The following is a 55,534-nucleotide window of genomic DNA, read 5'->3' on the forward strand; positions in this document are numbered from 1 at the left end:
ATGCGGGGCTGGCGGACTTGCTCGAGACCGCCTCCAAGTCGATAGAGACGTCCACCGAACCCCGGGAGTTCATAGCGCAAGGAGACAGGGTCCTGGTCGTCGGCTTCGCCAGGGGCAAGATCAAAGCAACGAACAAGACGTTCGAGGACGACTGGATATTCGCCATCACGGTCCGGAACGGCCGACTGACGAGCATCCGGGAGTACATCGACACGCAGGCACTGGCGCGGGCCTCGCAGATGGACACGGCCGGGCTGGCGTAGCGCTCGCCATGTGCCGCACACCGTGCACTGTTCAAAAACCGTAGAGGAGATCCCTATGTACGACCAATCGAAGCTATCCGAGTTGATCCGGTTCGCACGCGTAGATGCGGGCTCCACCGTCATCGACGTTTACCCAGGCGACGGCGACTGGACCCGTCTCTTCTCAGACATCGTGGGACCCGAAGGGCGGGTCTACAGCTTCGTGCCGGCCGAGGTCGCCCACTTCAGCAACGATCCGGTCGGCCGCATGCGAGCGCTTGCGAAGGAGCCGGGCCGGGAGAACGTCGAAGCCGTCTCCGCGGACCTCGTGGCGCTGCCGGAGGCAACGCAACCAGCGGATGTCGTGTGGCTGCACCTGTTCTATCACGACCTCCACACCGCGCTGGCCCAGGCCAGGGGTGCAACGGCGGCCCTCTTCAATCAAGCTGTATTCGAACGGCTGAAGCCCGGTGGGTTCTACGTCGTCGTAGACCACGCCGCCGCCGGCGGTGCAGGCACCAACGTCGCTCCGTCGTTGCATCGGATCGAGCCGGTATCCGTTCGCGAGGAAGTGGAGGCGGCCGGCTTCGTACTGGACGCGGAGAGCACCTTGCTGGCGGACAAGGACGATACGCACTCGGTCAAGGTGTTCGATCCCTCAATCAAGGGCGAGACCGATCGTTTCGCCTATCGGTTCGTGAAGCCCTGACAGGGAGTCGTCCGCGCTGCCAAGATAGGCGATCGAAGCCGGGTCTGGCCACTATGCCACTCGCGGACCGACCGAGGTCATCGTCGACAACTTCAACCTGCATGAATCCACGGCAGCGTGCTTCGTCGACCAAGTCAAACTGGCGGCGCTGGCTCTCCGAGTTTTTCTGAACCGCGTCTGGGAGGGCTGCCGCACGTAGACGACGGCCTTCCGACGCAGCACAGTGGCGGGCAACAGATGAGTGTTCGCCATCGTCAGCTCCCGTCCGGGGAACACCCGCCGCCTGAAGCACCAGGATCGCCGGTTGCATGATCGCGTTGGCGCGTTCGCGTGGACACATCCCCTGAAGGACTGGGGACTCGAACGCCATGCTCAACTGCCGGTGCGACACTGGCGCAGTCGGCACCAGAGCGCGCAGGTGTGATCTGGGTGAACTCGTCATCTTGCTCCTCGCGATCGGTGTGATGGGACACCGGAGGAGCTTCGCCGAAGCCCCCGTCGCGACAGCAACCGACGCAGTTCGGTTGGCGAGGATCGACGCGCGTGGAGCAACAAGGCGCCAATCATGTCCATGGTGACTACCTTGAGTCCCCTGCTGAAATTCACAGCAGGTCAGTGGAACACCCTGGTCAAGATTGGATTGGCACCAACAATGCTCGGTAACGCTACAAACAATCAGCTTCAATCGGATTGCTCAACAGCCCGACCCTTTCGATTTCCACGTCCACCGCGTCGCCTGGTTTCATGAAGACGGGCGGCTCGCGCACCACGCCGACGCCTTGCGGTGTGCCCATGGCGATCAGGTCGCCAGGCTCGAGCGTCATGAATTCAGAAATGATCTCGATGGCCTGCGCCACCGTCACGAGCATCTGCGAAGTGTTTGCATCCTGCAGGGTGACCCCGTTGAGGCGACACGAGATTCGCAGACCTTCAGCTCCGGCCGGCAATGCATCCGCTGTAACGATCACGGGGCCGATTGCGCCGGTGCGGTCAAAGTTCTTGCCTGCCGTCCACTGAGCGGTTCTTCGTTGGTAGTCGCGTACCGAGCCGTCGTTGAAGCAGGTGTAGCCGAACACATGGGTCAGCGCCACATCCCTTTGGATATAGCGCCCTCCCTTGCCAATGACGACCATCAACTCGGCCTCGTAGTCGAACTTGTCGGAGACGTGCGGGCGGATCATCGGCTCACCGGCTGACACCAACGACGACGCAACCCGCACAAACAGCGATGGGTAGACAGGCACTTCTCGACCCGCCTCCATCGCATGCGCCGCATAGTTGAGCCCGAGACAGATGATCTTCCCGTGCACCTTTTGCGCCAGCGCGATCTTCATTGAACCCAGTGAGTGCCACGCCGATGCCGGAAGGTTGTGTTCGGCCGTTCGCAACTGCTCCAGTTCGTCGGGGCCGGCCTGCGCCAAATTGGCGATGTCCGTCGATGCGAGGCCCTCGGGAACGGTTGCGAACATTTCGCCTCGCACGAAGCAAAGGCGATGGCTGTCTTCGCTATGGATAAAAGTCAACTGCATGGTCTATTCCTTGGCTTCAAAGGAGAGCGCCGGCACGTCGCAGGCGCACATTTGGCTGATCGCAGCCTTCAAGAGTTGCGCGACTACCCGCAATTCGTAGAGGTCGCGCGGCGCGTAGATCAGCAGATAGGTGTTCGGGATTCGGGGGCGCACGCCCGCCAGCGGATGCCGCTCGCCCCAGCCCTTCTCGATGATGGTCTTCGCGTCGCTGGGGCTGAAGATCATGTGCATCGATCCGTCGATCGGATGGATGTGCGCGACCTCCCCGTCCGACTGCTTGGCCAAGGGAGCGCTGGCATCTTGAACGAACACGCCGTTGTGATGCCGCTCATAACCGCTCCTGGCGTAGCGAACGTAATCCCCCCGTTCGTTCACAAAGGCATCAAACACCTGGTCTTGGCGCAATCGCATGCCCACTCCAGGGAGTTGGTCCAATTGCCGATGGGGCACAGGATGCGGTGCGATGTGGGGGCGGGGGCCGTCGCGCGGCGGCAGGTTGCCCACGCGCACCGAGTCGGTCGCACCGCCGATGGCCGGCTCATAGATCTGCACGCCCTTCGTTTCACGTGTGATCAAGCGCCACCGCGTCATGGTGAGCCAACCGCGGGGAGTAGACGGAAGTCCGCCCTTGCCGAGCGCAATCCAACGCCGATAGTCGCGCACCGCCCAAAGGCATGCGCTGGCGAGCGTCGCGCAGATAAGCACGGTTGTTCCGAGTAAGGCTTGGTTCATCTTTTGGATCCGTTCACAGATGCGTGGCAGGCACGCTCGTCGATGGGGCGACTGCTTTTTTTCGCTGCAGGAGCAAGCTCAGGAAGGGGAGCAAGACCAGCAACGTCGACAGTGCAGCAACAGCGGGGTCGACTTGATTGCGGATGTTTTCCCACATCTTCAGCGGGATGGTGATCACGCCGTTGCCTGCGATGAAGCTGGTCATCACCAAGTCGTCGAAGGAGTGCAGGAACGCCAGCAGTGCCGCCGACAGCAGCGCCGGAGAGAGCAGGGGTATCAGCACACGTCGGAATGTGAAGGTGCGTGAGGCGCCCAGGCTTTGCGCAGCCATCTCAAGCCGAGTGTCCAAGGATGAGAAGGCTGCCACCATCACGACCACCACGAGCGGGATGCTGAGGCAGACATGCATGACGATGACTCCGGTGAGCGTGCCGTAGAGGCCGATGTCCGACAGCACCGCGAACGCCCCCAATGCCGTCACGACGGCCGGCACCACCATGGGCGCAAGCGCCAGAGCGTAAAGAATTCGCCCCTCGCGCCGATGGCTAAGGCGGGCGATGCCGTAGGCTGCAGCGGTTCCGACCGCGAGCGTCAAGACAACGCTGACCAATGCAATCCGCAGGCTTGTGCCCATGGCCTGAGCCCACTGCGCGTCGTTGAACAGGAAGCGGAACCATCGCAAAGACCATTCGGTCGGCGGGAAGGCCAGGCTGTCGCCCTTGTTGAAGGCCACGATTGCCACCACGAAGCTCGGTATGACCAGATAAAGGCACACGAGCCAGCCAAAGGCGAACAGCAGCCAACGCCCTCCCTGTGCGCCACCGGCCCAGGCCGAGCGACCGGCATGGGCCCGCCACGCGATACCGCTCAGGATGACAGCGGGCGAGCGTCCGCCAATCACTGCGGCGATTCGTCGGTTGAAACTGGCTACGAGGTTCTGCAACCTCCCGCCCCCAGCACCACCACCCGCGGAAGGCATGCTAGGTGCGAGGAGTCGCATCACGACGTACACCAGCAGTGTCACAGCAAGCAGCACAATTGCGAGCGCCGATGCGAAGCCGAAGTTCAGCGAGCTTTCGACATTGTTGGCGATCAGATTGCCCAGCATCAGATCGCGGGATGCGCCCAGCATGGCCGGCGTGATATAGAACCCGAGTGACAGCACGAAGACCAGGATGCATCCGCTGCGCACCCCCGCCATGGTTTGCGGCAGGTACACGGTCAGGAAAGCGCGCAGGCCGCCCGATCCGAGGCCACGGGCCGCACGCCACAGGAGCGGATCGGACGCCTGCATCGACGCATAGATCGGCAGCGCCATCAGTGGCAGCATGACGTGAATCATGCCGATGTACATTCCCGTGCGGCTGTAGAGCAACTCCAGGGGTGAATGCACGATGCCCAACGCGAGCAAGGCCCCGTTAATGGCACCTTCATCGCCAAGCAGCACGACCCATGCATAACTGCGCACCAGGAAGCTCGTGAGGAACGGTACGAGGATGCACAGCGTGACCAGCTTCTTCATCCGACCGCGTGCGTGGTGCACGAAGGCCGCAAGCGGGTAGCCGAGTGCCAAACTGGCCAGCGTGATGGACACTGCGATCGAAAAGGTCCTGAACGTGATGGCCAAGTTGACCGGGTTGAACGCCTTTGCATATTCGGCGAACGAGAGAGCGGGAAGGTCAACGCTCAGTCCGGCGATGCGCACCAGCGGGTAGTAGAAGAACGCCAACATCAGCAGCGCAGCCGGCAGCAAGGCCAGGCGCAGCAGGGCCGAACGCGAGAATCTGGGCATGGGGCGAGTCCGTTCGGTGAGGGTCTACTTTGTGACCCACTCGTTCCAGCGCAGGGCCAGGCGCTCGCCGTTGGTCTTGCCGTCAGCGCCGACCTCGGCGTACCAGGCATCGTTGAGCATGTAAGCGTGCTTGCGGTTCTCGGGGTACGTCACCATGTTGACCGCAATGTCCTTCTGGATGAACGTGAAGGCGTCCGGATTCGCAGGGCTGTAGCCGGTAAGCGTCACGAAGGCTGCCTGCCGCTGCGCATTCATGGTGAATTCGATGAACTTGCGCGCTGAGTCGACGTTCTTCGCGCCCTTTGGAATGATCCAGTAGAGACCGGTCATCTTGGCCTGGTTCCAGACGATGCGCATGGGACGACCGGACTGCGCAAGCGCCGTGAACCGACCATCGAATCCCATACCCATGGCAGCCCCGCCACTCGAGAAAAGTTGCATCTGTTCGCTGCCAACCTTCCAGTACTTGCGGATGCGCGGCTTGATCTTGTCGAGGCTTGCGAAGGCGCGTTCCACGTCGAGCGGGTAGAGCTTGTCAACCGACACGCCGTCGGCTAGCAACGCTTCTTCGAAGGGTCCTTGGTTGCCAAGCTCGCCGTTTTGCAGGACTCGCGTCCCCGGAAACTTCTCTGCGTTCCAGAAGTCGGCCCAGTTGGCGGGGGCAGGCTTACCATCAGGGAACTTGGAGGCATCCAGACCCAGCACCCACGAGTAGTAGATGAACTGAACGCCCCACGGCTTCTTGACCTCTGCCGGCAGCTTGTCGAACAGCGCCTTATCCATGCGGGTGTAGTCCATGGGTTCGAGCAGGTCCGCCCGCGACAGCATCACCGCGCCCGCGGGACTGAAACCGGCGACGTCGAAATCGATCTTGCCGCTCTGGGCTTTGAGCTTGACCTGAGCGGTCATCGCTTGGTCGCGCACCACGGTCACCTTGATGCCCGTTTCCTTCTCAAACGGCTCAATGAAAGCCTTGATCGCACTTTCCCCCTGGAGGCCTCCGCCGGCCACCACCGTCAGTTCGGCCGCGCCTGCATGAGACATGCAGGCGAAGAATGTAGATGCTGCCGCGATCCGCTGGAGTCTGGAGAGCATGGAAGACCTCGCTTAGTGGTGCTGGCTCGCGCCCGCGTTGAACAATTGAACGTCGTCGCAACGGAAGACCAGTACAACCTTCGCGTCACGCTCGAAGAGCACGCGCTGATGCGACCGAGGCGACTTCGCTACGATGACTTGGTTGTTGGCCGTCACGTGGTATTGGTGGGCGTCCCCGAGAAATGCGACTTGGGTCACGATGCCCGGCATGCAGATCGTCTGGCCATCGGTGGGAGCGGCTTCCGGCGCCATGAGCCGGACCGCCTCCGGACGCACCATCACGGTCACTTGATCGCCGGGCTCGCACGCCAGCTCCGACGCTACCTCCATGCGGATCGAGCCTGCGGCGAGGTGGACCGCACGGGAACTGCTCGGCAAAACGGTTGCATCGATGAAGTTCGCCTCGCCGACGAAACCAGCGACATAGGGATCGCACGGCCGCTCGTAGATGTCCAGCGGCCGACCCACCTGTGCGATCGATCCACCCCGCAGGACAACCACGCGGTCCGACATCGTCAGCGCCTCCTGTTGGTCGTGGGTGACGTAGATGATGGTCTTTCCGAGTTCAAGGTGCAGGTCCTTGATCTCGACACGCATCTCCTCACGCAGCTTGCGGTCGAGTGCACTGAGCGACTCATCCATCAAGATCAGCGGCGGGTCGAACACCGTCGCGCGCGCCAGTGCGACACGCTGTTGCTGCCCCCCGCTCAACTGGGTGGGATAGCGGTGACCATAAGCAGACATGCGCACCCGCTCGAGCGCGATGCCCACCCGTTGCGTCGCCTCGGCGCCGCCGATCCCCCGCGCCTTGAGCGGGAACTCCACGTTCTCGCGCACTGTCAGATGCGGAAAAAGCGCATAGCTCTGGAAAACGATGCCCTGGTTGCGCCGATGCGGCGGCACACGGTCCAAGTTCCTGCCATCGACGAGGATGGTGCCCGACGTCGGCTCCGTGAATCCTGCCAGCAACATGAGCAAGGTCGACTTGCCCGATCCACTGGGACCCAGCAACGAGACGAACTCGCCCGGATTGATTGTCAGGCTCACGTTGTCAACAGCACACGTGCCCTCGTAGATCTTGCTGACGTTGCGAAACTCGACCTGGCCTGTCGGCACAGCGGGAATGGTTGTGGTCATGACGTTCAGATGGGCTGTTGCAGGACGCGCCAGAGTGAGCGGACTCGCTCCCACGTCGCGGGATCGTCGAGTGCCTTGGCGGACGGGTCGTCTTTCGAGCGCACGCGCTGAAGTGCCAGGTCGAAGACCTGTTTCACTCGGGGCCAGCGCCTGGCGGTGAAGAGCGTCATGGCCACTTCCCACGTTCGCGCAGCGGCCAGACACTGAGCAAGCACTGCGCCGTCTTCGATCGCCATGGCGGCCCCGCTGGATGAATGAGGGGGCAGCGCGTGCGCCGCATCGCCGATCAACAGCACCCGACCGCGATGCCAAGGCTTGTCCATGAGGAGTGCCGGATACTGTCCGAAATGAATGGACGCGTCGTCCGGCAAGTCCGCCAGGACATCCGTTGCGAAAGCGCCGGTGAACTGACTGGACAGCCGCTGGGCAACATCCGCGCGAGTGCTCTTGGAGCGAGCGACCACGCCGTCGCCACAGGGCTCGCCCATGACGGCGTACAGCTCCCCGTTCGGCACCGGAAACAGACCGAGGGTGGTCCCCCCCGAGCCCAAGTAGAAAGCGCCTCGGGGATTCGATGCGCGCGCGGGCGTCATCCAGCGCCAGCCCGCTTCGCCAACGACGGAGATCGGCGCTGCGCCCCAGATCAGGCCACGGACGGTGGAGCCCACGCCGTCCGCACCGATGACCGCGTCGTAGCTACGCTGCAGCCCGTCGTTGAACTGGACCTGCACGCCGTCCTCCATGGGCGTGAGCGCCGTGATCTGGCGCGTCGTGGTCAGCGTCACGCCGGCCTTGGCGGCAATGTCCCACAGGATGCGCGCGAGTTCGCGCCGCGTGATCACGACATTGACAGGAAAGTCGAGGCCCTCGGGTGCGGGCCGTTCAATGTCGGCGATCGTCGCGCCGCGCGAGTCGCAGACATGCATGTGCACGTTCGGCGTGCTGTGCGCGAGCACCTCGTCCAGGGCGCCGATCCCTCGCAATGGAAGGAGCGCATTGGATGCTAGCCCCAGCGCGGCGCCACCAGTGGCGTGCGGGCGAATCTCGACCACTTCGACGTGCGTGCCGGCCTGACGCAGATAGGTCGCGCAGGTCAACCCCGCAGAACCGCCCCCCACTACAAGAACGCTCTTCAAGCCCACCATTGCCTATTGCCTTTCAAACGCCCGATAGCCCGAGGACCGGACTCAAAGAATCGGTGAAGGAATTATGTGAATCCTTGACCTCGGACACCGAGGCGTTTGGCTATCAGCTGATAGCAAGTTTTGCCTAAGCTGATTCGGCGGCCTTGGCGAATGCAGCCACGGCCGCATCAAGGAACTGCACGGCAAGGCGTGATGCATCGTGGCTGGAAACGAGGCCGATGATTTGCATCGGCGGACCGACGAATGGCTTGAAGATCAGCTGCATGGAGGGCAGTCTGTGCAGCCGCGCGCTCACCATGGAGCGCGGCACGAAGGTCAGTCCGACGCCCACTGCCGTGAGCATCAGCATGGTTGAGCGATTGACGGCCAGCCCACCGACCTTCGGTGTGATGCCCGCCGCCATAAACTGGTTTCGTATGCTTTCATGGCCGTGCAGGGGCATCAGCGGGTCCGCGAGCACTAGCGACTCGTTCGCGAGATCTTCGCAGCCGACCTTCTCCAGGGCTGCAAGCCGGTGCCCGGGAGGCAGCGCGACCAGCCACGGGTCTTGCCAAAGTGGACACAGCGCGAGCCCCGCTTCTTCGATGTCGGGCAAGGTCAAGGCCATATCGATGGTTCGCGCTCGAACGGCGCCTGCCAGATCTGCGGAGCTGCCTTCCTTGACTTCCAGCGCGACATTGCCATGGCTGGTGGTGAAGGCAGCCACGGTCGCGGCAAGCCGGCTCGTGGCCGCTTCTTCGCACAGGCCAAGCCGCAGCCGGCCGGCCACGCCGGTGTCCCATTCACGGGCACTTTCAAGCGCATGGCGGTGCGCGTCGACGATGCGCTGAGCCTCGCGCAGGTAATAGCCGCCTGCTGGCGTCAGCGTCTTCACGCCACGCAGATTCCTGTCAAAGAGATCGAAGCCCAGTTCCCTCTCGAGCGCCACGATGTGCGACTTCACGGTTTCCCAGTCCAGAACTGCGCGTCTGGCCGAATCGCGCGTGGCGAAGTCGACGAAATATTGCAGGCGCCGCAGGTTCATGACGCGGCCTGCGCGGGTGAACATCTCACAGTACCCGCTCCTTCAAATAAAGCGATGTCTCGCTTTTGAGGTCGAGCCAGAAGCGCTCTAGCAATGCGGAGCCGAATCGCATGCGCGAGACTGCACAGATGTCCATCTGCTCAGCCTCGAAGGGGATGCCCTTGATCCCCGGCAAGTTCATCAGCATCATGGAGGACGGCATGAAGGTGATGCCCAGGCCTGCAGCGACCAGCGTGATCATGGTCGAGCGGCGCATGGCCCGAACGCGTACCTGGGGGACAACACCCGCGCGCGCGAACGCCTCCTCAATAAGAAAGTGACCCGCCGAAGCGCGCGCCGCGTCACCCAGGATTAAGGGCGAGTTGGCCAGATCCTTCGCCGTCAGGAGTAACCTTTGCGCAAGCGGGTCGCCCTCGGGCAGGAGGACAACCCAGCCGTGTGTCCACAGTTCGGTCACTCGCAGGCCCGGAAGGCTCAGGCGCGTCGGCGTGAACGCCACATCCAACATCCCGGCCAACACCGCCGGCGCCAACTCCAGCGGCGGCAGTTCAACAAACTGAACCTCGATGCTGGGATGGCGTGCCTTGCAATCGCGAAAGGCCGTCCAGAAGCGACTGGCCGAGGCCACTTCCTCAGCGATGCCTACCTTGAGAACTGCGTCTGCCCCTTGTGCCAGGAGTACGGCTGCGCGGCGTGCCAGGCTCAGGTTGGACACCATGCTCTTGGCGGCTTTCAGGTAGACGCACCCCGCCGGTGTCAGCGCAACTATCCGCTGGCGATCGCGCACCAGCAATGCGAAGCCAAGTTCGGACTCCAACGCCTGCAGCTGCAAGCTGATGGCGGGCTGGCTACGCCCGATCTTCTTGGCTGTCTGCCGAAGGTTGAGATCCTTGGCAACGGACACGAATACTTCAACGTTGCGTAGATCCATGGTCCGATCAGGTGAGTGGTCAGAGGCGACCGATGTTCGGCACGCTGCGCATGACCCGCCTGCTATGGTGCATGGGCATCAGACGCATCTATGAGGACGAAGGCGATGCGCGCCACAGCGTCGGACCGATTGGCCCATGCATGATTTGTGCCTCGTTGCACGAGGACGTCGCCGGCCCGAAGAATGGTCTCATCCGTATCCAGGACCGCGACGACTTCTCCCTCGAGAACCAACGCGTAGTCGACCGTCGCTGTCCTGTGCATACCGGGATGTTTCTTGACGCCTACATCGTCACGGTGGGCATCGCGAAATACGTTACCGAAGGTGGCCTCGATGCGCCTGCGGGTTTCCTCGGGGTCTTTCGACTCGGGCGGGAGGTCGATGATGCGCAGCACGCAGCCCTGCGGCGGCGGCGCGACGCCTTGCAAGCTCTCCAGGGAATCCGAGGCGTCGATCGAGGCGGGCATTGAAGCCGTGCACCAGATGTTGACCGCCTGAAATCCCGGACGCGATTCAATGGTGCGCACGTGGTGCGCGGGGGAGTCTTCGGCGATGCACGATCGGCCCTCGGAATCATGACCGGTGACCACGCGACGGATCGGCTGATGGGGGCTGTTCATGGCAGTTCTCCTTATGCTCGGGGTCGTTATTCGGCTTTTAGATTCAACGATTGGATCGTCTTTTCCAGCGCCTGGTAGTCGGTAGCGACGCGTTGCAGGTACTGCTGACTGCCGAGGTAAGCGGGATGCTGCGACTGCGTTTTAGCAGCGTCGCGGAACTCCTTCGATCGCACAACCACCTCGCACGCCTTGGCAAGCGTCTCCACAATAGCCGGACTGGTGCCCTTCGGTGCCCACAGGCCATTCAATCCTGGTGCCAGCGACGGGATGCCCAGCTCCTTGAGCGTTGGCGCATCGGGATAGTTTTCCTGCCGCTGGTCTGCCAAGACTGCGAGCACCCGCAGCTTGTCGTTGCCGCCGGCCGCTGCGGCAGAAGAGACACCGAACTGGATCGCGCCACCGATCAGATCGATCAGCATGGGGCCGTCCCCGCGGTACGTCACGGGATTGAACTTCAGGCCGGCCGCCTTCGCAAAGTGTTCGGCGGACAGATGCGGCACGGTGCCTTGCCCGGCAGTCCCGTAAGCCAGCTTGCCGGGTTCGGCCTTGGCGGCCTGCATCAGTTGCTGGATGGATTTGATCGGCGAATTCGCACTGACGACAACCGTCATCACGTTCTCGTGCGTCTGGCAGACCGGAGTGAGCGTGTCGTACTTCGGTCCTTTCACCAGAATCGAGCCACTCGTGACCGGCGTGGACGGACCGAAGCCCAAGGTGTAACCCGTTGGCGCTGCCCGCGCCACCTGCCAGAAGCCGATGGTGCCACCCGCTCCCTCTTTGTTGATAACGACCAACTGGCCACCAAGCTGCGTGGCCATCGCTCGCGCGAAAACGCGCGCCATGGCGTCGACCGCGCCACCGGCTGCGAACGGCACGATCATCTGGACCGGCTGTTGGGCGGGGTAGCCTTGCGCAGCGACGCCGGCCGCGCTGGTGCAAAGTGCAAAGAACAGGGTTGTAAGTTTCATTGTTGTCTCCGAGTCTTGTTTGAAAAAAGGGCGCTCCGCGCCATTCAGCGCGTCTAGGGTGGTGCAGGCCAAGGCGCCGCAGGCAATAGCATCGAGCGGCATTCGCCGAACCCGAGGGACACGAAGCCTTCCCTGTGGGCGCTTGCTCTGAAAGAGAGCTCGTCGCCATCCATCAGCCACTGCCGCCGGCTTGCGTCGGGCAAAAGCAAGGGCTCGGGGAACTCGGCCAGGCAAGCGCGGCTCGTCGGCGCCGGGCCCGACGCGGTACCGCTCCCAATCAAGTCGCCCGGACGCAGGTCGCAGCCGTTCGATGCGTGATGGGTGACCATCTGCGCAAAGGTCCAGTGCAGGTGCTTGAGGTTCGTGCGCGTGACGTTCAGCGCAGGTATGCCGGCTGCACGCATTTGCGCGCTGCTCAACCAAGCCTCCAATTGAAGATCAAGCCCGCCAAGCGCGGCGTCCTGCTGATCGTGAAGGTGCGGCAGGACGGCCGGTTCATCGGCGTTTCGCACGCGCAGCGGCGAGCGAAACGGCGCCAGCGCTTCCGCCGAGACGACCCAGGGTGAAATCACGGAGCAGAAGCTCTTCCCGAGGAATGGGCCGAGCGGCACAGTTTCCCAGCGCTGGATGTCGCGCGCCGACCAATCGTTAAGCAGGCAATAGCCAAAGATATGGTCCGCGGCAGCCTGAACGGGGACCGGGCTGCCGAGGGCGTTGCCTGGGCCGATGAAGGCACCAATCTCGAGTTCGAAATCCAGCGCTTTGGCCGGGCCGAAATACATTGTTCCATCGGCGTTCTTCGATTGCCCATGCGGCCGTAGCACGTTGTGACCACTGGGGCGCACTGAACTCGCGCGGCTGTTGTACGCCATCGGGAGGTGATAGAAAGCCTCTGGCACAGGGTTGTCCGGATGCGTGCTGCGCCTAGCGCGCGATAGATGGTCTACTGAAGTCAGGAAGTCGCTGAAGCCGCCAATAGCGCAGGGCAATTGCATGGCAATCGTGGCCTGCGGCCACAACAGGTGCTGCGCTTGAACCTGCGCTTGAGCAGCGCTTGAGCTGCCGCTTGCCAGCATCTCGAAGATCTGCGTGCGCAGCGCCGAGCTGGCTGATGCACCGAGAGCCATGAGACCGTTGAGCGTAGTGCCCGACGCCGCGTCGGCCGCAGTTTTGGCAAGCCCTGTAAAGAACCCGGCTTTGTTGGCCCGGGTGACGTCGAGCACCATATCGCCGATCGCTACACCGACGCGCGGCGCATTTCCCGATGACGAGAAAACACCCCATGGCAGGTTCTGCACAGGAAAGTCATGGTCCGCAGTGTTAGCGGCTTCAACCCAGCTGCGCCTTGCTGGATCGTGGGTGGCATTGAGGTTGGTCATGCGGCTGTCTCTTGCGAAATCAAGGCCCAAGGGGGCCTGGGAGCGATGTTATTTCCGGAGGTTCAATTCGTATAATCAATTTTTCAGATCGATTAATCGGTTTTTCGGATTAATGCGATGTTGAATCTTTGGCTCCCCTGCGGATCCAAAGTCAACGCATACGCATACGCATACGCATACGCATACGCATACGCATCGGCAGCGCGAGAACGTACCTGCCTTTTTTCCTCGAGCCGTGAATGGGCGCGCATCTGGACTGCCTTGAATGGCGTCACGGACAACGCTGGCAGCCGTCAGGTGGCAAGGTCGTCAGCAGAACCTTGATGGGGTGGCGATCTGCAGTTGCCGGCAAGTTGGATGACGGCCTCGCGCCGGAATCCGTCTCCCAGCAGACTATGCCTCGCGTCAATTCTTACGGCAGCAGCAAGCGGTGCGATAAATCTAGAAAATCGTCGGCGGCTGACGGGTCAACCGCGATGTCGAGTGTCGAAGTCTTGCCTGGCTTCTCGGAAGCGGTCCGCGTTCTCTACGATCCAGGTCCACAACGGGACCATGCGAACAAGCAGGTCCATGCCTGTTTCGGACAACTCGTACTCCACTTTCGGGGGTACTTCTTCGAAGTCATGACGGAGTACCAAGCCGTCGCGTTCAAGCTGTCGCAGCGTGAGCGTCAACATGCGTTGTGTGACGCCGTGCATACGCCTGCCGATTTCTGCGTGACGTAGCCTGCCGTACACGCCGAGGGTGTGCACGACGCCGAGAGACCAACGACTCCCGGCATGCGCGAGCACCTCTCGTCGCACCCCATCGTCATCCTCTCTCAAGCCGTCACAGACGGTCTGCGCGTACTGAAGAATTTCACTTGGATTCACGTTAGATGGCTCCCAGTATCACGCGTGTGCCTTCTTTCTTTTGCGCCCACGCGTGCCTAGACTGGCGCAAATTCTTGTTTAGTAGGCCACATGATGAACCAAGCAGAACCTAACGCTACGTCCCAAAACATTCTCGTACTCGGCGCCGGAGAACTCGGCCTGCCCGTGCTACGAAATCTCGCTCGCCGCGCAAAGGACGAGGAAGGCACAAAGATCAGCGTGCTGCTGCGCGCGAGTGCCGTTAAATCCCACGACACGTCCAAGCAACGCGATATCGCTGAGATCCGAAACCTCGGCATCGATATCGTTGTAGGCGATCTTGTGAAAAGCTCCGTTGATGAACTTGCCGACTTGTTCTCGCGATACGACACGGTCATCGGCTGCGCGGGCTACGCGGCAGGAATCGACACGCCGATGAAGCTGGCGCGCGCTGCCTTGCAGTCGGGCATCCCGCGATATTTTCCTTGGCAGTTCGGGGTTGATTTCGACGTGATCGGCCGCGGCAGCCCGCAGGACATTTTTGACGCACAGCTGGATGTGCGCGATTTGCTGCGCAGCCAGAAGCAGATGGAGTGGGTCATCATCTCAACCGGTATGTTCATGAGCTACCTGTTTGAGCCGGAGTTCGGTGTGGTGGACCTGCAAAAGGATGAGGTCAACGCATTGGGCAGCCTGGATACCGCTGTGACGCTGACCACTCCCGACGACATCGGGATGCTGACGGCCGAAACCGTTTTCGCGAAACCCCGCATCCGGAACGAGATCGTGTATATCGCTGGCGACACCGTGACATACGGGGAAGTCGCCGACAAGCTGCAAGCGGGCCTTGGTCGCCCTTTCAGCCGTTCGATCTGGGGCGAGCAGTATTTGCTGGATGAACTGGCACGCGACCCGCAGAACATGATGCGCAAGTACCGCGCGGCTTTCGCGCAAGGCCGGGGCATTGCATGGGACAAACGCGATACCTTCAATCAACAGCGCGCGATTCCCGTCACCGACGTGGCGTCGTGGATAAACGAGAGCCTGGCACGGGGCAACCGCGTCGAAAAGTGATGACGACTATTACTAAAGTAGCGGCAGAGGAAAAATCTGAGCTGGGTGAGTGTCCCGTGTGGTGTGAGTGCAAGCGATGCCTCTATTGGATAGATATTGTGGGTCGGACGTTGTTTGCTCTCGACTTGTCGACATCAGATGTCCGCAGTTGGCTTTTGCCGGAGCAGGTAGGCTCTTTTGCACTCACGAACAACGATGACGTGTTGTTGCTTGGGCTTGCGTCGCGATTGGCGATGTTCAATCTGGTCGACCGTTCCATTACGACGATTGCTCCATCGCCAGGGAATCACGGCACGCGCATTGGTGATGGCTGTTGCGATCGCGAAGGCAACTTCGTCTTCGGCACCATGGACGAAGCGGAGCAGCCTCGAAAAATAGTAGCGTTCTATCGATTGAACGCGGCTTCCCTGAGACCTGAGCATTGAACGGCTCGATGTCCCACCCACAGTAATATCCAACGGTATCTGTTTCAATCCGGACGGAGCCACTTTCTATTTTTGCGACTCCATGCAGCAGAAAATCTTTTGCTGTGACTATCCGTCTCTCGAACGCCAACGGGTAGGCAAGCTTTTCATCGACTACCTACGCAATGGTCACGGTGCGACCACCGCGGCGGAATTTTGGCGCGGGCGAGCCCGGGTTTGGGGGTTTCGATACCCGTGAGCTGGGACACTTTTCCGAAACTCAAGAGCGGCGCGCAATGGAATGTACGGACTGCACGTGAGCATCTATCATTTCAAACTGCCGACCCATGGGCGGAGTACTGGAAGGCCCGCCAGCCGCTGGCTGAGGCAATGAAACTGCTGGAGTACAAGCGGTGAGGCGACCGCCATTTTCAGTCGTTCGATCGCCGCCAATGGTGTCGGACTTGACCAGACTCGCAAAGACTTTGCGCAGCGCGTCCCCTGCGATACTTCAGACATGCGAAATTTGTCTACGTCTGGAGGACGTCTGTTCACAGTGACGGTCGAGGGGCCCAACGTCAAGCTGGTGGACACCATGGTAGCTGCCTCGCGGTACCTTCTGGTACTGGAGGCGCAATTCAAAGGCGCAGCAGATTTGCTCAGATGTCTGCGGGCCTGCAACAACGGGCTCAGCCGGATGCCAGGAGATATGGCTGACGACCAAAATGATTTCATCCAGCGCTGGGTCGACGCTCATCACGTTGCAACTGCTGAAGCAAGACCTTGGCTCAGCAATCCGACCGAGCTAAATTTTGCCGTCGCCCTCGCTAGCCCCTGATGGGGTTTCATGGTGCCCTGCCGGCGCTGCAAGGGTGATGCTAAAAGTAGTGCCTGCTTCCGCGGTTGACTCGGCACGGACGGAACCACCGTGTGCTTCGGCAATTTGAGCGACGATGAAGAGTCCAAGGCCGACGCTTCGGACTGAACCCGCCACGCTGCCCCGAACCATGGGCTCAAAAAGCGTTGGGAGTAAATCGGCAGCAATCGCTGGCCCGAAGTTGTGCACCGCAACCGACGCCGGGGAGCCATTTCCGGTGCTCGAAGTCACAGTGATTTCGCGCACCGGGTCACCATACGCCACTGCGTTCGACACGAGATTCCCCAGCATCTGGGAAACGCGATCCGGGTCGACGCTGCAGCCTTCCGATCCGTTTCTGACGTGAACGATCGTCCGGTCCGGGTATGCAGTAGACAGCTCGTCCACAGCTTCGGCAACCACGCCGTGCAGATCCGCAGGCTTGATGACCACGGAAATGCCTTTGCCGACCCGTGCAGCTGTGAAGTCCAGCAGGTCTGCGATCAATCTCTGAGCGCGCTCGGCGGAGCGCGACACCCGCCCGAGTATGCGAATCTGATTCGACGACAGCTCGCCGCGGGAGAGCGCCACTATGCCGAGGTGGATCGCGGACAGAGGGTTACGCAGGTCGTGGCTCACGATGCCAACCATCTGCTCTGCAAACAACGCACGGTCCTTGGCTTCTTCCTGCATGCGTGTGGCTTCGTGCACCAGAACTCTGAGTTCTTCTCGCGAAGAAACTAATTCACGTTCGTACACATCCCGATCATGTGCGATGAACATCGCGAGATGGTGGACGATCTGGCCACCTCGTTCGCGCCGCACCGCGTTAAGAATCATGGGCAGGGTGCCGCCGCCATTACGCTTCACCTCGAGCTTCACCTCGGAGACGGATCCCTGCAGCTGCAGCAAAGGCAGCCAGTGGGTCTGGTGAAATATTTTCCCCCCGACCGTAAGTAGATCTTGGACCCGGGTTAGGCGTACAAGCTCCGCTTTGTCTCGACCGATCCAAGTACAAAACGTCCGGTTTGCGGCGAGGATCAATCCCTTGGCGTCCGTGACCAGCAACGCGCAAGCCGCATCATCGGGGTTCGCGAGCTCTCCGGGCTCTGGGCTGCCGTCTGAATGACTCAAAGGCCTCGCCTGCTCAGAAATGCATCGATTGCATCAGCACTTGGGCCGGGCGAGCTCAACTGAGGGCAGTGCCCCACATTTTCGATTACCACCAACTCCGCATCGGGCAGGGTCTTGGCCATGTACTCGCCCACCGCCACCGGCGCGATGATGTCGTCATCACACTGAAGAATCAAGGTAGGCGCTCGGAGGCGCGGAAGGTCGGCGCGATGATCAGAAAGGAAGGTGGCGCGTGCGAATCGCGCCGCGATGTCCGGGTCCGTTCGGCAAAAGCTGTTCACCAACTCGACCCCTAGCTCTGGCTGTTCAGGTGCCCCCATGATGGCAGGCGCCATATTGCTCGACCATCCCAGGTAATTTCCTTCCAGGGTCTTCAGCAGCTCATCGATGTCCTCGCGAGAAAATCCACCTATGTACCCGTCATCGTCCACGTAACATGGCGACGGCCCGATCATCGCGTGAGCGGCAAAGATGTTTGGAGCGGCAAGATCGGCAAGCATTCCGATCGTTGCACCCACAGAATGGCCTACGAAAATAAGGCGGCCCTCTCCAAATTCCTGGGCAATCTCGACCAGGTCATCGGCATAGCCCTTGAGACTGGAGTACCTGCTCGGGACGTAGGCTGTAAGGTCGGAAGCGCCGGCCCCCACGTGGTCAAAGAGGACCGTTCGGTACCGCTTAGCGTAGACAGGCTCCAGCAGCCGCCACATATTCAGGTCGCACCCGAACCCATGGCCGAAAATAACCGTGTCAGTGCCGGCACCGCCAACGCGCACATTGTTCCGTTGTTCCACACCCATTCTGCCCCCTAGACCGCGCCGAAAGCGCAACACGCATTGTGCACGCTGCACATCCCGGGCTTCGTAGGCGCCAGACCCATGGAACGCACATGTGCGCCCCTCGAATCGCTTCGCTCGCGTAGGAGAGATGCTGTCAGCGGAAATCGATTTTTGAGGATGGCCGTCTCACTACCGCTACGGGAATTTCCATGCTGGCTGCTGGCGTGGTGCCGGCGGTCGAAGTCAAGGAGGCTCGAATGAATGACGACACGACAAAGACTACGCTGGACAGAAAACTCGTCGCTTTGGATGAACCGCACGAAGTGCTCTCATGGACTGAGTCGCTTGGGTGCTCTGAGGTCGAGCTTCGGGATGCCGTAGCGGCGGTTGGCAACTCTGCCGATGCAGTACGGCAGTTCTTGGCCAAGAGGCGCTGATGTCCCATATCCGCCGAATCTCGGTCCACGTCGACGAGCCCGACCCAGGGCACTTTTTCTGGGTGCTCATGGAGGAAGGTGACGATGCGTCCCAGTGGCGCGAGCTTGCCTCGGCCTCTGAGCCTTATGACATGTGGTTGGACGCGCTGCAGGAAGGTATGAAGGCGCTGATCACATACGCGCCAGATGAACGTATTGGCCCACGTGAGGAAGGCGACGACGAGGATGCGACGCCGGTGGGCGTTCCACTGAGATGAAACTTCGATGGCCCTCGACGTCGGTTGTGCGCCCGGCGCAAATTGGCTTGACGCTGGCGGAGAGGGCCGCTGACATAACTTTTACCGCGTCTTGATAGCGTGCTGCAGTCGCCTCCAGCCTCAGTTCGTCTCCCCCGATGATAGCGAGATGGAATCGGTCGGGCATCGCTTTTGACAAGGAAATGCGGTGGAGAACTAGGGAAGAACACCCTTTAGGCTGGCTGGTTAAAGTCTTGCCGCTAACCCAGCGAACAGCACGGCCCATGGTTCAGGAATCAAGTGAGCTCTCCAGTAGCCGAGCCAGGTGAAGCATGTCGACGGGCTTGGTGAGATGGTGATCGAAAGTGCTGGTGCCGCGCATCGCAGCAAGGCGTAGGACATTTCCGGACAACGCGATCAGCAACGGAGATTCGCTTGGAAAAGACGCGCGTAGTGCCAGAGCAAAGGCCTCGCCATCCATCACTGGCATTTCAAGGTCAGAGATCGCCACATGTGGCCGCTGTCGCCGCGCAAGCGCAAGCGCGGCTTTTGCGCTGTGAGCAACACAGATAGTCGCCTCAGGGTAGTGCATCTCCAAAATCATGCCCAGCAAGTCGGCAGAAGTGGGCTCGTCGTCGACGACGAGGATGACGGATCGAATAGTCATAAACTCTAGCTTCTGCGGATCTTTGGTATAGGTTCGGAGCAAATAAACCGGCGGAACAGCCAATGCGCATTGCAAATTTTTTGGAAATCGCTCGCGATCCGATTCTCGAAGCGGCCGAAGCTTACGCAAAAACCATCCCCGCGTTGCGTGAGACGGATCCAGCTGTGCTTAGAGATCATTTGCCGCACGTTCTTCAAGCTATTTCGGCAGATTTACGCGTGTCGCAGAGTAGGACGGAGTCGATTGCGAAGTCCTATGGCGAAGCTCCTGCCTCACTAACGCAAACTTCGGCTCAGACGCACGGATTGCTGCGCGCACAATCCGGGATAAATATAGAGCAGTTGGTCGCCGAATTTCGCGCAATGCGCTCAAGTATTTTGAGGCTCTGGGGAGAGGCATACGCGCCGGACCCCGGCGCGATCGACGATATTGCTCGGTTCAATGAGGCCATTGACCAAGCCGTGGCCGAGTCGGTGCAGTACTTCGCGCAGGAGCGTGAGCGCTGGCGGCAGATTTTCCTAAGCATCCTGGGGCATGACCTTCGCGGCCCGCTGAATGCCATCGGGTTGACCGTCGAGTTGATGCGTATGGGAGCGACGGCGCCACCAAGCCAAACCGCGCTGCTCTCACGTGGCGTAAAGCGCTTGACGTCGCTTTTGGACTCGCTCCTTGAATACAGCAGGGCAAGTTTCGGCGTTGGCATGGCACTCAAGCTCGACCAGGTAGATTTGGCAGCAGTCTGTGCAGAGGAGGTAGAACTACTCCGGGCAGCCCACCCGCAAGCGCAGATCCGTTATGAGTCGCTCGGCGACACCGCCGGAGCTTTTGATGCGTCACGAATCGGCGAAGCGCTTACCAATTTGGTGTCGAACGCGGTTCGGCATGGGGATCCCGGTGACGCAACGCTCATCCAAGTTGAAGGGGACGACAGGTCCGTGCGAATCCGCGTCGAGAACGCTGGCGACATTGGAGTTCATGAGGTCGAAATGCTTTTCGAGCCCTTGCGTCAGCGTGATACGCCGTCGGCAACGGCTGACCGAACACACCTTGGCCTAGGCCTTTTTATTACTAGGCAAATTGCTCGGGCCCACGGGGGGGAGATCACTGGGACCTCCTCAAAAGGCCGCGTTCGGTTCATGATCGAACTTCCCAAGTCTGCCCCGACACGCGTGGTGGACGGCGACGATCGGGCCTAGATCGCGCACGGCACCGTTGACTTTCAGGGGGTGAAGATGGCCTGACCGGCCCTGCGAGCGAAGCTTTAGCACGGCGCTTTCCTGCGCCTGACGGTTGCTTTACATCGGAAGCTATGCCCAAAGCCAAAATCAAGCTTAACGATCAGCAATGGCTGAAGCTGCTCGCCATCCAAGCAAGGCAGGACGGGGCGATGGTCGCGCCCCCCGGGCCCATTTCATGTCGGCTACGTTCACGAGGATTTGTGGCGCGCGACGACGCTGGCTTCGACTACCTGACGGAGCGCGGTGCGCTTCGCATTGCCGAGGGGCGGTAGATGGCAGCGGGAGCAACGTTCGCCGCCAGATTTCTTCATCCCGAGGCCGAGCTGCCGTGAGTCACAGGTGAACAGATCCTAATCAAGGCGTGGCAGTTGTGGGGTCTGAGATGGTTTCAACGGCGCCCCGTTTGGCTTCAAGCCTGCCTGCAGAAGCCTGGACATTCAGAGCATGTCCGCTGGCGAAGTCTGCGCAGATCCAGCCGGCGGGTTACCGAAGCGTCACCGGCCACGACCGAAACAGATGTCGTGCCCCTTCCCTCTGGCGCTTTAACAGCATGCGTCCGCTGAGTTCTGAGCTCTCCACCACGCACACACCAGATGTCGACGCCGAGTCGTGGGGTAGGCCGACGATTGCAACTCTGGCTGGCAGCGCTTATTTCTGAAGTTGCCCGTGCAGTGATGGCTTTCGTCCTACTTGTTTGCCGGCTCAACCTCGCCAATGTTCAGATTCCCACATGCAAAACCGGAGTCTACAAATGGCAACCACACGTTATACGCCTGACGCATGCACATTGCTCGACGCCGATCATCGCAAGGTGAAGGCGATGTTCAAGGACTACGAGGCACTCACGAAGTCTCGTGCCGCCAGCGCACGCCAGAAGAAGCGTGATCTGGCCAACCAGATCTGCCTCGAGCTCACCGTGCATGCGCAAATTGAAGAGGAAATCTTTTATCCCGCGCTGCGGGAAGCGATCAAGGACACCGACCTGCTGGACGAGGCCGAAGTGGAACACGCCAGCGCAAAGGACCTGATTGCTCAGATCGAACAGGCTGTCGAAGTGGACGACAAGTTCGACGCCAAGGTCACGGTGCTGGGCGAGTACATCGACCATCACGTCAAGGAAGAACGCGCTGAGATCTTTGTGAAAGCACGGGCAGCACGCAAGCTGGACCTCGTCGGAATGCGCGAAACATTGATGGCCCGCAAGGAAGAGCTGATGGCCGAACGTACGGGCGCAGTTGCCTGAACGATCGCCTTGATGCCGTGGGGCGCTCTACCCAAGGTTGGACAAAATGAACCACGCTGAACTTCTTCCTCCGCGGTCTGAAAGATCCCCTTTAGACCGTGCCGGACCACCCCCGGCGGTCATGCTGCTCGCCGAAGGTCGGGCGGTCTTTGAGTTCGGCGCGGGCCTGGCGCTCTGGCCGTTGCTGCAACTTGCACCCCGCGGCGACGGCCACCCCGTGCTTGTCCTGCCAGGTTTCCTTGCGGGCAATTCCTCGACGCTGGTGTTGCGCCGGTATCTAACCAGCCTCGGCCACGACGCGCAGGGCTGGAGCATGCGTGTGAATCTGGGCTATCGAAAGAACCTTGAGTCAGCGATGCTCGCTCAACTCGAAGAACTTTTTCGTCAAAGCCAGCGCAAGGTCAGCATCGTCGGATGGAGCCTGGGCGGTGCGTTCGCTCGTCTGTTAGCGGCGCGCCGCCCCGAGCTGGTTCGCAACGTAGTTACCCTTGGCAGCCCCATCAGCGGCGGCCCCGACGCCACGAATGCCAAGGGCGTTTACCGGGCCCTGAATGGCCATCCCGGTGCCGACGCAAGGGTGAAGCAGCTCGCGTCCCAGCCACTCGACGTGCCGGCCACCTCAATCTACAGCCGCTCAGACGGCGTGGTTTCTTGGCGCGCCAGCACTATCCTGGCGGGCGCCCAGTCGGAGAACGTCGAGGTCCATGGGAGTCACGTCGGACTCGGGGGCAATCCTTGCGTGCTCTACGCTGTTGCGAATCGGCTCGCGCAGCCTGAAAGTGCCTGGACCGCTTTTCAAAGAAGCGGGCTCACCGCAATTGCTTTCCCCGACCCTGAGAGGCCCGCTTAGACTCATTTGACCTATTTTTGTGAGTCAAGTTCGATCCATGCGGGCACATGGTCGCTAGCTCCGTCAAGGGCACGCATCCCCTTATCAACGCCGGCCGAGACGAGCCTGGGCAGGAGCGCCGCGCTCACCAAAAGACGATCGATGCGCATGCCCATTGAATCGAGTCGAGAGCTTCGTTCATGGTTTCCAAAAATGGTTACCCGGCTTTGGGCTCACCAGAGGATGCGTAGCGAGGTGGCCCCGACACACTTGATCTCTCTGATCGTGGGCACTCTTACTCCAAGAGCCTATTCTTGACCGCGTAGTAGGTGAGATCGCTGTTGCTGGCCAAGGCCAACTTTCGCATCAATCTGGTCCGATGTGTGGAAACGGTTTTGTGGGAAAGGCCGAGGCTGCGTCCCACGGCCCCCACAGTTTCACCACGCCCCAAACGCAGAAGGACCTGAAATTCTCGCGAGGTCAGCGCATCGTGAAGTTGCGCTAGTTGAGGCCCGTGAAGGTGCGTCGCCAGTATCGAAGTGACATTCGGACTCCAATAGTGCTTGCCGCTTCCTACTGCTCGAATTGCCTCGATCAATTCCTCCGGCGCCACACCCTTGCCAACGAAACCTGCGGCACCGAGCCGAAGCAACGCCGGGGCATATTGCTCTTCAGGAAAGCCAGAGACAATCAAGACCGACAAGTCGGGGAACTGCGCCCGAAGGCTCCCGAGGGCCTCCAGGCCGCCTTTCTTAGGCATGGAGAGATCCATCAGGAACACGTCCATCTCCACCTTTCGCGCAAGCTCGATGGCTGCGCGCCCGTCGGCGGCTTCGCCGACCACTTCGATGTCCGGAAGTCCAGAAAGAACATCTTTCAGGCCCTCGCGAACGATCGCATGGTCATCAGCAATGCCCAGCCTTAACGGACAACTGGCGCGTCTTCCATCGAGCAAAAACGTTGGACGGCTTCGCTTCGCCAAGGAAGTGTTTCCCTCTGCCAGCACCTTAAAGCCCTGCGTCGATGACAGCTCAGCGGAACGAACAACGTTGCTCATGTCATAGATGTACCTGGATCGTCGACGGACGTTCGTAGGCAAATGCCGCAGCCGCGAGTTGCTTACTAGGGAAGCCACCCGTGTATTCGGTCCAGGCGCGAGAGATGTAGGAATTCGGATGGCATTCAAATGATCCATTTTCTGAAGCGCAAACAGCTCGGATTTTTGATGATCGCAACGCAAAAGCCAGAGAGCGGATGCCGCTATTAGAAGCCGAGGCAGCTGCTTGAAATCAGCTCAACAAACTGAAGTACAGGAGGTTGAAATGACGCCCAAATCTCAACAGAGCTTTCCTCGTGGACCTGGAGGACCTGGAGGAGAGTTCTGGTTGCTCGTCGCAGTGCTGACCTTACTGGTCACCCTCGCGCTGTTGCGCGTGGCTGTTCAAAGAGAGCGGGATTACGGTCTGACAGTTGTGGATGTCCCGACGCTCGCTCAGCTGTTTTCCCGTTCAGCCGCGTCGGCGTCGCCTGGAATCACGCGATCCCCAAGGTAGGAGCGGTGTTGAAAGAGAAAACAGTCAGCGCTGGCCTGATGCAGTGCGCCGCTCTTACCGTGAAGACCAAACCTTTGCAGATCGAGGCGCGGGTCGAGGTCACCGCGAAGGGATTGCTGGCCATTGCCACGTTGGTCTCCAGCATTCTTCTCGCATCGGCTGTGGTGGTGCGCGCCGCTGCGAGGCGCCGCTAGCTCCGGGAAAACGAGCAAGGGCCGAATGCTGGCCGAGAGCTCATCTGTCCCTCGTCAGCGGCCCTCGTGACGCCTTTTGCTACGTGCCCAGCGATGCGCATTCTTCCTACATCGTCCACAACGTCCGGCCCCTAGCCTTTGCGTCCCCACTTAGGAGAAACCCATGGCCAAGAAATCGCCTGCTTCATCAACGTCCGCTGCGGAGATCGACGCCGCCCGCGCCGCGGCGAGAAATACCGATAGTGGCCCTGCAAACCCGGCGCCGGCAACAGCTGGCAAAGGCGATGGTCCCGCTCAAAAGGCAATCGATACACAGAAGCTGGCGAGCTCGATGCCCGCGAACTTGAACAAGCCTTCCGAATACGGTGAGGAAAACGCCGCACTGACGCCAGCGGGCGTTGTGGCAGAGCCGCCTTCCTCATTGCCAGGAGCGAGTACGCTGTCCGAGGCGAATTTTTCCGGAAAAGCTGGTACTGCCGCTCGAGAAGGTGTGAATGCCACCATCGATACGTTCGACCGGGTCCGTGTCGACTCTAGTGGACAAGTTCTGACGACCAATCAGGGTGTCGCTGTCGCGGACAACCAGAACTCCCTCAAGGCGGGCGCGCGCGGGCCCGCGCTGCTCGAAGATTTCATCCTGCGCGAGAAGATCACGCATTTCGACCACGAGCGCATTCCTGAGCGCATCGTGCATGCGCGCGGTTCGGGCGCGCATGGTTTCTTCGAATGCTACGAGTCGCTCACGAAGTACACCAAGGCCGCGCCCTTCAAAGAAGCCGGCAAGGTGACGCCGGTGTTCGTGCGCTTCTCGACGGTGGCCGGCGAGCGCGGCTCCAAGGACACCGCGCGTGACGTGCGTGGCTTCGCGGTCAAGTTCTATACCGATGAAGGCAACTGGGACTTGGTTGGTAACAACATTCCGGTCTTCTTCATCCAGGACGCAATGAAGTTCCCGGATCTCGTGCATGCCGTGAAGCCAGAGCCGCACCACCAGATGCCGCAGGCGGCCAGCGCGCACGACACCTTCTGGGACTTCGTGTCGCTGATGCCCGAATCGACCCACATGCTCATGTGGCAGATGAGCGACCGCGCCATTCCACGCAGCTACCGCATGATGCAGGGCTTTGGTGTGCACACCTTTCGCCTGGTCAACGAGGCCGGCGAGAGCTTCCTGGTGAAGTTTCACTGGCAGCCAAAGCTGGGCACGCATTCGCTGGTGTGGGAAGAAGCTGTGAAGGTCTCGGGTGCGGATCCTGACTTCCACCGCCGCGACCTGTGGGAAGCGATCGAAGCGGGCGAGTATCCCGAATGGGAGCTGGGCCTACAAATCTTCACAGAAGAGCAGGCCGAGCAGTTCAGCTTCGACATCCTCGACGCCACCAAACTCATCCCCGAGGAGCTGGTGCCAGTGCAGATCGTTGGGCGCATGGTGCTCAATCGCAATCCCGACAATTTCTTTGCGGAGACCGAGCAGGTCGCGTTCTGCACCGCGCACATCGTGCCCGGTCTGGACTTCACCAACGACCCGCTCTTGGCGGGGCGCATCCATTCGTATGTCGACACGCAGATCAGCCGCCTCGGCGGACCGAACTTCCACGAGTTGCCCATCAACGCCCCCATCGCCCAGGTCCACAACAACCAGCGCGACGGCATGCACCGCCAGGCAATCAACCGCGGCCGCGTTGCCTACGAGCCGAACTCATTGGCAGGCGGCTGCCCTTTTCAGGCCGGCGCGGCGCAGGGCTTCGTGAGCGTAGCCAGGCGCATCGACGCCAAGGAGAGCGCCGACAAGGTGCGGATCAAGCCCGAGAAGTTCGCTGACCACTACACCCAGGCGCGACTGTTCTTCGAAAGCCAGACCGAGTTCGAGAAGGCGCATATCGGCAATGCGTTCCGCTTCGAGCTTTCAAAGGTCACAGTGCCTGCGATACGGCAGCGCGTGGTTGCCAGCCTGTTGAACGCCGCTCCTGGCCTCGCCGAGCGGCTGGCACAGGACCTCGGAATGGAGCTTCCAGCACCTCTGCCCAAGGCGCTCGAAACGCCAGCCACGCCGGAGGTGGAGTCGTCGCCGGCATTGTCCTTGATGGCGCGGCCTGGGGACGGCAGCATTCGCACACGCAAGGTGGCAGTGCTGATCGACCATGGCGTCGAGGGCGCTTCGTTGCAGAAGCTGATTTCTGCCCTCTTTGCAGCTGGTGCCATTCCGAGGCTCGTTGCAGCTCGTCTCGGCACTTATGTCGGTGCAGGCGGTGAGAAATTCGAAGCCGATGCGACTATGGAAAACTCGCCGGGCTTTCTTTTTGACGCCCTCGTTTTGCCTGACGGCGCCAAGGCGGTTGAAGCGCTCGACGCCGACGCCCACACGCTCGAGTTTTTGCGAGACCAGTACTGGCACTGCAAAACCATTCTGGCCTTCGGTGCGTCAGAAGCTCTGCTCGCTGAAGCTCAAATCCCCCTGACGATGCCAGATGGCGCAGCCGATCCCGGCCTCATCCTGGTGGACGCTGCCGCGGCCGACGAGGGCATTGCTTCCTTCATTGCTGCGATGGGCGCGCACCGTCACTTCGGACGTGAAAACGATCCGCCGAAGGTCTGATCAATCTACACCTCGCCCCCTCGCGGGCGACCCCACAGAGGAGTCGATCATGAAAAGCGGTAGCGAAAAGCAGATGTCCCCGGTCAATATTGACCAAGCTCGGGATGTGGGTCAGGACAGTCCAGCCGAAGGAAGTCGCATGGGGCGCGAAGCAAACAAGTCACATGGCTACCCCGGTGAGGAAGACCAGGCAGACCTGGAAGCTTCATCGGCCGAGGGTCCCTCCGGGGAAGGGGGCACCGGCGCCCCCGTGTCCCAGGGCACCGATCCTAGTGATGAAGCAATTCGACAAGCCGCTTACCAGGCATATCTGCGACGAAACGGAGGGCCAGGGGACGAAAGGAGCGATTGGTTGGAGGCCGAAGCTGAGATGCGCCGAAAGAGTGCTGCATAGCTACGGACTTCTTCTCCTCGAAAGAAAGAACTCAGCGGAGGTATTCCCATGATCGGCATCGTCATCCCGGCGCACAACGAGGAACAGGTCATCCGCTACTGTCTCGCCGCTACACAGCGCGCTGCTGAACATTCGGCATTGATGGGAGAGCCGGTCGAAACGGTCGTTGTGCTGGACGACTGCACCGACGCAACCTGTGTCATGGCCGCCACCACCGGGGCCATGACGCTAAGTATTCGCGCTCACAACGTCGGGATGGCCCGCGCTGCGGGGGCGAAAGCCATGCTGGCGCGCGGCGCCCGATGGCTTGCCTTCACCGATGCCGATACGGTCGTTTCTGACGCGTGGCTGGCACACCAGCTCGCGTTGCAGGCGGACGTGGTTTGCGGCACCGTTTGCGTGCAGGATTGGTCACCCCATGGTCCCAACGCTGAACTCCTGGAAGCGCACTTCAGCGAAACATACTTTGACCGCGATGGTCATCGCCATGTGCACGGGGCCAACCTTGGTGTGTCTGCCGAAGCCTACCGCGAGGTCGGTGGCTTCAAGCATCTCGCGTGCGGCGAGGACGAGGCATTGGTAGCCGCGCTTGTTGCCGCTGGTCGGCAGGTTGCATGGAGTTCGCTTCCGCGCGTGGTGACGAGCGCGCGCGTCAATGCACGAGCATCGGGCGGGTTCGCAAGCGCACTTTTAAACGCTGTGGCGCAGCGCCTTTCCGAGGCGACTGTTCCGCTGAATGCCGCTCCCGCTGCGGCCTAGTATTCACGCGCCGGTTGTGATGTCGCCCGATGAACGAGTTCGCCGAACTGTTTGCTCGTGACTATCCGGTTTGGCACATGGTGCTGCGTGGCACCCTCGTCTATTGGTTTCTGCTGCTTGTCTTTCGCTTTGTGCTGCGCCGCGACATTGGTTCAATGGGCGTGGCCGATCTCTTGTTCGTGGTGCTCGTCGCAGATGCGTCGAGCAATGCCATGCAGGGCGAGTACAAGTCCATCAGCGATGGCGTTGTGCTGCTTTCCACGCTCATCGCGTGGAACTTTGGTCTTGACTGGTTGAGCTACAGGTCGCCTGTCATCGAGCGCTTTCTCGAGCCCTTGCCTGAAGTGCTTGTCCGCCACGGGCGAATTAACCGGCATGCCATGAAGCGAGAGATGATCACCTGCGGAGAACTCGACGGCAAGTTGCGCGAGCAAGGCGTAGAGGACATTGCGGAGGTGCGCATCGCCCGGCTTGAAAGCGATGGCACGCTGAGCGTGTTCAAGAAGAAGAATGACAAAGGGCCGCCACCTGGCGGGCCTCGGAGACCGGGCCCGCCAGGTGCGTGAACAAACTTTTGCAGCTCCTGCGCCTGCGCCAACATGCGTCACCGCTCTGAATTAGAAGCTGATCGGCTGCTTCTTCGCGGGTGGCAAAGCATGCGCAAGGCTTAAACGAGCCATCGATCGTATGCGCGCCGGTGGAGCTCAGTGCTTGAGCTGATGCGATTCGGTCGCCTGTCGCCACGCCTGCGTGATATTTTTACGGCGTCACGTCCTGTAGCGGCTGCCCAGGTGCGCCTGCTGAAGTTGCCGTGATAGCAACGCACCGTTCTAGAAACTCGCGAGGCATATCCATGACAAACGAAATTCCATTGGGGTACCGATACTCCCATCGCTCGCGCAAGGAAATCCCGCAAGGCGACAAGTAAATCTAACAGCGTGGGCACCTGACCGCAGAGCGAAAACAGGCCGAGAAGCCAACGCTGAGCGGCGTCGGCGTCGGATAGCTGGACAAGTCCTTGGAGAATTTCGGGCAGATTAGACTCCCAGCATGCAAGACATTATTGCCGGCTTTCTTCGCTTCCAGGCGGAAGTATTCCCCACTCGTAAGGAGCTCTTCCGGGAGTTGGCAAAGAGCCAGACCCCGAAGGCGTTGTTCATTTCGTGTTCGGACAGCCGGATGGTGCCCGAGCTTGTCACGCAGCGAGAGCCGGGAGATCTCTTCGTCATGCGCAACGCAGGCAACATCGTTCCTTCCTTCGGCCCAGAACCCGGGGGCGTCTCGGCAACCGTTGAGTTCGCTGTGTCGGCTTTAAAGGTAAGCGACATTGTCATCTGCGGGCATTCCGATTGTGGCGCCATGAAGGCGATCGCAACCTGCGCCTGCTTGGACACGATGCCTGCTGTGAAGTCTTGGCTGCGCTACGCCGACGCCGCGCGCATGATCAATGAAGCAAAACCTCACGCGGACGAACGCTCACGAGTGGACGGCATGGTGAGGGAAAACGTACTTGCTCAATTGAACAACTTGCGAACGCACCCTTCTGTTGCGCTGGCACTTGCCCAGAGTACGCTGACTCTGCATGGCTGGGTCTACGACATTGAAAGCGGCTTGATCGACGCGCTGGACATGGGGACGAATCGTTTTGTGCCGTTGGCGGACCATCCTGCGGCTAGAAAGCCGGATAGCGCCTGATTGAAGGCCACCAGATCCAGAAATTGCGGCAGCCTTGTTGACCACAAGCTCCGTATCAGCCTCGCGAAGAACTCACGAGTTTTTGGTCTCGCGCAGGGCCAGGTCGTGGACGTCGCTATCGTCGATGGAACAGCGCACATGCCCAATCTGCTGCTGTCACCTCAGGCCCCAGGGCAATCAGCACGACACGCGGGCGGAGCCTGCTGGATGGCCCGCACTGGTACAACACCTACCCGCTTTGAGTACGGCGATGTGTTGATTTCCATGCAATCTTGACCCCCGGTCACTTCTAGATGGAAATCAACACACCAAATTGATCTACGAACACAATATTCATTGTGACGCGCGAGCGGTAACCGAAGGCAACACAGTGCGCGGAATGGTCCGCCTGTGAATCGGGCACCGCTCAAGATCCCGCGCGAAATAGTACCGTTCTGAAAATTCAGTGAACAAGCGGTTAATCTGAGCAACTTCCAAAGGATTGACGAAACGGTCATCGCTGGCCAGCGAAAGGCAAATGTTGGGCGAAACAGGAACAAAGGCGATATCGACAACATTGTCCGGAACAAGAAACTCAGTTTCGTTCGATCTGAGTATTCCCCAAGTCACGCCTTTCCAATGTAGTGCCAACTGCATGCTGCGGAACCGCACTAGGTGGCCTGCCATCTGCCTGCTCGGCAGCATGGAGCCGAGCGCATAGCTGTATCCATTTGCCTCTAGATTCTCTTGCGCGTCCTTGGACAATGGCGCGCCGGGCATCACGCCAATCATTTCAACCGAGGAAGGCGGGTTTCTTCGTACTTCAAAACGCGCGCTCCAAAGCGCGTGAAATCTCGTGACCACGTCGCTCTCCACGGGGCAAAGTGTTTTGATGTCACCTCGTTCGATCTGACGGGCCAACTGATCGTAGGCGGCTTCGGTGGTTCTTGCGCCGATCGTTTCAGTCGGTTGGTCCCAGACGCGCTGTGCACAGAACCAGTCGCTCTTCGGTGAGAGATTCTGTATCTTCGACAAGCTCAAGATATTTGTTTGTACCTTGGAATCGGCGTTGCAAAACCGAGCGATGCTTGATCGAGGAAAGACGTGCTGCCCGATCGTGAATCGATTGGGATTTTTAACCCCGTCCTTGACTTGAGGTTCTTCGAAATATCGGTTATCGCAACGCATCGCAGTCATTTTCTATGATGAAGCGGCAAAGTTGAGAACTAAGGACGCTGGGAATCTGCCTTGCAGCGAACCGAGCAGACCAGAACAAACGGTTGATCAATTCCCTAGTAACTCGCGACCTCGACCACTTTGTTTCTGGCGATGCGCATTACCCCGATGAGCGTTGCCGATGCGGGGCCCGTCCATTCACTGTAGCCGACCAGCCCAGACCCCGGCTCATCGCGCGACCGGGGTGGGGATGCGTATGAAAACTTGGACTGGTTTTATGTCGCGATTCCAGGACTCTCTCGGAATTCGATGGGGCTGAAAGAACCCAGGGAGATCTTGATCCGCTGTTCGTTGTACCAACGGCTGTAGGAGTCCACGGCGTGTATGAACTGCTCGATGGTTGTGGACTGCCAATTGCGAGGATAGAACAGCTAGGTTTACAACCGGCCGAAGAAACCTTCGCACGCCGCGTTGTCAGGCGAGTGCCCCTTGCGCGATCTCGAGCGAATGAGCTTGCATCAGCGATGCGCGAGAGCCAGCCTGGCCAGCGATATTGGGCACCGCGATCGGAGTGATCGACCGGGCGGCCTTCGGTATGACCACCGTCTCGATGGCCGCATCCAGCATGCGTATCGACGAGTTCAGCGTCCGGGCGCGTACCGAGCGACCAACTGACGACCATCCCGTCTAAGCAGTCGATCATGGCAGACAGATAGACCTTGCCGGCCGGGATCTGGAACTCCGTGATTTCAGTGAGCCACATGAACTACCTCCTAGTAGTCCAAGTTTTTTTCCGCATCCCCATCCGGGCTCCCCCCCGGCACCCCCCAAAAATAAAAAATGAACAGAACAACCCTAAAAACCATAAAACGCCCATGTTCGCCTGGCTTGCCGCGCACGTCGTCGGCTGGCTCTGGCGGCGCAGCACCCGGCTCATGCTGCGCGTGCCGGCGCCACAGGCCGCGCTGGTCGGCGGCTTGCTGCTGGCCGCGCTCTACGCCCTCTTCAGCGGATGGGGCGTGCCCTCGCAGCGCACGGTCTGGATGCTCGCGACCGTGGCGTTGCTGCGCCTCACGGGGCGGCGCTGGCCCTGGCCGCATGTGTGGCTGCTGACGGCCGCCGTGGTGGTGGCGGCCGATCCGTGGGCGTTGATGCAGGCGGGTTTCTGGCTCAGCTTCGTGGCGGTCGGGGTGCTGTTCGCCACCGATGCGGCGGTGCCGGGAGAGAGGAAGACGAGTGCGTCCTCGCGGCTCTTCCAGTTCCTGCGCGAGCAATGGGTCATCACGCTGGCGATCACGCCGCTCGGCCTGCTGCTGTTCCAGCAGGTGTCGCTGGTCGGCTTGCTGGCCAATGCGGTGGCGATTCCGTGGGTCACGCTGGTCGTCACGCCGCTGGCGATGCTCGGTGTGGTCGTGGCGCCGTTGTGGGACCTCGGGGCGCAGGCCGTGCGGTGGCTCACGCTGCTGCTGCAATGGCTCGCCGGCCTTCCCTGGGCCACGGTGTCGATGGCGGCGCCGCCCGCGTGGGCGGCAGCCTTTGGTGTGGCGGGGGGCGTGCTGCTGGCGATGCGACTGCCGTGGTCGCTGCGCGCGCTCGGCGTGCCGCTGCTGCTGCCCGTGCTCCTGTGGCAGGCGGCCCGGCCCGCCGTGGGCGACTTTGAACTGCTCGCGGCCGACATCGGGCAGGGCAACGCGGTGCTGGTGCGCACCGCGACGCACAGCCTGCTGTACGACGCCGGTCCGCGCTACAGCCTCGACAGCGACGCCGGCCACCGCGTGCTGGTGCCGCTTTTGCGCGCCCACGGCGAACGCCTCGACATGCTGGTGCTGAGCCACCGCGACAGCGACCACACCGGCGGCGCGCCGGCCGTGCTCGCCATGCAGCCGCAGGCCGCGCTGCTGAGCTCCATCGAGGCCACGCACCCGCTGCAGGCACTTCGCCCGGCGCAGCGCTGCGAGGCAGGCCGGCGGTGGGCATGGGACGGTGTGAGCTTCGAGGTGCTGCATCCGTTCGACACCGACTACCGCAGCTTCACCCGGCCCAATGCCGTGTCGTGCGTGCTGCGCATCAGCAACGGCCGCGCCACGGCGCTGCTGGCGGGCGACATCGAGCGTCTGCAGGAGGCCGCGCTGGTCGCGCGCACGCCGGATCTGCTGCATGCCGACGTGCTGCTGGCACCGCACCACGGCAGCAAGACCTCATCCAGCGCACCGTTCCTCGACGCGGTGCGCCCGCGCATCGCGCTGGTCCAGGCCGGTTACCGCAACCGCTTCGGCCATCCGGCACCGGAGGTGCTCGACCGTTACACGCAGCGGAACGTGCGGCTGGTCGAGAACACCCGCTGTGGCGCGGCGCACTGGTCCAGCGCCCGGCCGGCCGACGTGCGCTGCGAGCGCGAGCGGCGTGCGCGGTACTGGCAGCACCGCCTGCCGTGAGAACCGGGCTGACTTTTTCGGTCAGGTCGGGTTTGCAGGAGTTTTCGAATGCCCAAAAGCGTGAACAAATTGTTAAAACTCACGGGCAAAGGGTGGACCGTGTCATGCCTTTGTGAATCCTCTTCGTTGTATACCTTCGTATTCATTCCGAAAGGAAACACCATGCGCTCCCCTTGCAATTTCAGGCAGCCGCCGTTCGTCGGACCGTGCCCATGACCGCCGAATCCATCTCCGCCATGACCGGTCACGGCCGCGATGCGCCCGGGGCGCCGGCCCCGGAGGCGCCCGGTGCGCGCCTTCGCACGCATCGGGAAGGCGCGGTGCTGGTTCTGACGCTGAGCAACCCCAAGGCGCGCAACGCGCTCAATCCGTCGGTCTACCGCGCCGCCGCCCAGGCCGTGCGGGCCACGGCGGGGTTTCGCACCGTGCGCGCCATCGTGCTGACGGGCGAGGGCGCGCATTTTTCAGGCGGTGGCGACCTGAAGCGGCTCGCCCGGCAGCGCAAGTTTCCGGTGGAGGAGCAGCGCGGCCACATCGACGCGCTGCACGAATGGATCATGGCGCTGCACGAGGCGCCGCAACCGGTGATTGCCGCCGTCGAGGGCGCGGCCATGGGCGGCGGCTTCTCGGTGTGCCTGGCCTGTGACCTCATCGTGGCCGCCGAGGACGCCAAATTCGCCATGTCGTACGTCAACATGGGCCTGTCGCCGGACGCCGGCGGCACCGATTCGCTGGCGCGCGCGCTGCCGCCGCAGGCCGCCCTGGAGATGCTGCTCGACGGCACGCCCGTCAGCGCCGGGCGCCTGCAAGGCTGGGGCGTGGTCAACAAGGTGGTGCCCAGCGGCACCGCCTATGCGGCGGCGCTCGAGTGGGCGCAGCAGCTCGCGCGCGGCCCTTTCGAGGCCCAGGCCCGCATCAAGCAGCTGGTGCACGGCGCGCGCGGGCGCAGCCGTCGCGAGCAGCTCGACGCGGAGCGCGAATCCTTCCTCGCCAGCCTCTACGGCGACGAGAGCGGCGATCGCATCAAGGCGTTTCTTTCGCCCCGCAAAAAGCACACGCCCAGCGAAGGGCCCGCGACGCAGCCTGGAAAATAAAACCCGTCAGCCCCGTCTTCGGGCCCGGCATAAGGGGTTCTACTGGCCTCGAACTTGCTAAGCTATGGCTCTAGGAGATTGGTCGTTCCATGCACAAATTCGATGAGATGTATGAGCAGTTGCCCTATTCGGGGGCTGCGATCCGACAGCACTACAAGCGCTACGACCAATGGCTTGCGAAGCAACCCGGCGAGGTGATGCGTTCGAGGCGCGAAGAGGCGGAAATGATCTTCCGCCGGGTCGGGATCACTTTTGCCGTCTACGGCGCGAAGGATGAAGACGGCTCCGGCACCGAGCGGCTCATTCCGTTCGACCTGCTGCCCCGGATCATTCCCGCCCACGAGTGGGCGAGCATGGAAAAGGGGCTGGTGCAGCGTGTCACGGCGCTCAACCGGTTCCTGCACGACGTCTACCACGACCAGGACATCATCAAGGCCGGCATCATCCCGGCCGAGCAGATCCTGAACAACGCGCAGTTCCGCCCCGAGATGATGGGCGTCACGGTGCCGCACAACGTCTACTCCAACATCTCGGGCATCGACATCGTGCGTGCGCCCGATGCCGACGGCAACGGCGAGTACTACGTGCTCGAAGATAACCTGCGCGTGCCCAGCGGCGTGAGCTACATGCTCGAAAACCGCAAGATGATGATGCGGCTCTTCCCCGAGCTCTTCAACCAGAACCGCATCGCGCCGGTCGCGCATTACCCCGACCTGCTGCTCGAAACCCTGCGCGCGAGCGCGCCGCCCGCTACGGCCGAGCCCACGGTGGTGGTGCTCACGCCCGGCATGTACAACAGCGCCTACTTCGAGCACGCCTTCCTCGCGCAGCAGATGGGCATCGAGCTGGTCGAGGGGCAAGACCTGTTCGTCAAGGACGACTTCGTCTACATGCGCACCACGCGCGGCCCGAAGCGGGTCGACGTGATCTACCGCCGCGTGGACGACGACTTCCTCGATCCCGACGTGTTCCGCTCCACCTCCACGCTCGGCACGGCCGGCCTCATGCGCGCCTACCGCGCGGGCAACGTGGTGATCTGCAACGCCGTGGGCACCGGCGTGGCCGACGACAAGTCGATCTACCCCTACGTGCCCAAGATGATCGAGTTCTACCTCGGCGAAAAGCCCATCCTGAAGAACGTGCCCACCTACATGTGCCGCAACAAGGACGAGTTGCAGTACACGCTCGACAACATGAAGGACCTGGTCGTCAAGGAAGTGCACGGCGCCGGCGGCTACGGCATGCTGATCGGCCCGGCCGCCACGCAGGCCGAAATCGAGGACTTCAAGAAGGCCGTGATCGCCAAGCCCGACGGCTACATCGCCCAGCCCACGCTGAGCCTGTCGACCTCGCCGACCTTCGTCGACGCGGGCATTGCGCCGCGCCACATCGACCTGCGCCCCTTCGTGCTCTCGGGCAGCGAGGTGCAGATGGTGCCCGGCGGCCTCACGCGGGTGGCACTGAAGGAAGGTTCGCTGGTGGTCAATTCGTCGCAGGGCGGTGGCACCAAGGACACCTGGATTCTCGAAGCCGACCGCGCGCCCAAGCCCAAGGCGGCCACGCAGTCGCAAAGCCAATCGTCGTAGGAGCCCACACGATGCTGTCCCGCACCGCCGACCATCTCTACTGGATGTCCCGCTACACCGAGCGCGCCGAAAACACGGCGCGCATGCTGGACGTCAACTACCAGACCTCGCTGCTGCCGCAGTCCGCCGAAGTCGCCAAGTACGGCTGGCAGGGCGTGCTCTCCATCAGCGAGCTGCTGCCGCTTTACAACAAGAAGTACGAGCAGATCACGCCCACCGAGGTCATGGAGTTCATGGTCAAGGACGAGAGCAACGCCTCGTCGATCGTCTCCTGCCTGAAGGCCGCACGCGAAAACGCGCGCGCGGTGCGCGGCGCGCTCACCACCGAGGCCTGGGAAACGCAGAACACCACCTGGCTCGAAGTCAACCGCATGCTGCGCGCCGGCGATTTCGAGCGCGACCCGGGCCAGTTCTTCGAATGGGTCAAGTTCCGCTCGCACCTGTCGCGCGGCGTGACGCTGGGCACCATGCTGCAGGACGAGGCCTTCTACTTCTCTCGCCTGGGCACCTTCCTCGAGCGCGCGGACAACACCGCGCGGCTGGTGGACGTGAAGTTTCACGCGCTGAACAGCGAGTTCTTCGGTGCCGCCACCGAGGAAGACCAGGAGTACGACTTCTATCACTGGAGCGCGATCCTGCGCAGCGTCTCGGCCTTCGAGGTGTACCGCAAGGTGTACCGCGACGTGATCAAGCCCGAGCGCGTGGCCGAGCTGCTGATCCTTCGCGCGGACATGCCGCGTTCGCTGCATGCGAGCCTGGCCGAGGTGGTGAGCAACCTGGCCAAGGTGCAGAACGAGCAGAGCGCCGAAACGCAGCGCCGCGCCGGCAAGCTGCTGGCCGACCTTCAGTACGCGCGGGTCGACGAGATCCTGGCGACCGGGCTGCACGCCTACCTCACGCAGTTCCTCGATCGTGTGAACGAGCTGGGCGGGCGCATCAGCCAGGACTTTCTGGTTCCTGCGCACTGAGCACGGGGCAGTTCGTCGATCGTTCTCAGCGCGAGAACGATTCGACCGCCACCGGAATCCCCGGCGCCTCCCAGCGGTAGGCGCCCCCCAGCACGTTGCGCTCGGCCTTCTGCCCATCCCACCGGATGTGCAGCATGTCCATCAGCGTCCAGCCCGTCCAGTCCGCGCGGAACGGTTGCTGGGCGGCTTCGGGCGGCCAGGGTTGCTGGTTGCGCCACACCACCGCCGGAATGCGGTAGCCCGAGGCGGTCGAGGGGCTGTGGCCTGCACGGTCGCTGACGTGCCCCACCTCCTGCCCGTGGTCCGACAGGTACATCCAGGCCCGGTAGTCGTCCGGCTTGCCGGCGGTGCGCGTCTGCTGCAGCAGCTCCGACACCACGAAGTCGTGGTACAGCAGCGCGGCGTCGTACTCCTGGCGAAAGCGCCGCACCCAGGCAGAGCGGCCTTCCTTCACCAGGCTGTTCTCGACCGCGTCGACGTCGTCGTCGAAGGGGTTGGCATTCGCCGGAAAGCGCAGGCTGTAGTGCGGGTGCGCGCCCATCAGATGCACCACGATCAGCTTGCGGTCGGTGCTGGTGTCCGCAAAGGCCTCCTGCACGCAGTCGAGGATCTCGCCGTCGAGTGACGCGCTGGCGCGACCGGGCGTGCGGTTCACCATGTCGACCACGTCGGCGAAGCGCGCGTGCTGCTGTTCGATGGCCAGGTCGTCGTGGTTGCTGATCCACCAGACCTTGTAGCCCGCGGCGCGCGCCAGGGCCAGCACGTGCGGCGGGTTCTCGCTGTCGGGCAGCCCGAAATGGAACATGTTGCGCAGCGAGGGCAGGGTGCTGGCGTCGACCGACCATGCGTTCTTCAGCACCGTCATCTGGTCGCCGGTCTGCGCCTTGTGCGCCTGCAGGCGCGGCGTGGTCGGACGGCCGTAGCCGTACAGGCCCATGTTGTCGCGGTTGATGCTGTCGGTAATGACCAGCACCACGGTGGAAGGCCCCGCCTGTGTGATGACGGGCGCGATGGCCTGCGCCTGCGCCGTGAGGCGGTCGCGCTGCTTCTGCTGGTCGGCCCAGGCGGCCTGCAGCGTGTGAAGCGAGTCCACCCACTGGGTCCAGAAGATCGCGGGATGCAGCCGGCGCCATGGCTTGCTCGCATAGGCCACGCAGGACACGAGCAGCGCGAGCACGACCAGCCCCGTGATCCAGCGTGACAGGCCGACCCTGGAGGCCGAGGCACACGCACCGCGCCGGGCGAACATGCCCACCAGCACGCCCGCCGCGGCCACCACCGCACACCACACGACTGCCGAGCGCCAGTGCATCCAGAGGTACTCGCCGCTTTCGCGCGCGTTGGTGTTCGCCGCGGCGCCCAGCACCATCGCGCCGTCGGGCGCGGCCTGGTAGGTGTCGAGCAGGTAGGCGCGCACCGCGCCGTCGAGCGCGAAGCCCATCACCCAGAGCCAGACGAGCACCGTGCGCAACTGCCGCATGCGCGCGCTGCGCAACGGCCACAGCAGCCACAGCACCGCGGGCGCGGCCAGCACCGCGAGCTGTGCGATGCGGCGGCCGTCGTGGCCCAGCGCGATGAGCGCCAGCAGCGTGGCGCCGACCACGCCGCAGGCGAGCAGGGCGCCGCGGCCGGACGCGCCGCGTGGCAGGGATGGGTGGGCGGAAAAGGTGGTCAAGCGGTCGGCGCGCGGCAGGGTCGGGGCGGGCGCATTCTGCCGCGCGACACATGCCGCATGCCTCGGTGCCCCGACGGCCGCGAGGTGCTTTCAGGGAAATCCCCGCGGAACTTATCGGGCATCGGGCTCCCAGACGGGCTCTCCCGGCACCGCCGGACATTCTTCACGCCTTAGAGAAAAGGAAGCTCCGCTCCATGTTCAGATTCATTCGCCTGCCCGCCTTGTTGCTCGCATTCGCCCTCTCGTGGATGGCCTTGCCTTCCGCCTCCGCCGCACAGCAGCAACAGATGGTCAGCGTGGCCGTGAAGACCTTGAACATGCGCACCGGCCCCGGCCCGCGCCACGAAACGCACTGGACGGTGAACAAGGGCTACCCGTTCAAGGTGATCGGCCGAAGAGGCGACTGGCTGCACGTCAGCGACTTCGAGGGCGACAAGGCCTGGGTGTTCCGCCGCATGACCGACAAGACGCCGCACCATGTCGTGAAGGCCCGCGTGGCCAACCTGCGCCGCTCGCCGAGCACGCGCAGCCCGGTGGTGATGAAGGCGGGCTACGGCGACGTGCTGCGCACGCTGGAGCGCCGCGGCGACTGGCTCAAGGTGCGGCATGAAGACGGCGCCACCGGCTGGGTGTCGAAGCGCCTCACCTGGGGCTGGTAGGCCCGCGAAGGCCCCGCGAAAATCAGGTCGCCGTGGCCTGGCGCACCGCGCGCTCCCAGCGCGCCATCGATTCCTCGGCCTGCGCGCGGCCCATGGTCGGGATGAAGCGGCGCTCGACCTTCCACAGCTTCGACAACTGGCGTGCGTCGCTGTAGACGCCCGTCGACAGCCCGGCGAGGTAGGCCGCGCCCAGCGCCGTGGTCTCGATCACTTCGGGCCGCACCACCGGTATGCCCAGCAGGTCGGCCTGGAACTGCATCAGCAGGTCGTTCACGCTCGCACCGCCGTCCACGCGCAGTTCGGCCACCGGCTTGCCGCCGGCGGCCACCGCGTCGCGGCTCATGGCCTGCAGCAGCGCGGCGCTCTGGTAGGCGATGCTTTCCAGCGCGGCACGCGCAATGTGCGCGACCGTGGTGCCGCGCGTGAGCCCGGTGATGGTGCCGCGCGCGTCCGCGTCCCAGTAGGGCGCGCCCAGGCCGGTGAAGGCCGGCACCATCATCACGCCGCCCGCGTCGGGCACGCTCTCGGCCAGCGACTGCACTTCGGCGCTGCCCTTGATGGCCTTGAGACCGTCGCGCAGCCACTGCACCACCGCGCCGCCGACGAACACGCTGCCTTCCATGGCGTACTGCGGCGTGGTGTCGGCCTGCGCGGCGCTGGTCACGAGCAGGCCGTTGTGCGAGGGCTGGAACGCGCCGCCCGTGTGCATCAGCAGGAAGCAGCCGGTGCCGTAGGTGTTCTTGGCCATGCCGGCCTCGAAGCAGGCCTGGCCGAACAGGGCGCTCTGCTGGTCGCCCGCCACGCCGCCGATGGGCAGGGTGCGGCCCAGCAGGGCGGCGTCGGTGTCTGCGAAGTGCGAGCTCGACGGCTGCACCTTCGGCATGAGCGCGGCGGGAATGTCCAGCGCCTTCAGCAGGTCGGCGTCCCAGCTGTTGTCGTGCACGTTGAAGAGCATGGTGCGCGAGGCGTTGCTCACGTCGGTCACGTGCACCTTGCCGCCGGTGAGCTGCCACATGAGCCAGCTGTCGATGGTGCCGAAGGCCAGTTCGCCGCGTTCGGCCTGTTCGCGCGCGCCGGGCACGTTGTCGAGCAGCCAGCGCAGCTTGGTGCCGGAAAAATACGCGTCGATCACCAGCCCGGTCTTCTCGCGGATGGTGTCCGTCATGCCGTCGTCGCGCAGCCTGGCGCACAGGGGCTCGGCGCGCCGGTCCTGCCACACGATGGCGTGGTGCACCGGCTGGCCGGTCTTGCGGTTCCACAGCACGGTGGTCTCGCGCTGGTTGGTGATGCCTATGGCATGGATGTCGGTGGGCTGCAGCTTCGCCTTCACCAGCACTTCGCGCGCGGTGGCCAGCTGGCTGCGCCAGATTTCCATCGGGTCGTGTTCGACCCAGCCGGGCTGCGGGTAGATCTGCGTGAGTTCCTTCTGCGCGATGGCGACGATGTGGCCTTCGCGGTCGAACACGATGCTGCGGGAGCTGGACGTGCCCTGGTCCAGGGCGAGCAGGTAAGTGGTCATGGCGTGATGGTTCCTCTGGGGCCGGTCAGTGGAGCGGCATTGTCTTGCGCCTTCCCCCTCTGGGGGAAGGCGGGGATGGGGGCAGGCCTTCGATCGGGCGCCGGGCTTCTTCGCAAGCCGTCGTGCCCCCACCCCAACCCTCCCCCGGAAGGGGAGGGAGCAATGCGGGAGCCGCTCATGGCTCGCGCGCAATCTCGAGCCGAACCTGCGCAGCGTGCAGCAGGTCGGCAAAAGGCGCCGGTGGCTCCGCGTCGGTGAACAGCCGGTCGATCTGCGACAGCGTGCCCAGCTGGATCATCGCGGGCCGGTTGAACTTGCTCGCGTCCGCCGCGAGCCACACCTCGCGCCCCTGCGCGATGATGGTTTGCGCCACCTTCACCTCGCGCAGGTCGAAGTCGCGCAGCGAGCCGTCGGCCTCGATGCTGGACACGCCGATCAGCGCGATGTCCACCTTGAACTGGCGGATGAAGTCGATGGTGGCCTCGCCCACCACGGCGCGGTCGCGAGGGCGCACCGAGCCGCCGGCCACGATCACCTCGCACGAGGTGTTGCCGCTCAGGATGGTCGCGACGTTCAGGTTGTTGGTGATCACGCGCAGCCCGGTGTGGCGCATCAGCGCCTTGGCGATGGCCTCGGTGGTGGTGCCGATGTTCAGGATCAGCGAGCAGTCGTTGGGCACCAGCTCGGCCACGCGGCGGGCAATGCGGGCCTTGCCGTCGGCGTGCAGGGTTTCGCGTTGCTGGTAGCCGATGTTCTCGGTGGTCGAGCTGGGCACGCGCACCCCGCCGTGAAACCGCGTCAGCAACCCCGCGTCGGCCAGCCGTTGCACGTCGCGCCGCACGGTCTGCAGCGTCACGCCGAGCATCTCGGCCAGCTGTTCGACGGTGATGGAGCCGCGCGTGCGCACGGTCTCCAGGAGGTTGATCTGGCGCGGGTTGGAGTTCACAGAGGCGTCGTGGAAAGCAGGAAGACTGCGGCAAGGTTACAGTGCGCGTCACTTTAAAACGAAAGAAAACGAATCCGAGTAAGGGAAAACTCGGAGGAAAATCGCGCCAAAAGGAACCTAAGTGAAAAATCTCGAAAATACAATGGCCGCCGTTGGTGACCAAAGTCATGCATCCATGGAGCCCCTTCCAGTGAGCGATTTCTCCCCCGATTCAGCTGTTTCCGCATCCGGCCCCGCCGCCGATTGCGACGTGCTGGTCGTTGGCGGCGGCATCAACGGCTGCGGCATCGCACGCGACCTGGCGGGCCGCGGCTGGCGCGTGGTGCTCTGCGAAAAGGACGACCTCGCCTCCCACACCTCCTCTTCTTCCACCAAGCTGATCCACGGTGGGCTGCGCTACCTCGAGTACTACGAGTTCTCGCTGGTGCGCAAGGCGCTGCAGGAGCGCGAGGTGCTGCTCAAGAGCGCGCCGCACATCATGTGGCCGCTGCGCTTCGTCATGCCGCACGACCCGTCGATGCGCCCGGCCTGGATGGTCCGCATCGGCCTGTTCATGTACGACCACCTCGCCAAGCGGGAGGTGCTGCCCCCTTCGCGCAGCGTCGACCTGCGCCGCCACCCGGCCGGCAAGCCGCTGAAGGACCAGTACAAGCGCGGCTTCGTGTATTCGGACGGCTGGGTGGACGATGCGCGCCTGGTGGTGCTCAACGCGCTGGACGCGCAGTCGCGCGGCGCCGAAGTGCTCACGCGCACCCGCTGCGTTCATGTGCAACGCGGCAGCGACGACTGGGTTGCCACGCTCGAAGGGCCCGACGGCGCGCATCGCACGCTGCGCGCCCGCGCGGTGGTCAATGCGGCGGGGCCGTGGGCCGAATCCTTCCTGCGCGGCGTGGCCAAGTCGGCCAAGGGCGAGGCGCTGGCCACCAAGAGCCTGCGACTGGTCAAGGGCAGCCACATCGTGGTGCCGCGCCTGTTCGAGCACGACCATGCCTACATCTTCCAGAACCCCGACAAGCGGATCATCTTCGCCATTCCCTACCAGGACGCGTTCACGCTGATCGGCACCACCGACATCGAGATCAGCGGCGACGACCCCGGCGCCGCGCGCATCGCGCAGGAAGAAATCGACTACCTCTGCGCCCAGGCCAGCCGCTACTTCGACAAGCCCATCGTGCCGGCCGACGTGGTGTGGACCTACTCGGGCGTGCGCCCGCTGCTGGACGACGCGTCGGGCGACCCCTCGGCCGTCACGCGCGACTACCTGCTGGAGTCCAACACCACCGCCGCACCGCTGCTGTCGGTGTGGGGCGGCAAGATCACCACCTTCCGCAAGCTGGCCGAGGACGCGGCCGACGAGGTCGGCAAGATGCTGGGCCAGTCGAGCACGCAGCGCCCGGCCTGGACCGAGAGCGCCTTCCTCGCAGGCGGCGACCTGTCGGCCTGGATCGGCGCGGCCAAACGGCCCGACGACGACTTCGAGCGCTTCGTTTCGGCTGTGCAGGCCAGGCACCCGTGGCTGTACGGCCAATTGGCGCGCCGCCTGGCGCGGGCCTACGGCGCGCGCATTGCCGAGGTGCTCGGCGACGCGAAATCCTTTGCCGACCTGGGCGCCGAAGTGGCGCCCGGCCTGTACGAGCGCGAACTGCGCTTCCTGCAGGACCACGAGTGGGCCGTGAGCGCGCAAGACGTGCTCTGGCGGCGTTCGAAGCTGGGGCTGCACTACACGCCCGAGCAACGCGAGCAGGTCGAGGCCTGGCTTCAGGGCCATCCGAAGACTGCGTGAAAGAGTGCGGCCGAAGAGGGCCGGCGGAAAAAGAAACGATCGAAGAGAAATCGAAAAAGAGCGACCGAAAGAGCGAGCGAAAGAGCGATTGACCACCAGCGGCTGAACCAAGACCCGAAACGGGCGGAGGGGACACATGCAACTGACTCTGGAGCGCGTGACCAAGAAGGTCGGCGCGCAAACCTGGCTCTACGAGCAGAGCATCGCGCCCCAAAGCGGCGCGGTGACCGTGCTGCTCGGCGCCACGCAGGCCGGCAAGACCAGCCTGATGCGGCTGATGGCGGGGCTCGACACGCCCACCGCAGGAAAGGTCTTTGTCGACGGCAAGGACGTGACAGGCATGCCGGTGCGCGAACGCAACGTCGCGATGGTGTACCAGCAGTTCATCAACTACCCGTCGCTCTCGGTGGCGGACAACATCGCCTCGCCGCTCAAGCTGCGCGGCGAGAAGAACATCGAGGCGCGCGTGAAGGCGCTGGCCGACAAGCTGCACATCGGCATGTTCCTCGAGCGCCTGCCGGCCGAGCTGTCGGGCGGGCAGCAGCAGCGCGTGGCGCTGGCCCGCGCGCTGGCCAAGAACGCGCCGCTCATGCTGCTCGACGAGCCGCTGGTCAACCTGGACTACAAGCTGCGCGAGGGCCTGCGCGAAGAACTCACGCAGCTCTTCGCCACCGGCGACTCGACCGTGATCTACGCGACCACCGAACCGGGCGAGGCCTTGCTGCTCGGCGGCTACACCGCCGTGATGGACGCCGGCGAACTGCTGCAGTACGGCCCAACCGCCGAGGTGTTCCATGCACCGCAATCGCTGCGCGTGGCGCGCGCCTTCAGCGATCCGCCGATGAACCTGCTGGCCGGCACGGCCACGGCCGGCCGGGTGCAACTGACCGGCGGCCCCGTGCTGGCGCTGGCTGTGCCTGAAGGCGTGGCGGGCGCAGTGACCGTCGGGCTGCGCGCGAGCGCATTGAATGTCAATGCGGGTGCGGGCGACGTCGCCTTGCCCGGCAAGGTGGAGCTGGCCGAGATCTCGGGCTCCGACACCTTCGTGCACGTCGATACCGCGGTGGGCGAACTGGTGGCGCAGCTCACCGGTGTGCACCGCTTCGAGCTGGGTGCTTCGATCACGCTGAACTTCAGCGCGGCACAAGCCTATGTGTTCGATGCCGGCGAAAAGCTGGCGCTGGCGCCCGCATGGCGAAGGACCTAGCATGACCCCCCGTCTTCGCGCACCTCGTGTCGCTTCGCCAACCCCCTTCCAGGGGGCAACACCTGCGGCCCGGCAAAGCCGGTTCCGCGGTGTTCCACGACAAGACCTCGACTGTTTCATGCATTGCGAATCACGCGAAGGCGTGAAGGAGGGCTGACATGGCACGCATCGACCTCGACATGGCCCACGCCTACCGCCCCAACCCCAGGGACGACGGTGACTACGCGCTGCTGCCGCTGCAGATGAGCTTTCGCGACGGCGGCGCCTACGCCCTGCTCGGCCCCTCGGGCTGCGGCAAGACGACCATGCTCAACATCATCTCGGGCCTGCTGGTGCCGTCGCAGGGCACGGTGACCTTCGACGGCCGCGACATGACGCACGCCACGCCGCAGGAGCGCAACATCGCGCAGGTATTCCAGTTCCCGGTGATCTACGACACCATGACGGTGGCCGAGAACCTCGCGTTTCCGCTGCGCAACCGCAAGGTGCCGGAAGCGCAGATCAAGAAGCGCGTGGGCGAGATCGCAGAGATGCTCGACATGAGCGGCCAGCTCAACCAGCGTGCCGCCGGCCTGGCCGCCGACGCCAAGCAGAAGATTTCGCTGGGCCGGGGGCTGGTGCGCAGCGACGTGTCGGCGGTGCTGTTCGACGAGCCGCTTACCGTGATCGACCCGCACCTGAAGTGGCAGTTGCGCCGCAAGCTCAAGCAGATTCACCGCGAGCTGAAGCTCACGCTCATCTACGTGACGCACGACCAGGTCGAGGCGCTCACTTTCGCCGAAGAGGTGGTGGTCATGACGCGCGGCAAGGCCGTGCAGGTGGGCAGCGCCGAGGCGCTGTTCGAGCGGCCGGCCCACACCTTCGTCGGGCATTTCATCGGCTCGCCGGGCATGAACTTTCTGTCGGCACAGAGCGCGAACGGCACCATCGAAGTGGCCGGCACGCCGCTGGTGCCCACGCGCGAGCTGCCGCAAGGGCCGCTGAAGGTCGGCATCCGCCCCGAGTACCTGCGCCTGGCAGGCGCAGGCGCCGCCGGTGCGGTGCCCGCAGTGGTGAAGAACGTGCAGGACGTGGGCACGCACGTGATGCTGAGCGTGGAGGCCGGCGGCAGCGTGCTGAAGGTGCGGCTGCATTCGGACGACCCGGCCCCGGCGGCGGGAGACACGGTGTGGCTGCGGGTGCTGGATGCGCACACCTGCTACTACAAGGACGAGGAGCTGGTGGCATGAACAACCCGACCTCGTTCTCTCCCGCTCCCTTCTCTTTCTCCCTCCCCCGCTGGGGGAGGGCAGGGGTGGGGGCAAGCGGCGCATCCGTCGGGCGCTCTGCCTGCCCCCATCCCAGCCTTCCCCCAAAGGGGGAAGGAGCAACACCATGAACGCCACCAACAAACCCATCAACCAGAAGGCCTGGTGGCTCGTGCTGCCGGTGCTGATCTGCGTCGCCTTCTCGGCCATCGTGCCGCTGATGACCGTGGTCAATTATTCGGTGCAGGACATCATCTCGCCCGAGCGCCGCGTGTTCGTGGGCACCGAATGGTTCGCCTCGGTGATGCGCGACGACGAGCTGCACCAGGCGCTGTGGCGCCAGCTGGGTTTCTCGCTCTCGGTGCTGCTGGTCGAGATTCCGCTGGGCATCGGCCTGGCGCTGTCGATGCCGGCCAAGGGCTGGAAGTCGTCGGCGGTTCTGGTGGTGGTGGCGCTGTCGCTGCTGATTCCCTGGAATGTTGTCGGCACCATCTGGCAGATCTACGGCCGCGCCGACATCGGCCTGCTGGGCCATGCGCTGCAGGTCATGGGCATCGACTACAACTACACGGGCAGTGCAACCGACGCCTGGCTCACTGTGCTGGTGATGGACGTGTGGCACTGGACGCCGCTGGTGGCGCTGCTGTGCTTCGCGGGGTTGCGTTCCATTCCCGACGCCTACTACCAGGCCGCGCGCATCGACGGCGCCAGCAAGTTCGCAGTGTTCCGCTACATCCAGCTGCCGAAGATGCGTGGCGTGCTGATGATCGCGGTGCTGCTGCGCTTCATGGACAGTTTCATGATCTACACCGAGCCCTTCGTGCTGACGGGTGGCGGCCCGGGCAATGCGACCACCTTCCTGAGCCAGTACCTCACGCAGAAGGCCGTGGGGCAGTTCGACCTCGGGCCGGCGGCCGCGTTCTCCCTGATCTATTTCCTGATCATTCTGTTGTTCTGCTTCGTGCTCTACAACTGGATGCAGCGGGTCGGCACACAGACTGTGGAGGTCGAAAAATGAACGAAAAAAGATTCCACAAGCGCAGCATCTTCCTGGTGCTGTACATCCTGTTCGCGCTGTTGCCCATCTACTGGATGATCAACATGAGCTTCAAGACGAACGAGGAGATTCTTTCGAGCTTCTCGTTCTTTCCGCAGCAGCTCACCTGGGCCAACTACGCGCGCATCTTCACCGACGAGTCGTGGTACTCGGGCTACATCAACAGCCTGATCTACGTGGCGATCAACACCGTCATCTCGCTCACCGTGGCGCTGCCGGCGGCCTATGCGTTCTCGCGCTATTCGTTCCTGGGCGACAAGCACGTGTTCTTCTGGCTGCTCACCAACCGCATGACGCCGCCCGCGGTGTTTTTGCTGCCGTTCTTCCAGCTCTACAGCACGGTCGGCCTGATGGACACGCACCTGGGCGTGGCGCTGGCGCACCTGCTGTTCAACGTGCCGCTGGCGGTGTGGATCCTGGAAGGCTTCATGAGCGGCATTCCGCGTGAGATCGATGAGACCGCTTACATCGACGGCTACTCGTTTCCGCGCTTTTTCGTGCGCATCTTCCTGCCGCTCATCAAGGCCGGCGTGGGCGTGGCGGCGTTCTTCTGCTTCATGTTCAGCTGGGTCGAGCTGCTGCTGGCGCGCACGCTCACCAGCGTGAACGCCAAGCCCATCGTCGCGACGATGACGCGCACGGTGAGCGCCTCGGGCATGGACTGGGCAACGCTGGCAGCCGCTGGCGTGCTCACCATCGTGCCGGGCGCGATCGTGATCTGGTTCGTGCGTCACTACATCGCGAAGGGTTTCGCGATGGGCCGTGTTTAAGGAGGGCCGGAGATGTTCGACTGGATGGTCTGGACCACCCCGGTGGCCGTATTTTTCATCTGCATCGCGCTCATGCTGGTCGGCATGACGGTGTGGGAATTCAAGTCGCCAACCACGATGCGGCGCGGCTGGCTGCCGATTGCCACCACGCGCGGCGACCGGCTCTTCATCGGCCTGCTGTCGGCGGCCTATGTGAACCTGATCTTCATCAGCCTGGCCGGCAAGTTCCAGGAGTGGATGAGCCTGGAGGCCGAGCCATCGATCTGGATCAGCTTCGTGCTGTCGATGCTCGTGCTCGCGCTGGTGATGCGCAAGGGCTAGAGAAATGTGCCCCCCGGCTTGTCACTTCGTGTGCTTCGCCACCCCCCGAGGGGGAGGCGCGGCTCGCCTTGGGGCGGCCCGGCGGCGACCGCAACCTTGATTTCGAGATGCGTCCGGCTCTCCGCCTCCCCGGAGCCGAGATGAAAGAACCGGGGAAGCACAACCGAGGAGACAACATCATGAAGATGCGCTACACGGCATTGGCACTGGCAGCGGCGATGTTCGCCGCGCACGGCGCTGCATCGGCCGGAGAAGCCGAAGCCAAGAAATGGATCGACAGCGAGTTCCAGCCATCCACCCTGTCCAAGGACAAGCAGATGGAGGAGATGAAGTGGTTCATCGACGCCGCCAAGAAGCTGCAGGCCAAGGGTGTGAAGGAGGTGTCGGTCGTTTCCGAAACGCTGACCACCCATGAGTACGAATCCAAGACCCTGGCCAAGGCCTTCGAGGAAATCACCGGCATCAAGGTCAAGCACGACCTGATCCAGGAAGGCGACGTGGTCGAGAAGCTGCAGACCTCGATGCAGTCGGGCAAGTCGATCTACGACGGCTGGGTCTCCGACTCCGACCTGATCGGCACGCACTACCGCTACGGCAAGATCATGTCGCTCACCGAGTACATGGGCGGGGCCGGCAAGGAGTTCACCAACCCCGGGCTCGACCTGAAGGACTTCATCGGCACCAGCTTCACCACCGCGCCCGATGGCCAGCTCTACCAGCTGCCCGACCAGCAGTTCGCCAACCTGTACTGGTTCCGCGCCGACCTGTTCGCGCGCAAGGACCTGCAGGACAAGTTCAAGGCCAAGTACGGCTACGACCTGGGCGTGCCGCTGAACTGGAGCGCCTACGAAGACATCGCCGAGTTCTTCAGCGTGGACGTGAAGACCATCGACGGCAAGCCGATCTACGGCCACATGGACTACGGCAAGAAGGACCCGTCGCTCGGCTGGCGCTTCACCGATGCGTGGCTGTCGATGGCCGGTGCCGCCGACAAGGGCATTCCCAACGGCATGCCGATCGACGAATGGGGCATTCGCGTGGCTGCCGACAAGTGCACGCCCACGGGCGCCTCGGTCTCGCGCGGTGGCGCCACCAACTCGCCCGCTGCCGTCTATGCGCTCACCAAGTACATCGACTGGATGAAGAAGTACGCGCCCAAGGAAGCCATGGGCATGACCTTCGGCGAATCGGGCCCGGTGCCGGCGCAGGGCCAGATCGCCCAGCAGATCTTCTGGTACACGGCCTTCACCGCCGACATGACCAAGAAGGGCCTGCCGGTCGTGAACGACGACGGCTCGCCCAAGTGGCGCATGGCCCCGGGCCCGAACGGTCCGTACTGGAAGCAGGGCATGCAGAACGGCTACCAGGACGTGGGCTCGTGGACCTTCTTCAAGGGCCATGACGCCAACAAGACGGCAGCGGCCTGGCTCTACGCGCAGTTCATCACTGCCAAGACGACCTCGCTGAAGAAGTCGATCACCGGCCTGACCTTCATCCGCGACAGCGACATCCGCTCGGACTACTTCACGCAGAACGCCAACAAGTACGGCGGCCTGATCGAGTTCTACCGCAGCCCGGCGCGCGTGGCCTGGACCCCGACCGGCACCAACGTGCCCGACTATCCGAAGCTCGCGCAGCTCTGGTGGAAGAACGTGGCCGAGGCCGTGACGGGCGAGAAGACCCCGCAGAAAGCCATGGACAACCTGGCCGATGAAATGGACAACGTGATGGCCCGCCTGGAGCGCGCCGGCATGGCCCACTGCGCGCCCAAGCTCAACCCCAAGGGCGACCCGGCCAAGTACCTGAGCGACGACCACGCCCCGTGGAAGAAGCTGGCCAACGAAAAGCCAAAGGGCGAGACCATCGACTACAACAAGCTGCTGGGTGCCTGGAAGGAAGGCAAGGTGCGCTGAGCGCCTGCCTGGCCTGCACAGTAAAAGGGGTCGTGCCGAAAGGTGCGACCCCTTTTTTTGCGCCCGACTGCGTCGGCTCTCATCCTGGTAGTTTTGTCCGCACGGAAACAATCACACGCAGTTCTTCTTTTCCGGCCGGGTCACCCACCATGCCGACGCAACGATCAGCAGACCACCGATCCAACCTTGCAACGCCATCTGTTCGCCCAGCCAGAGGACGGCGATCAATGCGCCCCACATCGGTTCGCTGCCCATGAGCAGGGCCACACGGGAAGGACTGCTGCGCGACGCCGCGTAGTTCTGCACAAAAAATGCAAACAACGTGCACAACAACACCAGGAATGCCATGGCAGACCAGAAAGACGCACTGCGCGGCAGCGGTGGCCACGCCGTGCCGTGTACGGCGAACATCAAGATTGCCGAGCCCAGCGTCATCACGCCCATTTGCACCGCCGTCACCGTGAGCGCGGGAAGGCCGTGTTTTTGACCAAGACGACGTGTCAGGCAGACCATGACACCCCGCAGAAAGGCCGCGAGCACCATCAGGCCGTCTCCCCAGGCAAGACTGGCCGACCAGCCGTGTTGAAACGCAAGCAGTCCTGCGCCCAGCAATGACAATCCCGCTGCCGCCAGAACTGCGCCGCCGGGCCTTGCCTTGAGCAGCCACCACTCGCACAGCGGTGTGAAGGCGACGCAGAGGCTGATCAGAAATGCTGCGTTGGAGGCGGTTGTCAATGACACACCGAAAGTCTCACAGATGAAAATGGCCAGGAGGTTGATGCCCAGCATCGATGCGCCAGTCAGCGCCGCTGGCCACGACGCCACTGCCAGTCCGCGCAACGCGGGCAACAGGATCAGGAAAGTCAGGCCAAAGCGCAGCACCAGGAACTGCAGAACGGGCATTTGCCCTGTGGCGAGCTTGGCGGCGCTGTAGCTGCCGCCCCAGATCACAGCCACCAGAAGCAGCAGCCATTCAACCGGGCCAAACAACGGCCGGGACCGCACGCCTGTCTTGACGGGTTCCTTCAAGTCCGTGGTGACGGATGAAGTACTCATGCCGCCACCTGCGAGCGCTCCTTGAGCACGTAGCTGCTGTCGAGGCCGCCACTGAAAAGCGTGAGGACATGGTCGATGCGACCTTTCATTGCATCGAGATCTCCAAAGCTGCGAATCCTGCGTGTTGGCATGCCGTTTCCTCCTTGATGTTGTTGGCGTGCGCATTGTTCGTTTCGCTCCAGGCATTGACTAGACTCGACGCCGGAACAGGAGCTTTGCGCTTTGAGAACAGATGACTTTCTGGAGGTGATGCGCGAACTGGTCGCGTTTGTCCGCGTGGCGGAAGCGGGCAGCTTCTCGGCCGCCGCGAGGCGGCATGGACAAACGCCGTCGGCCGTCAGCCGGCAGGTCGCGCGGCTGGAAAGTGCCATGGGCGTATCGCTGTTGCAACGCACGACCCGGCAATTGCGCCTGACCGAAGCGGGTATGGCTGTGCTGGAGCGCGGGCGCGAAGTGGTGGCTTCGGCCCAGGCCTCCATGCGGGTGGCCGAGGGCCATGTGGGCGTGCCCAAGGGGCTGATCCGCGTCAGTGCGCCCAAAGCGTTTGCCCGCCATGTATTGCAGCAGCCTTTGCTTTCTTTCCTGCAACGCTATCCCGAGGTGGACGTCCACCTGCTGGTGGTCGACCGGGCGGTGGATCCTCTGCGTGAAGGCGTCGACCTCGTGATCCGCCTGACCGACGATCCGCCGCAGGGCATGGTGGCGCGCGCGCTGATGCCGGTGCGTCAACTGGTGCTGGCCAGCCCGGCCTACCTGGCTTCGCACGAGGGCATCCACAGTCCCGAGGACCTGATGGCCCACAGTTGCCTGTCGATCGGTGAGCAGGAGCGCGACAGCCGCTGGCGCTTCGTGCGGGGCGACGACGAGGTGGAACTCGCGGTAGCCGGCCGCTACGCCCTGAACCACAGCGAGATGCGCCTGGCGGCGGTCGAGGCTGGCCTGGGCGTGGGCTGCGTGCAGGATTTTGTGGCACGGGATGCGCTGGCGGCCGGCCGGGTGGTCCGTTTGCTGTCGGAGTGGGCTTTCGACACCAACTACCAGGGTATGGCATACCTGTTGTTTTTGGCGTCTCGCTACACCACGCCAAAGGTGCGCGCTCTGATCGATCATCTGATAGCCGAGCTGAGGCCACCGTCAGCGGACCCGCCGCTCTCGCCAATCTGAACGGGCTGCGGTGCCACGAGCGTCAATAGGGCGTCAGCGGCCTCGCCGGGGTTCGAGCCTGCTGTTGCGTTCGCTCTGTGCACCCGGCGCACCGGTCCGGGGAGCTGCCACCATCGTGGGGTCGGCGCGACGGCATGACCAATGGCAGATGCGTTCTGCCGATGGTTGGCTTACATTCGACGGCCCTCGAAACAGCCCTCCCCGTGACCTCCAGTTCCCCCAGCCCCTCCGGGTCCCCCGATTCCTCCACGCGCCCCAAGCGCGTCCTGGTGATCCACTACTCCCAATCCGGACAGCTGGACAGCGTCGCCGAGCAGATCGTTGCGCCCCTGCGCGCCGACCCGTTGATCCAGTTGCACGAGGAAGTGCTGCGGCCGCAGACCCCGTTCCCGTTCCCCTGGCCCTTCCTGCGCTTCTTCGACGCCTTCCCGGAGTCGGCCCACATGAAGCCGCAGCCGCTGGCGCCGCTGTCGCTCACGGGTGACGAAGACTTCGACCTGGTCATCCTGCCGTACCAGGTGTGGTTCCTGGCGCCGTCGCAGCCCGTGACCGCGTTCCTGAAGCACCCGGTGGCGGCGCGCCTGCTCGCGGGCAAACCGGTGGTCACGGTCATTGCGTGCCGCAACATGTGGCTGCTGGCGCACGAAAAGCTCAAGGGCATGCTCGCCGACGCCGGGGCGCGGCTCATCGACAACGTGGTGCTGACCGACCCCGGCCCCACGCTGGCCACCTTCTTCACCACGCCGGCCTGGCTGATCTGGGGCCGCAAGCGCGGCTTCTGGGGCATGCCCGACGCCGGACTGAGCGCTGAACAGATCCGCGGCACCGCCCGTTTCGGCCGCGCCCTGCGCGATGCCCTGCACCAGGGCCTGGAGCGCGGCACGCAGCCCCTGCTGGCCGGGCTGGGCGCGGTGCGGGCCGATGCGAAGCTGCTCGTCAGCGAGAAAGCCGGCACCCGCAGCTTCTACCTGTGGGGCAAGCTGATCATGGCGGCCGGCAGGCCCGGCGCGTGGCAGCGCAAGCCGCTGCTGCTGATGTACGTGGTGTTCCTGATCGCGCTGATCGTCACCGTGGTGCCTGTGAGCCTGACGCTGCAGGCGCTGCTGCGGCCGCTGTTCAGAGGGTGGCTGATTAAAATGACCGCCCAATTCGAGTGCCCGTCGGGCTCCGCCACCGACCGCACCCCCCTGTATGACGACTGATGTCTTCCTGACCCGCACCGCCGCCTTTCTGCCCTTTGCCCCGGTCAGCAACGAAGACATCGAAGACGTGCTCGGCCGCATCGGCGGCAAGGCTTCCCGCGCGCGGCGTTTGATCCTGCGCAGCAACGGCATCCAGTCGCGCCACTACGCCATCGACCGCGCCACCGGCGAGCTGGCGATGACCAACGCGCAGCTCACGGCCGCTGCCATTCGCGCGCTGGGTGACGACGTGGGGCCGGTCGACTGCCTGGCCACCGGCACCTCGCTGCCCGATCAGCTCATGCCGAACCACGCGGTGATGGTGCACGGCGAACTCGGCTGGCCGCGGCTCGAAGTGGTGGCCTGCGCGGGCATTTGCCTGGCCGGCGCCACGGCGCTCAAGCATGCGTGGCTGTCGGTGCGCGCGGGCGACGCGCGCCGCGCGGTGGCCACCGGCTCGGAGCTGGCCTCGGCCGTGATGCGCGGTTCGCGCTTCGAGGCCGAGCTCGAGCACAAGCTCGAAGCACTGGAGGCCCGCCCCGAGCTGGCCTTCGAGAAAGACTTCCTGCGCTGGATGCTGTCCGACGGCGCGGGCGCCGTGCTGCTGGAGCGCGAGCCGCGCGGCCCGCTGTCGCTGCGGGTCGAGTGGATCGACCTGTCTTCCGCCGCGAATGAACTGCCCGTGTGCATGTACGCCGGCGCCGAGAAGAACGCCGAAGGCGGCCTCGACGGCTGGGCGCGCAAGTCGCCCGACGACTGGCAGCGCGAATCCACCTTCGCCGTGAAGCAGGACGTGCGCCTGCTCAACGACAACATCGTGCGCGCCACGCTGGGCGAGCCGCTGGCGGCCATCATCGAGAAGCGCGGCCTGAAGGCGGCGGACATCGACTGGTTCCTGCCGCACCTGTCGTCGCACTACTTCGTCGAGCCGGTGGCCCGGTGCCTCGAAGCGGTGGGCCTGCCGATTCCGCGCGAACGCTGGTTCAGCAACCTCGCCAGCAAGGGCAACACGGGCTCGGCGTCGCCGTACATCATGCTCGACGAGCTGTTCCGCTCCGGGCGCATCCAGCCCGGGCACAAGCTCCTGATGTTCGTGCCCGAAAGCGGCCGCTTCTCCAGCGGCTTCATCTGCATGGAGGCGGTATGAACACCCCACGCTCATCGCTTCGCACATCGCTGCCCCCCGAGGGGGCGCAGGCCTGCCTTGCGGCGGCCCGGCGGGAGGCATGACATGGACCTGGACGCAGTTCCGCAGGAGGGCAACGCCACCCTGGCCGGCCATTCCAAGCTGATGTACGCGCGCGATGCCCAGGGCCGCGTCGTCACCACCACCTCGCGCGGCTGGGAGGCGGAAGAGATCGTCACCAGCCATGCGGTCGACCTGCTGGTCGATCAGGCGCAGGCCGCGAAGCAGCGCGTGAAGGCGGGGCTTGCCTCGCCGCTCGAGTACTGGATGTACACCCGCCGCATGGACGTGGCGCTGCTCTCGCAGACCAGCGGCTTCTGGCAATGGCGCGTGCGCCGCCACCTGCAGCCGCGCCATTTCGCCGCGCTGT

The 55,534-nt window shown here is 63.2% G+C and carries 53 protein-coding genes and 4 pseudogenes (1 of these 57 cut by a window edge); 34 read left to right on the plus strand and 23 right to left on the minus strand.

Going from position 1 to position 55,534, the window contains the following annotated elements; translation table 11 throughout:
- Both ACSFBM_RS16380 and ACSFBM_RS16385 read left to right on the plus strand, forming a co-directional pair.
- On the plus strand, window positions 1-263 hold a 263-nt coding region (locus ACSFBM_RS16380; RefSeq protein ID WP_435485274.1), incomplete at its 5' end, for a nuclear transport factor 2 family protein.
- A 55-nt stretch (window positions 264-318) separates the two neighbouring features.
- On the plus strand, window positions 319-951 hold the full coding sequence (locus ACSFBM_RS16385; protein ID WP_435485275.1) for a class I SAM-dependent methyltransferase: 633 nt from the start codon (window positions 319-321) through the stop codon (window positions 949-951).
- A 665-nt stretch (window positions 952-1,616) separates the two neighbouring features.
- On the opposite strand, the gene ACSFBM_RS16390 is transcribed toward ACSFBM_RS16385, so the two are convergent.
- The 12 genes from ACSFBM_RS16390 to ACSFBM_RS16445 all read right to left on the minus strand — a co-directional run bounded on the left by ACSFBM_RS16390 (window position 1,617) and on the right by ACSFBM_RS16445 (window position 14,175).
- A complete protein-coding gene (locus ACSFBM_RS16390; RefSeq protein ID WP_435485276.1) occupies window positions 1,617-2,480 on the minus strand; it encodes a fumarylacetoacetate hydrolase family protein in 864 nt (287 codons plus the stop codon).
- A 3-nt stretch (window positions 2,481-2,483) separates the two neighbouring features.
- Window positions 2,484-3,212 carry a luciferase domain-containing protein gene (locus tag ACSFBM_RS16395; RefSeq protein ID WP_435485277.1) on the minus strand — a complete coding sequence of 243 codons (729 nt, stop codon included), beginning with the start codon at window positions 3,210-3,212 and terminating at the stop codon, window positions 2,484-2,486.
- A gap of 13 nt (window positions 3,213-3,225) precedes the next feature.
- Complete coding sequence (locus ACSFBM_RS16400) at window positions 3,226-5,004, minus strand: ABC transporter permease subunit (protein WP_435485278.1); 1,779 nt, start codon at window positions 5,002-5,004, stop codon at window positions 3,226-3,228.
- Window positions 5,005-5,028: 24 nt separating this feature from the next.
- The gene (locus ACSFBM_RS16405) at window positions 5,029-6,099 is read right to left on the minus strand and encodes an ABC transporter substrate-binding protein (RefSeq protein WP_435485279.1); all 1,071 of its coding nucleotides are present in this window, start codon (window positions 6,097-6,099) and stop codon (window positions 5,029-5,031) included.
- Window positions 6,100-6,111: 12 nt separating this feature from the next.
- Entirely contained in the window at window positions 6,112-7,236 is a 1,125-nt protein-coding gene (locus tag ACSFBM_RS16410; protein WP_435485280.1) for an ABC transporter ATP-binding protein, read from the minus strand.
- 5 nt (window positions 7,237-7,241) lie between these two features.
- The gene (locus tag ACSFBM_RS16415; RefSeq protein ID WP_435485281.1) at window positions 7,242-8,381 is read right to left on the minus strand and encodes an FAD-dependent monooxygenase; all 1,140 of its coding nucleotides are present in this window, start codon (window positions 8,379-8,381) and stop codon (window positions 7,242-7,244) included.
- Window positions 8,382-8,505: 124 nt separating this feature from the next.
- A complete protein-coding gene (locus tag ACSFBM_RS16420; RefSeq protein ID WP_435485282.1) occupies window positions 8,506-9,429 on the minus strand; it encodes a LysR family transcriptional regulator in 924 nt (307 codons plus the stop codon).
- Between the two features lies 1 nt (window position 9,430).
- Window positions 9,431-10,336, minus strand: a complete 906-nt coding sequence (locus ACSFBM_RS16425) for a LysR family transcriptional regulator (protein WP_435485283.1) — start codon at window positions 10,334-10,336, stop codon at window positions 9,431-9,433.
- A 62-nt stretch (window positions 10,337-10,398) separates the two neighbouring features.
- Window positions 10,399-10,956 (minus strand): cupin domain-containing protein, encoded by a 558-nt coding sequence (locus ACSFBM_RS16430; protein ID WP_435485284.1) that lies wholly within the window; start codon window positions 10,954-10,956, stop codon window positions 10,399-10,401.
- A 26-nt stretch (window positions 10,957-10,982) separates the two neighbouring features.
- On the minus strand, window positions 10,983-11,924 hold the full coding sequence (locus tag ACSFBM_RS16435) for a Bug family tripartite tricarboxylate transporter substrate binding protein (protein ID WP_435485285.1): 942 nt from the start codon (window positions 11,922-11,924) through the stop codon (window positions 10,983-10,985).
- A 53-nt stretch (window positions 11,925-11,977) separates the two neighbouring features.
- Complete coding sequence (gene fahA, locus ACSFBM_RS16440) at window positions 11,978-13,303, minus strand: fumarylacetoacetase (RefSeq protein WP_435485286.1); 1,326 nt, start codon at window positions 13,301-13,303, stop codon at window positions 11,978-11,980.
- Window positions 13,304-13,770: 467 nt separating this feature from the next.
- Window positions 13,771-14,175 (minus strand): winged helix-turn-helix transcriptional regulator, encoded by a 405-nt coding sequence (locus ACSFBM_RS16445; RefSeq protein WP_435485287.1) that lies wholly within the window; start codon window positions 14,173-14,175, stop codon window positions 13,771-13,773.
- 93 nt (window positions 14,176-14,268) lie between these two features.
- Here ACSFBM_RS16445 and ACSFBM_RS16450 point away from each other — a divergent pair, with 93 nt between their 5' ends.
- From ACSFBM_RS16450 to ligD, 4 genes and pseudogenes are all read left to right on the plus strand, one after another.
- On the plus strand, window positions 14,269-15,228 hold the full coding sequence (locus tag ACSFBM_RS16450; protein WP_435485288.1) for an aromatic alcohol reductase: 960 nt from the start codon (window positions 14,269-14,271) through the stop codon (window positions 15,226-15,228).
- The gene (locus tag ACSFBM_RS16455; RefSeq protein WP_435485289.1) at window positions 15,228-15,653 is read left to right on the plus strand and encodes an SMP-30/gluconolactonase/LRE family protein; all 426 of its coding nucleotides are present in this window, start codon (window positions 15,228-15,230) and stop codon (window positions 15,651-15,653) included. The genes ACSFBM_RS16450 and ACSFBM_RS16455 overlap by 1 nt, the downstream gene beginning before the upstream one ends.
- Window positions 15,654-15,678: 25 nt before the next feature.
- A pseudogene (locus tag ACSFBM_RS16460) lies at window positions 15,679-15,756 on the plus strand (SMP-30/gluconolactonase/LRE family protein); the annotation flags it as partial.
- Window positions 15,757-15,783: 27 nt separating this feature from the next.
- A pseudogene (ligD, locus tag ACSFBM_RS16465) lies at window positions 15,784-16,049 on the plus strand (non-homologous end-joining DNA ligase LigD); the annotation flags it as partial.
- A 388-nt stretch (window positions 16,050-16,437) separates the two neighbouring features.
- Here ligD and ACSFBM_RS16470 read toward each other — a convergent pair.
- Together ACSFBM_RS16470 and ACSFBM_RS16475 are read right to left on the minus strand one after the other, a co-directional pair.
- A complete protein-coding gene (locus ACSFBM_RS16470) occupies window positions 16,438-17,622 on the minus strand; it encodes a PAS domain-containing sensor histidine kinase (RefSeq protein WP_435485290.1) in 1,185 nt (394 codons plus the stop codon).
- Window positions 17,619-18,422: an alpha/beta fold hydrolase gene (locus ACSFBM_RS16475; RefSeq protein ID WP_435485291.1), complete on the minus strand. Its 804-nt coding sequence runs from the start codon at window positions 18,420-18,422 to the stop codon at window positions 17,619-17,621. Before ACSFBM_RS16475 ends, ACSFBM_RS16470 begins: the two co-directional genes overlap by 4 nt.
- Window positions 18,423-18,610: 188 nt before the next feature.
- Between ACSFBM_RS16475 and ACSFBM_RS16480 the strand changes: the two genes are divergently transcribed.
- On the plus strand, window positions 18,611-18,838 hold the full coding sequence (locus ACSFBM_RS16480) for a DUF3606 domain-containing protein (protein WP_435485292.1): 228 nt from the start codon (window positions 18,611-18,613) through the stop codon (window positions 18,836-18,838).
- A complete protein-coding gene (locus tag ACSFBM_RS16485; RefSeq protein ID WP_435485293.1) occupies window positions 18,838-19,095 on the plus strand; it encodes a hypothetical protein in 258 nt (85 codons plus the stop codon). Before ACSFBM_RS16480 ends, ACSFBM_RS16485 begins: the two co-directional genes overlap by 1 nt.
- A 268-nt stretch (window positions 19,096-19,363) precedes the next feature.
- Here the strand turns inward: ACSFBM_RS16485 and ACSFBM_RS16490 are convergent, their stop codons facing one another.
- A complete protein-coding gene (locus ACSFBM_RS16490) occupies window positions 19,364-19,741 on the minus strand; it encodes a response regulator (protein ID WP_435485294.1) in 378 nt (125 codons plus the stop codon).
- A 62-nt stretch (window positions 19,742-19,803) separates the two neighbouring features.
- Here ACSFBM_RS16490 and ACSFBM_RS16495 point away from each other — a divergent pair, with 62 nt between their 5' ends.
- From ACSFBM_RS16495 to ACSFBM_RS16510, 4 genes are all read left to right on the plus strand, one after another.
- Entirely contained in the window at window positions 19,804-20,937 is a 1,134-nt protein-coding gene (locus tag ACSFBM_RS16495) for a sensor histidine kinase (protein ID WP_435485295.1), read from the plus strand.
- A gap of 113 nt (window positions 20,938-21,050) precedes the next feature.
- Window positions 21,051-21,251 carry a hypothetical protein gene (locus ACSFBM_RS16500; protein ID WP_435485296.1) on the plus strand — a complete coding sequence of 67 codons (201 nt, stop codon included), beginning with the start codon at window positions 21,051-21,053 and terminating at the stop codon, window positions 21,249-21,251.
- A gap of 479 nt (window positions 21,252-21,730) precedes the next feature.
- On the plus strand, window positions 21,731-22,222 hold the full coding sequence (locus ACSFBM_RS16505; RefSeq protein ID WP_435485297.1) for a hemerythrin domain-containing protein: 492 nt from the start codon (window positions 21,731-21,733) through the stop codon (window positions 22,220-22,222).
- A 121-nt stretch (window positions 22,223-22,343) separates the two neighbouring features.
- On the plus strand, window positions 22,344-23,072 hold the full coding sequence (locus tag ACSFBM_RS16510) for an esterase/lipase family protein (RefSeq protein ID WP_435485298.1): 729 nt from the start codon (window positions 22,344-22,346) through the stop codon (window positions 23,070-23,072).
- A 274-nt stretch (window positions 23,073-23,346) separates the two neighbouring features.
- On the opposite strand, the gene ACSFBM_RS16515 is transcribed toward ACSFBM_RS16510, so the two are convergent.
- Window positions 23,347-24,108, minus strand: coding sequence for a response regulator (locus ACSFBM_RS16515; RefSeq protein WP_435485299.1), 762 nt, complete (start codon window positions 24,106-24,108; stop codon window positions 23,347-23,349).
- Window positions 24,109-24,612: 504 nt separating this feature from the next.
- Between ACSFBM_RS16515 and ACSFBM_RS16520 the strand changes: the two genes are divergently transcribed.
- The 6 genes from ACSFBM_RS16520 (at window position 24,613) to ACSFBM_RS16545 (ending at window position 30,242) form a co-directional block, all read left to right on the plus strand.
- Complete coding sequence (locus tag ACSFBM_RS16520) at window positions 24,613-24,798, plus strand: hypothetical protein (protein WP_435485300.1); 186 nt, start codon at window positions 24,613-24,615, stop codon at window positions 24,796-24,798.
- A 163-nt stretch (window positions 24,799-24,961) separates the two neighbouring features.
- Window positions 24,962-27,394 carry a catalase gene (locus tag ACSFBM_RS16525; protein ID WP_435485301.1) on the plus strand — a complete coding sequence of 811 codons (2,433 nt, stop codon included), beginning with the start codon at window positions 24,962-24,964 and terminating at the stop codon, window positions 27,392-27,394.
- A gap of 139 nt (window positions 27,395-27,533) precedes the next feature.
- A complete protein-coding gene (locus ACSFBM_RS16530; protein ID WP_435485733.1) occupies window positions 27,534-27,788 on the plus strand; it encodes a DUF2934 domain-containing protein in 255 nt (84 codons plus the stop codon).
- Between the two features lie 48 nt (window positions 27,789-27,836).
- Window positions 27,837-28,547, plus strand: coding sequence for a glycosyltransferase family 2 protein (locus ACSFBM_RS16535; protein ID WP_435485302.1), 711 nt, complete (start codon window positions 27,837-27,839; stop codon window positions 28,545-28,547).
- Between the two features lie 29 nt (window positions 28,548-28,576).
- Window positions 28,577-29,113: a DUF421 domain-containing protein gene (locus tag ACSFBM_RS16540; RefSeq protein WP_435485303.1), complete on the plus strand. Its 537-nt coding sequence runs from the start codon at window positions 28,577-28,579 to the stop codon at window positions 29,111-29,113.
- 484 nt (window positions 29,114-29,597) lie between these two features.
- Window positions 29,598-30,242 (plus strand): carbonic anhydrase, encoded by a 645-nt coding sequence (locus tag ACSFBM_RS16545; protein ID WP_435485304.1) that lies wholly within the window; start codon window positions 29,598-29,600, stop codon window positions 30,240-30,242.
- A gap of 333 nt (window positions 30,243-30,575) precedes the next feature.
- Here ACSFBM_RS16545 and ACSFBM_RS16550 read toward each other — a convergent pair whose 3' ends face one another.
- Both ACSFBM_RS16550 and ACSFBM_RS16555 read right to left on the minus strand, forming a co-directional pair.
- On the minus strand, window positions 30,576-31,418 hold the full coding sequence (locus ACSFBM_RS16550) for a hypothetical protein (RefSeq protein ID WP_435485305.1): 843 nt from the start codon (window positions 31,416-31,418) through the stop codon (window positions 30,576-30,578).
- A 254-nt stretch (window positions 31,419-31,672) separates the two neighbouring features.
- Window positions 31,673-32,157: pseudogene (locus ACSFBM_RS16555) on the minus strand (IS3 family transposase); the annotation flags it as partial.
- Window positions 32,158-32,272: 115 nt separating this feature from the next.
- On the opposite strand from ACSFBM_RS16555, the pseudogene ACSFBM_RS16560 reads away from it, so the two are divergent.
- The 4 genes and pseudogenes from ACSFBM_RS16560 to ACSFBM_RS16575 form a co-directional block, all read left to right on the plus strand.
- Window positions 32,273-33,832, plus strand: a pseudogene (locus ACSFBM_RS16560) (DNA internalization-related competence protein ComEC/Rec2); the annotation flags it as partial.
- 212 nt (window positions 33,833-34,044) lie between these two features.
- Window positions 34,045-34,926, plus strand: coding sequence for an oxepin-CoA hydrolase, alternative type (locus ACSFBM_RS16565; RefSeq protein WP_435485306.1), 882 nt, complete (start codon window positions 34,045-34,047; stop codon window positions 34,924-34,926).
- An 89-nt stretch (window positions 34,927-35,015) separates the two neighbouring features.
- On the plus strand, window positions 35,016-36,512 hold the full coding sequence (locus tag ACSFBM_RS16570) for a circularly permuted type 2 ATP-grasp protein (protein ID WP_435485307.1): 1,497 nt from the start codon (window positions 35,016-35,018) through the stop codon (window positions 36,510-36,512).
- An 11-nt stretch (window positions 36,513-36,523) separates the two neighbouring features.
- Complete coding sequence (locus ACSFBM_RS16575; protein WP_435485308.1) at window positions 36,524-37,480, plus strand: alpha-E domain-containing protein; 957 nt, start codon at window positions 36,524-36,526, stop codon at window positions 37,478-37,480.
- Window positions 37,481-37,505: 25 nt separating this feature from the next.
- Here ACSFBM_RS16575 and ACSFBM_RS16580 read toward each other — a convergent pair whose 3' ends face one another.
- A complete protein-coding gene (locus ACSFBM_RS16580; RefSeq protein ID WP_435485309.1) occupies window positions 37,506-39,155 on the minus strand; it encodes a phosphoethanolamine transferase in 1,650 nt (549 codons plus the stop codon).
- A gap of 194 nt (window positions 39,156-39,349) precedes the next feature.
- Here ACSFBM_RS16580 and ACSFBM_RS16585 point away from each other — a divergent pair, with 194 nt between their 5' ends.
- Window positions 39,350-39,814: an SH3 domain-containing protein gene (locus ACSFBM_RS16585; protein WP_435485310.1), complete on the plus strand. Its 465-nt coding sequence runs from the start codon at window positions 39,350-39,352 to the stop codon at window positions 39,812-39,814.
- Between the two features lie 22 nt (window positions 39,815-39,836).
- On the opposite strand, the gene glpK is transcribed toward ACSFBM_RS16585, so the two are convergent.
- Complete coding sequence (gene glpK, locus ACSFBM_RS16590; protein WP_435485311.1) at window positions 39,837-41,333, minus strand: glycerol kinase GlpK; 1,497 nt, start codon at window positions 41,331-41,333, stop codon at window positions 39,837-39,839.
- Between the two features lie 175 nt (window positions 41,334-41,508).
- On the minus strand, window positions 41,509-42,279 hold the full coding sequence (locus ACSFBM_RS16595) for a DeoR/GlpR family DNA-binding transcription regulator (RefSeq protein WP_435440127.1): 771 nt from the start codon (window positions 42,277-42,279) through the stop codon (window positions 41,509-41,511).
- A 121-nt stretch (window positions 42,280-42,400) separates the two neighbouring features.
- On the opposite strand from ACSFBM_RS16595, the gene glpD reads away from it, so the two are divergent.
- The 7 genes from glpD (at window position 42,401) to ACSFBM_RS16630 (ending at window position 50,577) form a co-directional block, all read left to right on the plus strand.
- Window positions 42,401-44,062, plus strand: coding sequence for a glycerol-3-phosphate dehydrogenase (gene glpD / locus ACSFBM_RS16600; protein ID WP_435485312.1), 1,662 nt, complete (start codon window positions 42,401-42,403; stop codon window positions 44,060-44,062).
- A 136-nt stretch (window positions 44,063-44,198) separates the two neighbouring features.
- Window positions 44,199-45,269 carry an ABC transporter ATP-binding protein gene (locus ACSFBM_RS16605; RefSeq protein WP_435485313.1) on the plus strand — a complete coding sequence of 357 codons (1,071 nt, stop codon included), beginning with the start codon at window positions 44,199-44,201 and terminating at the stop codon, window positions 45,267-45,269.
- A 158-nt stretch (window positions 45,270-45,427) separates the two neighbouring features.
- A complete protein-coding gene (locus tag ACSFBM_RS16610) occupies window positions 45,428-46,498 on the plus strand; it encodes an ABC transporter ATP-binding protein (protein WP_435485314.1) in 1,071 nt (356 codons plus the stop codon).
- Window positions 46,499-46,643: 145 nt separating this feature from the next.
- Window positions 46,644-47,534 (plus strand): carbohydrate ABC transporter permease, encoded by an 891-nt coding sequence (locus tag ACSFBM_RS16615; RefSeq protein WP_435485315.1) that lies wholly within the window; start codon window positions 46,644-46,646, stop codon window positions 47,532-47,534.
- The gene (locus ACSFBM_RS16620) at window positions 47,531-48,343 is read left to right on the plus strand and encodes a carbohydrate ABC transporter permease (RefSeq protein ID WP_435485316.1); all 813 of its coding nucleotides are present in this window, start codon (window positions 47,531-47,533) and stop codon (window positions 48,341-48,343) included. The genes ACSFBM_RS16615 and ACSFBM_RS16620 overlap by 4 nt, the downstream gene beginning before the upstream one ends.
- Before the next feature lie 12 nt (window positions 48,344-48,355).
- On the plus strand, window positions 48,356-48,664 hold the full coding sequence (locus tag ACSFBM_RS16625) for a DUF2160 domain-containing protein (protein ID WP_435485317.1): 309 nt from the start codon (window positions 48,356-48,358) through the stop codon (window positions 48,662-48,664).
- A gap of 179 nt (window positions 48,665-48,843) precedes the next feature.
- Entirely contained in the window at window positions 48,844-50,577 is a 1,734-nt protein-coding gene (locus ACSFBM_RS16630; RefSeq protein ID WP_435440122.1) for an ABC transporter substrate-binding protein, read from the plus strand.
- Between the two features lie 111 nt (window positions 50,578-50,688).
- On the opposite strand, the gene ACSFBM_RS16635 is transcribed toward ACSFBM_RS16630, so the two are convergent.
- Window positions 50,689-51,633 carry a DMT family transporter gene (locus ACSFBM_RS16635; protein ID WP_435485318.1) on the minus strand — a complete coding sequence of 315 codons (945 nt, stop codon included), beginning with the start codon at window positions 51,631-51,633 and terminating at the stop codon, window positions 50,689-50,691.
- Window positions 51,630-51,764, minus strand: coding sequence for a hypothetical protein (locus ACSFBM_RS16640; protein ID WP_435485319.1), 135 nt, complete (start codon window positions 51,762-51,764; stop codon window positions 51,630-51,632). Before ACSFBM_RS16640 ends, ACSFBM_RS16635 begins: the two co-directional genes overlap by 4 nt.
- 91 nt (window positions 51,765-51,855) lie before the next feature.
- Here ACSFBM_RS16640 and ACSFBM_RS16645 point away from each other — a divergent pair, with 91 nt between their 5' ends.
- The 4 genes from ACSFBM_RS16645 to ACSFBM_RS16660 all read left to right on the plus strand — a co-directional run.
- On the plus strand, window positions 51,856-52,797 hold the full coding sequence (locus tag ACSFBM_RS16645) for a LysR family transcriptional regulator (RefSeq protein ID WP_435485320.1): 942 nt from the start codon (window positions 51,856-51,858) through the stop codon (window positions 52,795-52,797).
- Between the two features lie 203 nt (window positions 52,798-53,000).
- Window positions 53,001-53,999: a dialkylrecorsinol condensing enzyme gene (locus ACSFBM_RS16650; protein WP_475544881.1), complete on the plus strand. Its 999-nt coding sequence runs from the start codon at window positions 53,001-53,003 to the stop codon at window positions 53,997-53,999.
- Window positions 53,989-55,125 (plus strand): beta-ketoacyl-ACP synthase III, encoded by a 1,137-nt coding sequence (locus ACSFBM_RS16655; RefSeq protein WP_435485322.1) that lies wholly within the window; start codon window positions 53,989-53,991, stop codon window positions 55,123-55,125. The genes ACSFBM_RS16650 and ACSFBM_RS16655 overlap by 11 nt, the downstream gene beginning before the upstream one ends.
- Window positions 55,126-55,209: 84 nt before the next feature.
- A protein-coding gene (locus ACSFBM_RS16660) for a DarG family dialkylresorcinol biosynthesis protein (RefSeq protein ID WP_435440115.1) crosses the window boundary here: on the plus strand, window positions 55,210-55,534 show its 5' portion. 71 nt of this gene lie beyond the right edge of the window; only the first 325 of its 396 coding nucleotides appear in the window; the start codon lies at window positions 55,210-55,212; its stop codon lies off the right edge, out of view.

This window comes from Variovorax pasteuri (genome assembly GCF_051216435.1).
Lineage (GTDB): Bacteria > Pseudomonadota > Gammaproteobacteria > Burkholderiales > Burkholderiaceae_C > Variovorax.

What these genes read in the sequence shown, in the direction of transcription:
- ACSFBM_RS16385 (WP_435485275.1), top strand. Translation starts at nt 319, where the DNA reads ATGTACGACCAATCGAAGCTATCCGAGTTGATCCGGTTCGCACGCGTA.
- ACSFBM_RS16390 (WP_435485276.1), bottom strand. Translation starts at nt 2,480, where the DNA reads ATGCAGTTGACTTTTATCCATAGCGAAGACAGCCATCGCCTTTGCTTC.
- ACSFBM_RS16395 (WP_435485277.1), bottom strand. Translation starts at nt 3,212, where the DNA reads ATGAACCAAGCCTTACTCGGAACAACCGTGCTTATCTGCGCGACGCTC.
- ACSFBM_RS16400 (WP_435485278.1), bottom strand. Translation starts at nt 5,004, where the DNA reads ATGCCCAGATTCTCGCGTTCGGCCCTGCTGCGCCTGGCCTTGCTGCCG.
- ACSFBM_RS16405 (WP_435485279.1), bottom strand. Translation starts at nt 6,099, where the DNA reads ATGCTCTCCAGACTCCAGCGGATCGCGGCAGCATCTACATTCTTCGCC.
- ACSFBM_RS16410 (WP_435485280.1), bottom strand. Translation starts at nt 7,236, where the DNA reads ATGACCACAACCATTCCCGCTGTGCCGACAGGCCAGGTCGAGTTTCGC.
- ACSFBM_RS16415 (WP_435485281.1), bottom strand. Translation starts at nt 8,381, where the DNA reads ATGGTGGGCTTGAAGAGCGTTCTTGTAGTGGGGGGCGGTTCTGCGGGG.
- ACSFBM_RS16420 (WP_435485282.1), bottom strand. Translation starts at nt 9,429, where the DNA reads ATGTTCACCCGCGCAGGCCGCGTCATGAACCTGCGGCGCCTGCAATAT.
- ACSFBM_RS16425 (WP_435485283.1), bottom strand. Translation starts at nt 10,336, where the DNA reads ATGGATCTACGCAACGTTGAAGTATTCGTGTCCGTTGCCAAGGATCTC.
- ACSFBM_RS16430 (WP_435485284.1), bottom strand. Translation starts at nt 10,956, where the DNA reads ATGAACAGCCCCCATCAGCCGATCCGTCGCGTGGTCACCGGTCATGAT.
- ACSFBM_RS16435 (WP_435485285.1), bottom strand. Translation starts at nt 11,924, where the DNA reads ATGAAACTTACAACCCTGTTCTTTGCACTTTGCACCAGCGCGGCCGGC.
- fahA (WP_435485286.1), bottom strand. Translation starts at nt 13,303, where the DNA reads ATGACCAACCTCAATGCCACCCACGATCCAGCAAGGCGCAGCTGGGTT.
- ACSFBM_RS16450 (WP_435485288.1), top strand. Translation starts at nt 14,269, where the DNA reads ATGAACCAAGCAGAACCTAACGCTACGTCCCAAAACATTCTCGTACTC.
- ACSFBM_RS16455 (WP_435485289.1), top strand. Translation starts at nt 15,228, where the DNA reads ATGACGACTATTACTAAAGTAGCGGCAGAGGAAAAATCTGAGCTGGGT.
- ACSFBM_RS16475 (WP_435485291.1), bottom strand. Translation starts at nt 18,422, where the DNA reads ATGGGTGTGGAACAACGGAACAATGTGCGCGTTGGCGGTGCCGGCACT.
- ACSFBM_RS16480 (WP_435485292.1), top strand. Translation starts at nt 18,611, where the DNA reads ATGCTGGCTGCTGGCGTGGTGCCGGCGGTCGAAGTCAAGGAGGCTCGA.
- ACSFBM_RS16485 (WP_435485293.1), top strand. Translation starts at nt 18,838, where the DNA reads ATGTCCCATATCCGCCGAATCTCGGTCCACGTCGACGAGCCCGACCCA.
- ACSFBM_RS16490 (WP_435485294.1), bottom strand. Translation starts at nt 19,741, where the DNA reads ATGACTATTCGATCCGTCATCCTCGTCGTCGACGACGAGCCCACTTCT.
- ACSFBM_RS16495 (WP_435485295.1), top strand. Translation starts at nt 19,804, where the DNA reads ATGCGCATTGCAAATTTTTTGGAAATCGCTCGCGATCCGATTCTCGAA.
- ACSFBM_RS16500 (WP_435485296.1), top strand. Translation starts at nt 21,051, where the DNA reads ATGCCCAAAGCCAAAATCAAGCTTAACGATCAGCAATGGCTGAAGCTG.
- ACSFBM_RS16505 (WP_435485297.1), top strand. Translation starts at nt 21,731, where the DNA reads ATGGCAACCACACGTTATACGCCTGACGCATGCACATTGCTCGACGCC.
- ACSFBM_RS16510 (WP_435485298.1), top strand. Translation starts at nt 22,344, where the DNA reads ATGCTGCTCGCCGAAGGTCGGGCGGTCTTTGAGTTCGGCGCGGGCCTG.
- ACSFBM_RS16515 (WP_435485299.1), bottom strand. Translation starts at nt 24,108, where the DNA reads ATGAGCAACGTTGTTCGTTCCGCTGAGCTGTCATCGACGCAGGGCTTT.
- ACSFBM_RS16525 (WP_435485301.1), top strand. Translation starts at nt 24,962, where the DNA reads ATGGCCAAGAAATCGCCTGCTTCATCAACGTCCGCTGCGGAGATCGAC.
- ACSFBM_RS16530 (WP_435485733.1), top strand. Translation starts at nt 27,534, where the DNA reads ATGGGGCGCGAAGCAAACAAGTCACATGGCTACCCCGGTGAGGAAGAC.
- ACSFBM_RS16535 (WP_435485302.1), top strand. Translation starts at nt 27,837, where the DNA reads ATGATCGGCATCGTCATCCCGGCGCACAACGAGGAACAGGTCATCCGC.
- ACSFBM_RS16540 (WP_435485303.1), top strand. Translation starts at nt 28,577, where the DNA reads ATGAACGAGTTCGCCGAACTGTTTGCTCGTGACTATCCGGTTTGGCAC.
- ACSFBM_RS16545 (WP_435485304.1), top strand. Translation starts at nt 29,598, where the DNA reads ATGCAAGACATTATTGCCGGCTTTCTTCGCTTCCAGGCGGAAGTATTC.
- ACSFBM_RS16550 (WP_435485305.1), bottom strand. Translation starts at nt 31,418, where the DNA reads ATGACTGCGATGCGTTGCGATAACCGATATTTCGAAGAACCTCAAGTC.
- ACSFBM_RS16565 (WP_435485306.1), top strand. Translation starts at nt 34,045, where the DNA reads ATGACCGCCGAATCCATCTCCGCCATGACCGGTCACGGCCGCGATGCG.
- ACSFBM_RS16570 (WP_435485307.1), top strand. Translation starts at nt 35,016, where the DNA reads ATGCACAAATTCGATGAGATGTATGAGCAGTTGCCCTATTCGGGGGCT.
- ACSFBM_RS16575 (WP_435485308.1), top strand. Translation starts at nt 36,524, where the DNA reads ATGCTGTCCCGCACCGCCGACCATCTCTACTGGATGTCCCGCTACACC.
- ACSFBM_RS16585 (WP_435485310.1), top strand. Translation starts at nt 39,350, where the DNA reads ATGTTCAGATTCATTCGCCTGCCCGCCTTGTTGCTCGCATTCGCCCTC.
- glpK (WP_435485311.1), bottom strand. Translation starts at nt 41,333, where the DNA reads ATGACCACTTACCTGCTCGCCCTGGACCAGGGCACGTCCAGCTCCCGC.
- ACSFBM_RS16605 (WP_435485313.1), top strand. Translation starts at nt 44,199, where the DNA reads ATGCAACTGACTCTGGAGCGCGTGACCAAGAAGGTCGGCGCGCAAACC.
- ACSFBM_RS16610 (WP_435485314.1), top strand. Translation starts at nt 45,428, where the DNA reads ATGGCACGCATCGACCTCGACATGGCCCACGCCTACCGCCCCAACCCC.
- ACSFBM_RS16615 (WP_435485315.1), top strand. Translation starts at nt 46,644, where the DNA reads ATGAACGCCACCAACAAACCCATCAACCAGAAGGCCTGGTGGCTCGTG.
- ACSFBM_RS16620 (WP_435485316.1), top strand. Translation starts at nt 47,531, where the DNA reads ATGAACGAAAAAAGATTCCACAAGCGCAGCATCTTCCTGGTGCTGTAC.
- ACSFBM_RS16625 (WP_435485317.1), top strand. Translation starts at nt 48,356, where the DNA reads ATGTTCGACTGGATGGTCTGGACCACCCCGGTGGCCGTATTTTTCATC.
- ACSFBM_RS16630 (WP_435440122.1), top strand. Translation starts at nt 48,844, where the DNA reads ATGAAGATGCGCTACACGGCATTGGCACTGGCAGCGGCGATGTTCGCC.
- ACSFBM_RS16635 (WP_435485318.1), bottom strand. Translation starts at nt 51,633, where the DNA reads ATGAGTACTTCATCCGTCACCACGGACTTGAAGGAACCCGTCAAGACA.
- ACSFBM_RS16640 (WP_435485319.1), bottom strand. Translation starts at nt 51,764, where the DNA reads ATGCCAACACGCAGGATTCGCAGCTTTGGAGATCTCGATGCAATGAAA.
- ACSFBM_RS16655 (WP_435485322.1), top strand. Translation starts at nt 53,989, where the DNA reads ATGACGACTGATGTCTTCCTGACCCGCACCGCCGCCTTTCTGCCCTTT.